Source organism: Methylotenera sp. L2L1 (genome assembly GCF_000744605.1).
Taxonomy (GTDB): Bacteria; Pseudomonadota; Gammaproteobacteria; order Burkholderiales; family Methylophilaceae; genus Methylotenera.
Genome location: NZ_JQMG01000001.1, coordinates 288,358 through 345,528, shown reverse-complemented (window position 1 = coordinate 345,528; position 57,171 = coordinate 288,358). Strand labels below are relative to the sequence as shown.

Here is a 57,171-nt window from a genome sequence, read left to right as displayed (position 1 = left end):
GCCGCTTAAATCCAGAATATCGTCGATTAGCTGAAAAGCCGTGCCCAAGTGCATGCCATAAGCGGTAAGTGCAGCTTCGTCTTTTTCGCTAGCCTGGCTGATAATTGCGCCCAATCTTGTTGCAGCCTCAAAAAGCTTGGCGGTTTTGTAATGAATCACTTGCAAGTAAGCTTCGTCGGAAATGTCAGCGTTATTAACGTTAAGCAGTTGCAGCACTTCACCTTCAGCAATCACGTTAGTTGCATTGCTCAACACCTCCATAACGCGCATGTTTTGTACTGAAACCATCATTTGAAATGCGCGGGAGTAAACAAAGTCACCTACCAGTACGCTTGCTGCATTCCCAAATAATGCGTTAGCGGTGCTTTGGCCTCTGCGCTTTGAGGACTCGTCAACGACATCGTCATGCAGTAGTGTGGCTGTGTGAATGAACTCTACAACAGCGGCTAATTGATGGTGATGAGCTTGGATTTCTCCAAACAGTCCCGCAGATAGCAGTACCAGCATCGGGCGCAGTCTTTTTCCACCGCTATTAATAATATACTCGGCTACTTGGTTAACCAAGGTAACTTCTGAATGTAGTGATTGGCGGATAGCCTTGTCCACCATGCGCATGTCGTTGTCTATGCAAGATTGAATGATGCTTGGAGTCACATTAATATAACCTATAAAATGAAAGGTGATTTTATCACAGCCTATTTAAATCCAAGATTTTCAATGACATGGTTTTTTAGACTTATTCATCATATATAATAGTATCTTTGGTTTTTAAACCGTTGATGACTTTATCCAGTTAAAGCTGCTAAGGTTAGCGCTGACGCAAGTCGAGCTTTGTCAGAGTTTGATAATGCTTTCGGTTGGAACGCGGCCAAATATGTAGGTGCGCATTGCTAATTAGGTACGAATAAGTTGACGACAATTTTCCTTGAAAAATTTAATCTAACATTTTTGTTAATTTGCTTAGATTAAGGTTTGCTTTACAGGATAAATTGCGTATAATGCGCGATTCTTTTGAAGTATGAGTTAAAGGCATAATCATGTATGCAGTAATCAAAACTGGTGGTAAACAATATCGCGTAGTTCAAGGCGAAAGATTAAAAGTTGAGAAGCTAGAAGTTGAAGTTGGCGGCACAGTTACGCTAGATCAAATTCTTATGGTTTCTGACGGTGATAACACAACAATTGGTTCGCCAATTATTAAAGGTGCTACTGTTAAAGCAACGGTTGTTTCACACGGCCGTGGCGACAAAGTAATGATTTTTAAATTCCGCCGTCGTAAGCACTACCGTAAAACACAAGGCCATCGCCAAAGTTATACGGAAATTAAAATTGAAGCAATCGCTGCTAAATAAGCAGTTATCGTTAAGTTAAGGATTAAATCATGGCACACAAAAAAGCAGGCGGTAGTTCACGTAACGGTCGCGACTCACAAGCCCAACGTCTAGGCGTTAAAGCATTCGGTGAGCAATTTGTTTCAGCTGGTAGCATTATCGTGCGTCAACGTGGTACTAGAATGCACGCTGGTGAAAACGTAGGTATGGGTAAAGATCATACTTTGTACGCTAAAGCAGACGGTAAGGTGAGCTTTACAATTAAAGGCGCATTAAAACGTAAAACTGTGAATATTATTCCAGCTTAGTTTTTTGCGATAATTTAAGAAGCCCTGTCGTTTGATAGGGCTTTTTTATTTGGTTCGCGCTGGCAGAATGTTTTATCAATTCGTGCGTTCTTGCTAGTTTTATGTTGGGTAAAGGTTTTTGGCTGATTAGTGATGTAGTTTAGATTACTTTTCATAAAAATCCCCTACAAAACAGAATCCTGCGCGATAATTACATGAACTGATAAGACACTCTAGGTATTATGAAATTTATTGACGAAGCAACTATTAAAATTTATGCGGGCGACGGCGGTAACGGCGTAGCTACGTTTCGTCGTGAAAAATACGAGCCAATGGGTGGGCCAAGTGGCGGTGACGGCGGTCGTGGTGGTTCTATCATTATTGAAGCCGATCGTAATATTAATACCTTAGTAGATTATCGCTACACGCGTAGCTTTAGGGCGCAACGCGGAGAAAATGGTCGTAGTGCTGAGTGTTATGGCGCTAAAGGCGAAGACATGATTTTGCGTGTTCCAGTTGGTACCGTGATTTCAGATAAGTCTAGCGAGCAAATGTTAGTGGATTTAAGTGAGCATGGGCAACGTGCACAAATGGCCACAGGCGGTAAAGGTGGCTTAGGTAATGTGCATTTTAAATCTAGTTTAAATCGCGCACCACGTCAGTGTACCAAAGGTGATCCAGGTGAGGAGTTTGAGCTTTATTTAGAGCTTAAAGTGCTGGCTGACGTAGGGTTGCTAGGGATGCCTAATGCGGGTAAATCCACATTTATTCGATCCGTTTCAGCGGCTAAACCTAAAGTTGCCGATTATCCATTTACAACATTGCACCCTAATTTAGGTGTGGTGCGTGTGGATGCCGAGCGCAGTTTCGTGATTGCAGATATTCCAGGAATTATTGAGGGTGCGGCAGAGGGTGCTGGTTTAGGCCATCAGTTCTTACGTCATTTGCAGCGCACCTCATTGTTGCTGCACCTGGTTGATATCGCTCCGTTCGATGAGGCTGTGGATCCTGTGTATGAAGCGAAAGCGATTGTAGAGGAGCTCAGGAAATATGATGAGGCGCTTTACAATAAGCCACGCTGGCTGGTTTTGAATAAGATTGATATGTTGCCGGAATCTAAACAAATCGTTGAAGATTTTGTGAAGGCTTATGGATGGGATGGCCGTGTATTTGCTATTTCTGCAATCAGTGGGATTGGTTGCAAGGAGCTTACCTACGCCATCATGCAGCATATCGAAGACAATAAGCAACATGATGAAGAGGTGATTGTGCCTAATCGTGATGTTGCAGCAAGTGTTAGTGAAGATAAAGAAGCTGGGAATGAAGTCGCCTGAATTTAACTCTCTAGTATCTGATGCAAAAGTCATTGTTGTGAAGGTGGGCTCTAGCCTAGTCACCAACAATGGTAATGGTTTAGATCATATTGCTATTGCAGAGTGGGCCTCACAAATAGCGACGCTGGTGCAACAGGGTAAGCAAGTGGTGTTGGTTTCAAGCGGTGCAGTGGCTGAGGGTATGCAAAGACTGGGTTGGAAAAAGCGCCCAGTCGCGGTGAATGAGCTGCAAGCGGCTGCGGCGGTCGGGCAAATGGGTCTGGTGCAAATGTATGAGCGCTGCTTTAGTCAACATCAGTTACATACTGCGCAGGTTCTGCTCACACATGATGATTTGGCCGATAGAAAGCGCTATCTGAATGCAAGAACCACATTGCGCACTTTGCTGGATTTAAAAGTTATTCCAATTATTAATGAGAATGACACCGTGGTAACGGATGAGATTAAGTTCGGTGACAACGATACTTTAGGGTCGTTAGTGGCCAACTTGATTGAGGCTGATACTCTGGTGATTTTGACGGATCAGCAAGGCTTGTATTCGGCTGACCCACGCAAAGATCCTGATGCTCAATTTGTGCAGCGTGCAACTGCTGGCGATTTAGCGTTAGAGCAGATGGCTGGCGGTGCAGGTAGCAGCGTAGGCACTGGTGGCATGCTGACTAAAATTTTGGCTGCAAAGCGTGCTGCACGTAGCGGAGCGCATACGGTAATTGCTTCTGGTCGCGAACACAATGTACTAGTGCGACTCAGTGCTGGTGAGGTAATTGGTACCCACCTTGAAGCTACCCAAATGAAAATAGCGGCGCGTAAGCAGTGGCTTGCGGACCATTTACGGACCACGGGTAAAGTGGTGTTGGATGCTGGTGCTGTGCGTGTGCTGGTGGCTGAGGGTAAAAGCTTATTGCCAATCGGCGTGACGGCTGTAGAAGGCTATTTTGAGCGCGGGGATGTTGTTGCCTGCGTTGATGCTGATGGTAATGAAGTTGCTCGTGGGTTAGTGAACTATTCTGCGAGTGAAACGGCTAGGGTGATGCGCAAGCCTAGCCAGCAGATAGAATCAATATTAGGGTATGTGGACGAATCTGAGTTGATTCATCGCGATAATCTGGTATTGCTAAGACAGGCTGAGGCAGTTGTAAAATAAATCGTAAGTTTTCATTGAGACTTTTAGTTTTAATTCAGATTACATAAAGGAATGCATGTGGCAAATAATCAACCATTGGTAGCCATTATTATGGGCTCAGACAGTGACTGGCCGGTAATGAGAAATGCAGCACAAATGCTTGCTGATTTTGGTGTGGCTTATGAAGCGAAAGTGGTTTCTGCGCATCGTACGCCTGACTTGATGTTTGAATTTGCGGAAACTGCGGCAAACAAAGGTATTCAAGTGATTATTGCTGGCGCTGGTGGCGCTGCCCATTTACCTGGGATGGTCGCTGCTAAAACAACTTTGCCTGTATTGGGTGTGCCGGTGCCATCTAAGCATTTGCAAGGCCAAGATTCATTGTTATCGATAGTGCAGATGCCAAAAGGTATTCCAGTAGCGACTTTTGCTATTGGTGATGCCGGTGCTGCTAATGCGGGTTTATTTGCCGTTTCAATACTGGCGAATCAAGATGTTGCGCTGGCTAATAAACTGACGGAATTTCGTACTAAACAAACAGAAAAAGTATTTAACATGGAGTTAAGCGACAAACCATGAGTCAACCTTCTATGATTCTTCCACCAGCGATGCTGGGTATGTTGGGTGGCGGTCAATTGGGCCGTTTTTTTGTGATTGCAGCCCATGAAATGGGTTATAAAGTCACTGTATTAGACCCAGATGAAAATAGCCCTGCTGGCCAAATTGCTGATGTGCATATTTGCGCTAAATATGATGATGAAGCCGCATTAGCGCAAATTGCGGAGACTTGCCAAGCGATTACAACCGAGTTTGAGAATGTTCCTGCTGCCACATTGAGTACGTTGGCGCAGTCTGTGCCTGTGCGCCCATCTGCTGAAGCGGTGGCGATTGCACAGCATCGTGTGAGTGAGAAGAATTTTATTAAAAATGCAGGGTTGCCTGTTGCACCTTATGTTGTTGTTAATGCTGAGTCAGACTTGCCAGCGGATGACAGTGAAATTTATCCAGCGATTCTTAAGGTGGCAAGATTTGGTTACGATGGTAAAGGCCAAGCGCGTGTTGCTAACTTGAGCGAAGCTAAAGCAGCGTTTTCAGCATTCTCGCAAGAGGAGTGCGTGTTAGAGAAAATGCTGAAATTGGATTATGAGGTTTCTGTCGTGCTCGCACGTGATGTGAATGGGCATGTTGCCACTTTCCCTACCGCAGAAAATAGTCATTTGAATGGTATCTTGGATATATCCATTGTGCCAGCGCGTGGTAGTGATGCTGTGAATCATCAGGCACAAAAGCTTGCCATTAGCGTTGCTGAGAAGTTAGAGTACACCGGTGTTCTAGGTGTGGAGTTTTTTGTGTGTGATGGTGAGTTGCTTGTTAATGAAATTGCACCTAGACCTCATAACTCAGGCCACTATACGCTTGATGCTTGCATCACTAATCAGTTTGAACAGCAAGTGCGTGTAATGGCAGGTCTTCCTTTAGGTAGCAGCCGTCAGCACAGTCCTGCTGTGATGGTGAATTTATTAGGCGATATCTGGCCTGATGCTAAAGCGGCGCCGGATTGGCAATTAGCTTTTGGTGTGCCTACGCTGAAGATGCACCTGTATGGTAAGAATGAGGCGCGTGCGGGTAGAAAAATGGGACACTTTACTGTGTTGAATACAAGCCGAGATGAGGCGATTAAATTGGCGCTGCAAGTGCGATCAGAGTTAAATATCGGCAGCTAAAACCTATTTAATAACTGTTGCGATGAATGGCATTGATTATTTTGATATCAATGCCATTTTTTTGCGTGCCGTTTTTTAATTAATATTTTAATTAACGATAAAAACGATGATTGATATTTCTGTAGCTAGGTCTGCTAGGCGTGATTGTCAGGTTGTATCGCAGGTGATGCGACATTTGAATTGTGATTAGACATTAAGTCTAAGTCTTGCCAGCACCACTTGTTGGTAAAAATAGTGTTGATCTGAATAAGCAATAAAAAAGCCGAACAAATGTTCGGCTTTTTTATTGCTTTAATAACGACTTAAGTGAATGAACACTTAAGAGGTTAATTATGCCATCGCTTTAATCGCAGCGTTTAAGCGGCTTTTATGACGTGAGGCTTTGTTTTTGTGAATGATGTTTTTGTCCGCAATGCGGTCAATAACACTTACATTCTCTGAGTACGCAGCAGTAGCTGCAGCTTTATCGCCAGCTTCTACAGCTTTAATGATTTTTTTAATTGCTGTGCGCAAAGTAGAACGCAAGCTTGCATTGTGAGCACGTTGCTTAACTGCTTGACGAGCACGTTTTCTTGCTTGTGCGGTATTTGCCATCTGTTTTTCCTAAAAAGCTATTCAAAATTCGAAGCCCATAATCATAGCTATTTTATAAATATATTGCAAGTTAAAATAATGCAAATATGTTTGTAAATAATACCTAGTGACTATTGGCGTGTTAAAATTACGCAATATGTTGTTAATACTAAACTTTTCACCACTACATTATAACGATAAAGCATGAATTTACTCAACGCGCTGGCTAAAGTCGGCAGCATGACTTTTGTTTCGCGTATTTTAGGATTCGTCCGCGATACGCTAATTGCACGCGTATTTGGTGCTGGTATGTTGAGTGACGCTTTTATTGTTGCTTTTAAAATCCCGAATCTATTGCGCAGAATATCAGCTGAGGGAGCATTTAGCCAAGCATTTGTGCCTATCTTATCTGAATATAAAAGTCAGCGCGGGTTTGATGAAACACATCGCCTTATTAATCGGGTTGCCACTTGGTTAGGGTTGATTTTAGTTGTGGTCACGATACTTGGGATGTTAGCTGCACCGTGGATTGTCAGTTTGGTAGCGCCTGGTTTTAGAGGTGATGCGGTGAAAATGCAACTGACGATAGAGTTGTTGCGCATTACGTTTCCGTATATTTTCTTTATATCGCTAGTGTCTATGGCTGGCGGTGTACTTAATACCTACAATAAATTTGGTATTCCAGCGTTTACCCCAGTATGGCTAAACGTTTCTATGATTGTTGCCATACTGTTCTTTGCGCCGTATTTTGACGAGCCGATTAAAGTGTTAGCGTGGGCTGTATTTATTGGCGGAGGTTTGCAGTTGGCGTTTCAAATCCCGTTTTTAAGACAGATAGGGCTGTTGCCTAGGTTTGACTTTAAGCCAGATGACGAGGGCGTGTGGCGCATACTCAAGTTAATGGGGCCGGCTGTGCTGGGTGTGTCTGTGGCGCAGATATCGCTTATTCTTAACACGATCTTCGCTTCATTTTTAGATACTGGTAGCGTTAGTTGGCTTTATTACGCAGACCGCCTGATGGAGTTTCCGACAGGTGTGCTTGGTGTTGCGCTAGGCACCATATTGTTACCTAGCTTATCTAAAGCTTATGCCGGCAAAGATGATGGCGAGTACTCGCAATTGCTGGATTGGGGATTAAGGCTAACTTTTATTTTAGCGGCACCTGCTGCGGTCGCGTTAGCCGTGTTGGCAACTCCGTTGGTCGCGACCTTATTTAATTACGGTAAGTTTACGCCGCATGATGTTTTAATGACTCAACAAGCCTTGATTGCCTATAGCGTAGGCTTGTTAGGTTTGATTTTGGTTAAAATTCTGGCGCCAGGTTTTTATGCGCGACAAAATATTAAAACCCCAGTGAAGATTGCAGTGTTTACCCTAGTGATGACACAGGTGATGAATCTGTTTTTTGTTTTTGTGCTGAATTTGCAGCATGTTGGGTTAGCGTTGGCAATCGGTGTAGGTGCTTGTCTTAATGCAGCCCTGTTATATCATCACTTACGTAAAGCACAGATATTTCATCCGCAATCAGGTTGGTTGCTATTCATGTTTAAATTGTTGATTGCATTAAGTGTCATGGGCGCCGTGTTGTTTTTTGCGATGGGTGATACGGCTTTGTGGCTAAATTTTGGTTTGATGCAGCGCTTAAGTTATTTGAGTGGTTTAGTGGTGTTAGGAGCAGCGAGCTATTTTTCAATGCTATTGTTACTGGGTTTTAGGCCCAGAGACTATATACGCAGGGTGAGTCGATAGATGCAGGTTTTTAGACATGTACCAGTAACGCTGCAACAACCATGTGCGTTAGCAATTGGTAACTTTGACGGCATGCATTTGGGGCATCAAGCGCTATTGGCTCAACTCAAGCAGTCTGCTGAAACGTTTAACTTAGAAGCTGCGGTGATGACATTTGAACCTCATCCGCGTGAATTTTTTGCCCCGGAACTTGCGCCGGCAAGACTTTGTTCTTTGCGGGAAAAATTGGAGTATTTTGCACAGGCTGATGTCGAGCGTGTATATGTATGTAGATTTGATCAGCGTTTTGCAAAAGTGACTGCCGAAGTATTTATGCGCGATATATTACGCGATTCAATTAATGCACAAGCGGTTTTAGTAGGTGAAGATTTTCGTTTTGGTGCAAAGCGTGCTGGTTCTGTGAGTGATTTTATTGCAGAAGGCTTTAACCTTGTGAGTTTGCCGCAAGTGAGTTTAGCCGATGTTAGGGTGTCGAGTACACGGGTGCGCTCTGCATTGGCGGATGGTCGCTTGGATGAGGCAGCACAGCTCTTAGGCAGGAGCTATAGCATTAGTGGTAAGGTTGTGCACGGCGCAAAGCGTGGTAGGCAGCTTGGCTTTCCTACGGCGAATGTGCATATGCGCCATGAGCGACCTGCGTTAAAAGGGGTGTATGCAGTAAAATTAGATGGCTTGAATGCGGTTGCGAATTTAGGGGTGCGCCCAACCATTGCTGGAGTATCTAAGCTGTCGCTGGAAGTGCATGTGCTTGATTTAGATGGCGATTTTTATGGTAAACACGTACATGTAGAGTTTTTACATAAAATACGTGATGAAATGAAGTTTGAAAGTTTGGATGCGTTGAAAGCGCAAATTGCAAATGATGTAAAATTGGCAAGAAATTTTTTTGGAGCTGTTATTCCAGCTTCGCGGTAAATGTAACCAGTCGCTGTTAGCTTGTTAAGCCAATAGTGAATCGCTGGGTCGGCCGAAATAATGAAAATGAAATGTGTTGAGATTTTAAATGACTGAAGACAATAAAGAGCAAAGTAAGTATAAATTAAATCTACCTGAGACTGCTTTCCCGATGCGTGGAGATTTGGCAAAGCGTGAGCCAGCATGGTTGAAAGCATGGCAGGACAAAAAGCTTTATGAGCGTATTCGCAAAGCGCGTAAGGGTGCGACAAAATTTATTCTGCATGATGGCCCTCCTTATGCCAACGGAGATATTCACATTGGGCATGCTGTTAATAAAATCTTAAAAGACATCATTGTAAAATCTAAAACGTTTTCAGGGTTTGATGCCCCTTATGTGCCGGGCTGGGATTGTCATGGCTTGCCGATTGAGTTGGTTGTGGAAAAAAATCACGGTAAGAATATAGACCCTGCTAAGTTTCGTGAGTTATGCCGTGCATATGCCGCCGAACAGGTAGAAAAACAAAAGAAAGACTTTATTCGCTTAGGTGTGCAGGCAGATTGGGATAATCCTTATTTAACGATGGATTACCAAACTGAAGCTGACATCATGCGTGCTTTAGGTGATATTTATAAAAATGGCTATCTGTATCAAGGCAGTAAACCCGTACATTGGTGTGTGGATTGCGGCTCGGCATTAGCTGAGGCAGAGGTTGAGTATGAGGATGTGAACTCACCAGCAATTGATGTGGGTTTTAAAGTGGCAGACCGCGCAGCATTGGGTAAGGCATTTGGCATAAATGTGACGGCTGATGCTTATGCCGTGATTTGGACAACGACGCCTTGGACATTACCAGCAAACCAAGCGGTGAGTGTGCATCCTGAACTTGATTATGACCTGATTCAAACAAGCAAGGGTTTACTCATTCTTGCAAACGCGCTGGCTGAAGCTACGTTGGCGCGTTATGGTGAGTTGGATTTTAAAGTGCTTGCGACATGTAAAGGTGAAGCTTTAAAGCACTTACAGTTACAACATCCGTTCGATAGCCGCCAAGTGCCGGTGATATGTGGTGATCACGTGACAACAGAGGCTGGTACTGGATTGGTGCATACAGCCGCTGCACATGGTAATGATGACTGGTTGGTGATGCGTGCTAATTTCCCGGAACAAAAACCAAGAGTGTTAATGGGTGGTGACGGCAAGTTCTTTACGAGTGAGTTGGTTGAGCTTGAGGCTATTCGTGGGTTGACCAGACAGGATGCTAACAAAGTAATTTTGGCAAAAATGCAGGAAAGTGGTCACTTACTTGCAAGCGCACGTTTGAATCATAGCTTCCCGCATTGCTGGCGCCATAAAACGCCACTGATGCAGTTGGCAACGCACCAATGGTTTATTGGCATGAACGCACATGACATCAACGGTAAAGCATTGCGTGAGCATGCCAACAAAGCCGTGGATGAGACCGAGTTTTTCCCGAGCTGGGGTCGTGCACGTTTAGAAGCAATGATTAAGAACCGCCCAGATTGGTGTGTATCACGCCAACGCAACTGGGGCGTGCCGATGCCACTGTTTGTGCATAAAGAAACCGGCGAGCCGCATCCGCAAACTGCAGAGCTGTTAGAGCAGGCGGCCTTGCTCACGGAAAAAACCGGTGTAGAGGCTTGGTTTAGTTTAGATGGCGCGGCTTTCTTGGCACAACATGCCCCAGACTATGCTGAGCAATATAAAAAGGTGACTGACACCTTAGACGTGTGGTTTGACTCAGGTAGTACGCATGCGGCGGTGCTTAAACGTCGTCCTGAATTAGCCTTCCCCGCTGATTTGTATTTAGAAGGCTCAGACCAGCATAGAGGTTGGTTCCAGTCCAGCTTACTTACCGGTTGTGCGATTGATGGACATGCACCGTATAAAGCATTGCTAACGCATGGTTTTGTGGTGGATGGCAGTGGCCACAAAATGAGTAAATCTAAGGGTAATGTGGTTGCGCCACAAAAAGTGATGGATACCTATGGCGCAGATATCTTGCGTCTATGGGTGGCTTCTACCGATTACTCAGGTGAACTGACCATTTCAGATGAGATTTTAAAGCGAGTGGCTGAGAGTTATCGACGTATTCGCAACACTTTACGCTTCTTATTGGCTAACTTGGCTGACTTTGATGCAGCTAAAGACTTGTTACCTGTAAGCGAGTGGTTAGAGATTGACCGTTATGCTTTACACCTAACCGACAAATTGCAAACTGAGATACTGGCGGACTATGACCGTTACGAGTTCCACTTGGCGGTGCAAAAATTTGTTAGCTTCTGCTCAGAGGACTTGGGCGGTTTCTATTTAGATATCTTAAAAGATCGCTTATACACCACGGGTGAGGCATCGCATGCGCGCCGTGTTGCGCAAAGCACGTTGCATCATATTACCCATACGATGATGCGCTTGATGGCACCGATTTTAAGTTTCACTGCGGATGAAATTTGGCAAACGCTAGGTTTGGATGCAGATAAAACTGTATTTGAAGAGCTCTGGTATACCTTGCCAGCGCACGGGCTAAGCAAAACCGAGGTTCAGTCTTGGCAAACCGTGCTTGAAGTACGTGCCTTAGCCAATAAAGCGATAGAAGAGAAACGTGCCGTTGGTTTGGTGGGGTCATCATTGCAATCTGAATTGGATGTTTATGCAGATGGTGCAACATTTGAGGCATTAAACCGCCTACAGGATGACTTGCGTTTTGTGCTGATTACCTCACGTGCTTCGTTGCATCAGCGTGCTGGTGAATTAGAGGTACAAGTGGCACCAAGTGCACATACAAAATGTGACCGTTGCTGGCATTATCGTGCTGATGTAGGCGCTGATGTAGCACATCCACATATCTGCGGACGTTGTGTAAGCAATTTGTTTGGTAAAGGCGAGGCTCGCTCACATGCGTAAATGGTTTGTCATCAGTGCCATTGTGGTCGCGCTAGATTTGTATACGAAGCATTTAGTACAGAATGCTTTTGTGTACGGCGAGCACTTAACAATCACTAGTTTTTTTGATTTAGTGCGTTTTCATAATGAGGGGGCTGCATTTAGCTTTTTAGCGGATGCAGGCGGTTGGCAAAAATGGTTTTTTACAGCGGTTACTGCGATTGCTGCCGTTGTGATTACCTACCTGATTAAAAAGCATCATCATGAAAAGCTATTTAGCTTGGGTCTGGCACTAGTGCTAGGTGGTGCGATTGGTAATTTGTATGATCGGCTGACTTTAGGCTATGTAGTGGATTTTCTGTTCTTTCATATTGATCAGTTATATTGGCCAGCTTTTAATGTGGCAGATAGTGCAATCTGTGTAGGTGTTGGATTGCTACTGGCAGATAGCTTTAAGAAGTCGAAAACGTCGTAGCTATTCAAAAGCTAATCTCGAGATAACTTATGCCAGACTGGAAAAAGCTCATTGAAGGCAAAATTGCATTAGCAAAGCGTGGTGCACGGCCAAGTAGTGTTAATCAGAATGTAAGGATCCCGGCTGGTCAAACTGAGGTGAAGAATTTTCCAACGCTGGATTTAGGTATTCGTCCTGATGTGACGACAGAAAACTGGAATCTTCGCATTGATGGCTTAGTGGAAAAAGAGCTCAATATTGATTGGCTTCAATTTCAGGCAATGACACAAGTAACCGAGGTTTCAGATTTTCACTGTGTTACGCGTTGGAGCCAGCTAGATATGGATTGGCAGGGCGTGTTGGCGCGTGATGTTGTTGCAATGGCTGGGCCGCTGCATACTGCAAAGTATGTCACCTTGCATGGCTATGATGGCTACACCACTAATTTACCTTTAGATGCCTTATTGGATGACGATGTGATTATCGCGCACAGTGTATTAGGAGCACCATTAACGCCCGCACATGGTGGGCCTGTTCGTATCATTGTGCCGAAACGTTATGCATGGAAAGGTGCTAAGTGGCTGAAGGCGATTGAGTTACACGAATTTGATCGCCCTGGTTTCTGGGAAGTGCGCGGCTATCATAATGAAGCTGACCCGTGGCGAGAAGAGCGGTTTAGCGACGATTAAATCACTAGCATCTATTGTCTTTGAGGCTAAACATTACCAAGCACTAGATGATAGTCGGGTTGACGCTAGGTTTCTTACCTAATTTTCTTTGTAAAGTACGTCTGTGCATATTTAGGCTGCGCGCCGTGGCAGATATATTGCCATCATTCTCTGAGAGAACCCTTTGAATATGCTCCCACTCTAGTCTGCCGACTGGCAGTGGGTTGGAAGATAGCTCAACCTCAGCATCACCAGACTGTTTTTCGAAGGCTGCGACAATCTCATCGGCATCTACAGGTTTTGCTAGATAGTGGGTTGCCCCAAGTTTGATTGCTTCAATGGCCGTAGCAATGCTGGCGTAGCCTGTAAGAATCACAATTTTTGTGCCAGCCTGTAGGCTGGTCAGTTGCCTCACTAATACCAAGCCTGAGTTACCTGACATTTTTAGGTCAACCACTGCAAACTCAGGTGGGTCAGTCTGCGCTATCTCAAAGGCAGCTTCGGCTCTATTGGCAGTAGTGACTAAAAAGCCACGTTTACGCATGGCGATTGCAAGCGCATTTAAGAATGCATCGTCATCATCAACTAGCAGTAGTGTTGGATGCTCATCGCTACTTTTCGTCTCAGGATTGTAATCACTCATAGCCGTGCCCTTAGTGTTCTATACGTAATTTTTGCAGTGGCAATTTGACAATAGTAAGCACGCCACCCTCTGCATGGTTACTCAGCATAAGTGTTCCGCCAAGTTTTGCGAGAATGATTTCTGTGAGATAAATACCCAAGCCCATGCCATGGCCATTTTTTGAGCTGAAAAATGGGGTTCCGAGCTGACTTCTAACCTCTTCACTAAGGCCGTTACCAAAATCTCTAATATGGATTTGCAAGGTGTCATCGCTCCAGCTTGCATTGAGTAACACACGTTCTGGTGAAGCGTCTGCAGCATTGTCCAACAGGTTTTGTATTGCCTGAGGCAGTGTTCTATCCGTAAAGATTAATGGGTCACTGCTGTGATTGTTTAAATCCATCACTAACTCAGTTGCTGGGCGCGTATCACGCCAACGCTGAATCGACTCTTGCAGAAATTGGCTGAGTGGTAATCCATATCCAGCATCTGCACGGCCTTGGCCGGCATGATGGGTAATAGACGATAATATTTCCTTACAGCGTCCGATCTGGGTGCGGATAATTTCTAGCTGCTGTAGTTGTTCTGGTTGATTGGATAGGTCCTGTGCGAGTTCTTTGCTGATGACCGCCATAGTGGCTAAGGGGGTACCCAGCTCGTGCGCTGCGCTAGCTGCTAGGGTGCCTAGTGATAGTGCACGCTCACTTTCTAGTGATTTTTCGCGAATGGACGCCATGATTCGATCATAGTCACGCAAACTTTGCCCAATACGGGTGACAAAAAAAGCAATAATGCCGGCGCTCACCACAAAGCCTAGCCACATGCCGACTAAATGAATATCTAAAGACTTCCCTGCCAAGTAATGCATGTGCAGATGCGATAGTGGCACATAATAAAACACCAATGTTGAGTAACAAGTGACGGCAATTGCAGCAAGTAACCAAGCATACTCACGCTTTAATGCAACTGCTGCAACGGTAAGCGGCAGTAGATACATCCATACTAAAGGGTTGCTATAACCGCCTGTAAAATAAAACAACACAGTGAGCGCTAACAAATCACCTAAGAGCTGTAGCAACAATTCTTTGTCCGTGACATTGTTAAACTTCTGTAGGCGTAAGAATGTCATGAAGTTAAGTAGCAACATGCCGCCGACTGCAAACGCGATAGGGGTTTTGGGGAGCGGTATGTTTAAGTAAAACAATGCTAGTGTTGCCGCCAGCATGAAAGCAACCATGACACTGCGCAGTAAAAATAAGCGCTGTAAGTTACGGCGTGTTGGGTTTTCTAAAGTGGGAAATGGTGTATCCATACCTTGATTATTATACGTGCCGATTGCTAAATTGCATTGCGTCAAATTGTCGCGCTTATGCATTTTTAATACCTGCGACAATTAGTCACATTACGTATCTTGGATATCTAAAATATACTTGTTATCTATTGGGGTATCGCAATCTAAGAGGCAGTTAATCTTGGATTGCTGCTTGGATATAATATTAATAAATCATGGGTATGGTATGCGTATAAAGCTTATATTTACGGTCGTCGCAGCAAGTTTTAGTATGACATCACTTGCTGAGCATAACGAAGCAATTGACCTAGAGACAATTGAAGTGCGTGCCCCCATGATTGATAGCCGAATCAGTAAGCACCCAGCGACTGTTGAGACTTTTGATAAAAAGCAAATTGAAGAGAACGTCAATGCAGCAACGCCTGCGCAAACCTTAAAATATTTGCCTAGCATACAGGTACGCGAACGCTTTATTGGCGACAGGAACGGCATTATCGCTACGCGCACGATTGGTACCTTATCCAGTGCCCAAAGTCTGCTTTATGCCGATGGCGTATTGCTCTCTAACTTACTCGGTAACTCGTTCGCATTCCCACCGCGTTGGGGTATGGTGAGCCCGGAGGAAATTGAAAGCATCAGCATGATGTATGGCCCGTTCTCCGCACTTTATGCCGGCAACTCGTTTGGTGGTGTGATGAGCATCGCCACGCGTATGCCAGAGAAGTTTGAAGCGCATGCCAGCACACAGGCATTTATGCAGGGGTTTAAGCTTTATAGTACTGATGAGCATTACCAAGGTAGCCACTTGACCGCGTCTTTTGGAAACAAAGTGAATGATTTTTCATTTTGGTTAGGCGCAGATTATTTAGAAAATGAAGGGCAGCCGATGAATTTTTCAACGGCTAATCTTTCATCAACAGCGCCAGGAGTAAGCCCAGTAGTGACTGGAGCGTATCAGGATAAAAGTGAGACAAATGCAGATAGAGTTATTTTTGGTGCAAACAGTATTGATCATACCAAGCAGACTAACATCAAGTTGAAAGCAACTTATGATCTCAATCCAATGTTAAAACTAGCCTATACGTTAGCGGTTTGGGATATGAGGGGTAGAACGGATGTTGAGAGTTATGTTAAAGATGTTGCGGGAAATCCTGTATATAACGGTAGGGTCAGTTTTAATGGTCAACGTTATGATATTTCAGGAATGAATCCTGCTGAAGCTGAGTCACTTCATATCATGCAAGCACTAGATGTTAAGTCCAATACTAAAGGGTTTGTTGATTGGCAATTAACACTATCTGATTATGATTATCAAAAAGATAAAAATAGCGCTGCTAATGCACTTGCATCAGGTACGGTGATTCAGGGTAACCCATACATTACCAGGACAGGCCGTATCACTGATTTATCAGGAACCGGCTGGAGTGTGTTAGATGCACGTGCTACTTTGCGACCACATGAGCACACCGTTGATTTGGGCTACCATGTTGATCGATATACGTTAAAAAGTGATACGCATAATACAGTAGACTGGAAAACGGGTAGTAAAGCGGCTTTAAATACATCCGCACGTGGCGAAACTTTGACGCATGCAATCTATGCGCAAGATAAGTGGCAGATTAATCCAAAGTGGGCACTTACTTTAGGTGGTCGTGCAGAGCATTGGCAAACTGACGATGGCCAAAACAAAACGACAATTTCCAATGTATTACAAACTGCAAATTATAAAGATAGGTCTGAAACCAAATTTTCACCCAAAATTTCTATCAGTTTTGAGCCTGCGCCAGCTTGGGGATTTCGTGCAGCACTGGGGCAAGCATTTCGCTTTCCAACCGTCAGCGAAATGTTTCAGCCATTACAAAATGGCGCTACTGCCTATTTTGTTGAAGCCAACCCAAATCTAAAACCAGAAGAAGTGATTGCAAGTGAGTTTACAGTAGAGCGTCGCTACGATAGCGGCTTGATTAGAGCTAGCTTGTTTAGTGAAAATAAGCACGATGCGCTTATTTCACAAAATATTGCGATTAATGGCGCTATTCCATACGATACAGGCACCTGTACTAGAACTGGCGGCTGTAGTTTTGTACAGAATGTAGACCATATCCGCACACGCGGGCTAGAGTTAGCGACGCAATGGCAAGATGTGTTGATACATGGTTTGGATTTGCAAGGCAGTGCTACCTTTACAGAGGCTGAAGTGTTAAGTAATCAAGCCGCACCAAATACTATTGGTAATAAACCACCGCGTATTCCGCGTAATATGTTGAAGGCGGTAGCCACTTATCACAGCGGAAGTAATCTCACGTATAGTCTAGCTGCGCGTTATAGTGGCCGCCAATATAATGCACTTGATAATAGTGATGTGAACGACAGCACATTTGGCGCTGCGAGTAAGTTCTTTGTCGTAGACTTTAAAACTAATTACAAATTTGCTAAAGGTTATACTGCCAGCGTAGGTGTAGATAATTTGAATAATTATAAATCGTATGTATTTCACCCTTATCCACAACGCACGGCTTATGTGCAAATGAAGTTTGACTATTAATGATTAAATATTTATTGGGATTAAGTTTATTTTGTTGTGCCTTTGTTTCAAATGCGCACGAGGACCATACTAAGCATCAAAACACAGCAATCGCGGTAAGTGTGGCTTTTGATGCACAGGGTAATTTGTGGCGCGCCTCTGTTCATGATGGACTCTTACAGGTCAGTAAGAGTACGGATACAGGAAGAGCTTTCTCAAAGCCTGTTAACGTTAATCGTAGCCCACATAAAATTGGCGCAGATGGCGAAGCCCGTCCTAAGATTGCTATTTCATCCGAAGGCTATATTTATCTGACATGGACAGAAGCGCTTAAAAAACCATTTTCTGGCTACATATGGTTTGCACGCTCGATTGATGCAGGTAAGACGTTTGAAACGCCTTATATTGTGCATCATGACCGTAGTGAAATCACGCATCGCTTTGATTCGTTAAATGTCAGCGCCGATGGAAAAATCACGGTGACTTGGGTGGATAAGCGAGATCTATTCGCGGCTAAAGCCGCGAATCAACCTTATGAGGGTGCTGCAATTTATTACGCGGTTTCCGATAATAAAGGTGTAAGTTTTTCATTAGAACAGAAACTTGCCGATAGTAGCTGCGAATGTTGCCGGATTGCCCTTACCAATAAACCAGATGGTACTGTCGTAGCAATGTGGCGGCACGTATTCGAAGGTAGTGAGCGTGACCATATGATGGCCGAAATTCCAGCCAATCAAACGACGCCACAGCCAAAGCGTGCAACATTTGGCCGCTGGAAAATTGATGGCTGTCCACATCATGGCGCAGCGCTTGCGAGTGGCGGTGAGGCTGAGCAGTGGTGGGGCTACCATATGGCATGGTTTGATGGCGGTAATGATGAGGCAGGTCTGAAAGCAACGCTGTTTTATGCCCGTATGGATGGTGTTGCTTGGGTGTCATCACCCTCTAAAAAGTTTGGCAATATGAAAAAACAGGCAGGCCACCCGGCTCTAGCCGCAGTTGGCGACAGTGTCTGGTTAGTTTGGCGTGAAAAAGACGCAGGTAAAAGTCAAATATGGTTAATGAAATCTACTGATGATGGTAAAAATTGGGGGGTACCCTCTATGATTGCAGACACCACAGGTAACGCTGACTATCCAATATTGCTACAAAAAGATAAGCAGATATTTTTGATGTGGAATACGGCAACCGAGGGTTTAAAGGCTTTGGTCATCTAATATCGCTTGTTGCGTACGCTGCAATAGATTGTGCTAGGTTGCGCACCAGACTTTAGTGTTGTGGGTAAGCTCCATCCATATCGCCCAAGCGCTTGCTGCACTCAGTAGCACACCGGCTAAGCGCATGCCGTAAGGTTCAATAGTTTTTGTTTTGAGCTTCAGCCAAAGCCACGGTGCTAAGAATAAAGAGACGCTAGAGCCTAATGCAAAGGCCGACATACTTAATGCACCATCTATAGGATTGCCGTTAAATGAGGCAATAACCAAGGCAGAGTAAAGCAAGCCACAAGGCATCAGCGCCCACAGCATGCCGATGTAAAAATGACCACCTTGCTTAGTGCTGAGTTTCTTAACATGCCCCCAGATATTGCGTCCCGCACGATCCACCCAAATTGGCTGGCGCGCATAAACAATCAATAGAACACCCCAGAAAAATATCAGCACATGAAAGAATGTCCAAAGCGGGTGAAGTACGCTGCTGTAGCTGGATAGCCAGGCAATGCTCTGGATAGCAAAGGTGGCAATCGCTCCCAGCAGGGCATAGCCACAGAGTCTACCGATATGGTAATGGTAAATTGCGTAAGGTGTTTTGGGTGATTGTGTCAGCGCGGTACATGCAGCGCCACACATCGCAACACAGTGTGGGCCACCTGCAATGCCCATGAGCAATGAGCTATAGATAAGCGCTGTTTGCATGGCTTAATTTTCTGGGTCGTTAACGCCAGTTGCGGCATGATTGCGCGCGCGAATAGCAGGTTCAAGCGCATTCTTCTCCGCGGTAGTGAGTGACTTGGTATTTGCGCCTACATTTTCATCGCGTGTTAATAATGGATCTTGTCCATTGACTGCAATGTAGACAGTGGTAAGGCTGGCGACGACTACGATGGCAGGGCCACCAAATACTAGCCATGCATAACCGGATTTCCACCATTTGGCTTTTTCATTGCTGGTTTGTTTTGTTGACATATGTTGACCCTTTTAGCGAGACATGTAAAAAATAGACTTCTCAAATAGACGTTCGTTTGAACCGTTTGCAACAATTTCAAATATCACAGGATGCGAGCCACTTTTGATAGAGCCATCTGCAATCTGTAGGCTTACCGCAACCATTCTTGATTCTGCTGCATTGACAGTGAACTCTTTAGCCGACGCCAGTGATAAACCCTCAATACCCGATACGGAAATCTTGAAAGTTTCGACTTGCTCTGACGCATTAGTAATTTGCATTTGGTAGACATTCTCAACTTTGCCACCGGCAACGATGCGTGACATGACGCCGCGATCACGAATGACATCGACTTTAAATGGTACGCGCGTGACCAATGAGTACACAAGGCCTGCACTCATTAATAGGAGTAAGCCTGTATAAATGAGTACGCGAGGACGTAAAACCTTCTTCACGACTTGTTCTTGCGACCAATGATGAGTCAGCGCATTTTGCGTAGAAAAACGAATTAAACCACGTGGGTATTCCATTTTATCCATAATGCTATTACATGCGTCCACACACAGGCCGCAGCTGATGCACTCATACTGCAAGCCATTGCGGATATCAATGCCTGTTGGACATACTTGTACGCAGAAGTTGCAATCAATACAGTCACCTAGGCCACTTTGCTTAGCATCCACTTTGCGTGAGCGACCGCTACGTGGTTCTCCACGTTCTTCATCGTAAGTCACGATCAGCGTGTCATTGTCAAACATTGCGCTTTGAAAGCGCGCATAAGGGCACATGTGCTTACATATCTGCTCGCGCAAGAAACCTGCGTTACCGTAAGTTGCAAAGCCGTAGAAACATATCCAGAAAGTTTCCCATGGGCTTAAATGGAGCTGCAAAATGCTCTGCATTAGGTCGCGTATAGGAGCAAAGTACCCCAGAAAAGTGAAGCCAGTCCAAACCGAAAAGCTAATCCAAATGCTATGTTTAAGCATTTTTTTCAATAGCTTGTTACGAGTAAGCTTACTTGCATCTAAACGCAAACGTGCTGCACGGTCACCTTCGACTTGTCTTTCGACCCATAAAAATATTTTTGTGTAGACTGATTGTGGACAGGCAAAGCCACACCAAAGCCGGCCGGCTACAGCAGTAAATAAGAAAAGTGCTAAAGCGGCGATGATTAAAATCACCACTAGATAAATGAGATCTTGCGGGTAAAGTACTAAACCAAAAATATAAAAGCGGTGCGTACCAATGTCTAGTAATACGGCTTGTCGCTCACCCCATTGTAACCAAGGCACACCGTAAAACACGATTTGTGTGATCCAGATCATGACCCAGCGCCAGTTTTTATACAGGCCAGAGATGTTGCGTGGGTAAATTTTTTGATGCGGTTCGTAAAGTGATCTGGTGACAGGTTGCGCAGGGTCATTAACGATAGGAATCGTTTTTTTGGATGTACTTTTCTGGGTGGACACTTTATTCAGACTTCATTAAAAACGGTGACTAAAATAAAAAACGCCCACTATTTTAGCATAAGCTAAATAGTGGGCGTTAAGATGCTTTTTATTCAATCGTGCTAAGCTAGATATTTAGCACTAAAGAAATTATTTAGCATTAGAGAAGCGCCATACGTAAGCGGCTAATACATGAATTTGCTCTGGCGTTAGGCGTGAACCTTGCGCTGGCATTTTGTTGTTTAAACCGTTATTAATACGATGAATAATAGCTGCTTCACCAGCACCGTGTAACCATGTGTCATCAGTTAGGTTAGGTGCGCCAATCGCTTGGTTACCTTTACCATCTGGGCCGTGACAAGCTGCACATGCTACAAACTTCTCTTTACCTAAAGCTGCGCGACTTGCTTCATGCTCGCTGTTAGATAAGCTAAGTACGTAATGAGCAACGTTCTTAACATCTTCAGGGCCACCTACAGCGGCTGCCATTGGAGGCATCATGCCGTTTCTACCGTTGGTGATGGTTTCCTTGATGGTTTCATGAGCGCCACCATGTAGCCAATCAGTATCCGTTAGGTTAGGAAAGCCTCTGCTACCGTGTGCGTCTGAACCGTGACATTGTGAACAGTTATTCATGAATAAACGTTCACCGATTGCCATTGCTTTTGGATCTTGAGCAACTTCTTCACCAGACATTGAGGTGAATTTAGCATAAATAGGTGCAATACGATCGTTTGTTTCTTTCACTTCTTGTTCGTACTGTTTTAACGCTGTCCAACCTAACTTGCCAGTGTATGTTCCTAAACCAGGGAAAAGGAACAGATAAATAGCACCAAATACACAAGTGATAATGAACATCCACATCCACCATCTTGGCATCGGATTGTTCATTTCAATGATGTCTTCGTCGTAAACATGACCTGTTGATTCACCTGTGTGAGCAGGGTCATGTGACTTGCTTGTTGCCAATAGTAGCGTTAAACAGAAAACGATACCACCAATCACGATTGCCGAAATAAAGTACGGCCAGAAATCGCTTGTAAAATCACTCATTCTTCATCTCCCTCAAGCGGCAATCTTGCCGCTTCGTCAAAGTCTTTTTTATGCCGCCCAGACCAAGCCCAGACCCAGATGCCAACAAAGGTAACTAGGGCTGCGACTGTTGCTATGCTGCGTAAATCAATAATATCCATGATCTGTTGCTTATTGTTTAAGCGCTGTACCCAGCACTTGCAAGTAGGCGATTACAGCTTCCATTTCTGTTTTTCCATAAACGTCATTAGCTGCACTTTTAATTTCGGCATCAGCATATGGAACACCAGCAATTTTTAAAGCACGCATATGAGCTGGCAAGTTTTCTGCATCTACTTGAGTTTTTTCAAGCCATGGGTAAGCCGGCATCACAGACTCTGGTACTAAATCACGTGGGTTAATTAGATGAATACGATGCCATTCATCGCTGTAACGGCCACCAACGCGGTGGAGGTCTGGACCTGTACGTTTACTACCCCATTGGAATGGACGGTCGTAAACAAACTCACCAGCCACAGAATAGTGTCCATATCTCAATGTTTCAGCTTTGAATGGGCGAATCATTTGTGAGTGGCAGTTGTAGCAACCTTCACGAATGTAAATATCTCGTCCAGCTAGTTGCAACGCAGTGTAAGGCTTTAAGCCTTCTACGGGTTGTGTTGTTGATTTTTGGAAGAATAGCGGTACGATTTCAACCAGTCCACCAAATGAAACCACAACCAAAATCAAGATTACCATCAGAAAACTGTTGGTTTCAATTTTTTCGTGGCTAAAGCCTTTTTGTTCTTTATCTGACATTTTCGATCTCTTAAGCATGAACAACTGTTGAAGGGATTCTGGCGCGAGCTGGCTGCCCCATTTGCACTGTTTTGATGACGTTCCATAACATGATGGCCATGCCGCTCACATACATCAAGCCGCCGATCATACGGATTACGTAGAACGGATGCATTGCTTTAACAGACTCAACAAATGTGTAAGTTAATGTGCCGTCGTCATTCATCGCGCGCCACATTAGACCAGCAGTAACACCTGAGATCCACATTGCAGTAATGTAAAGAACTACGCCGATTGTTGCTAACCAGAAATGCAACTCAATGGCTTTCTTGCTGTACATTTGTTTTACACCCCACAAGCGAGGTACCAAGAAGTACAGTGAACCCATAGATACAAAACCAACCCAGCCTAAAGCACCTGAGTGAACGTGACCAACAGTCCAGTCTGTGTAGTGTGAAAGTGAGTTAACGGTTTTAATTGCCATCATTGGGCCTTCAAACGTACTCATACCGTAGAAAGACAATGACACGATTAAGAAGCGCAAGATAGGGTCATCGCGTAATTTGTGCCACGCGCCTGACATGGTCATCATGCCGTTAATCATACCGCCCCAGCTTGGTGCTAATAGGATTAGTGATAACACCATACCCACTGATTGTGTCCAATCTGGTAGTGCTGTGTAGTGCAAGTGATGTGAACCTGCCCACATGTAAGTGAAAATCAAGCCCCAGAAGTGTACGATAGATAAGCGATATGAGTACACTGGACGTTCTGCTTGTTTAGGTACGAAGTAGTACATCATGCCCAAAAAGCCAGCTGTTAAGAAGAAACCAACAGCATTGTGACCGTACCACCATTGCACCATCGCATCTTGTACACCAGCATAAGCTGAGTAAGATTTCATCCACTCTGCAGGAATTGCAGCACTGTTCACGATATGCAGAATTGCTACTACGATAATAAACGCGCCGTAGAACCAGTTTGCAACGTAAATGTGTTTGATTTTTCTTTGCGCAATCGTACCAAAGAAAACAGTTGCATACATGACCCAAACAACAAGTAACAATAGATCGATAGGCCATTCTAGTTCTGCGTATTCTTTAGCTTGTGTATAACCTAAAGGTAAAGAGATGATGGCAGCAAGAATAACTGCCTGATAGCCCCAGAATGTGTAACGAGCCAGCATTGGGAATGCTAGTTTAACTTGGCTGGTACGTTGTACAACGTAGTATGACGTTGCAAATAGTGCACAGCCGCCAAATGCAAAAATAACCAAGTTAGTGTGTAAAGGACGAAGACGCCCAAAACTTGTCCATGGTAAACCTAAATTTAGTTCAGGAAATGCTAGTTGGGAAGCAACAATCACCCCCATTAACATGCCGACAACTCCCCAGACTACGGCCATTACGCTAAATCTGCGTATGACGTAGTCGTCGTAAAACGTTTCTACATTATTAGTGCTCATTACTTTCATCCTTAAACAAAACCAAATCATATTGATGACTTGAGGTGTGTTATTTAGCCTCAGTCATGCCAGCATCCGTTTCAATTCTAAACAATAGTGCACATGCTTTAATCGCGGAATTATACAACGTAATCTTTGATTTTACATTGGATTTAGTGACTTTTTATGTGGCGCAGAGTTAATCCGCACCGTATTTGCAGTGCTTATTTTAACAATGAATATTTTTAGATATTAAAGTGGTAAGTAATGGTCGATTAATAGCGCTGCGAATAATAGCGTTAGGTAAATGATGGAGTATCGGAAAGTGCGTTTTGCTAAGTCATCCGAGTAATGTAAGTAAAGTTTAATAACATAAGCCATAAAAATTGCATTTAATAGGATGGCTGATACTAAGTAAATCATGCCACTCATGCCTAAACCGTAAGGCATCAGCGATACGGCTACCAAAATCACGGTGTAGAGCAGGATATGCAATAAGGTGAAAGCCTCTCCATGCGTTACTGGTAGCATAGGCATGCCGACTTTGGCATATTCCTCACGGCGATACAATGCCAGTGCCCAGAAGTGAGGAGGCGTCCATGCGAAAATGATTAAAAACATAATCAGAGACTCAGGTGATACCGTGTTAGTGACAGCTGCCCAACCTAAGATGGGCGGCATTGCACCTGAGGCACCGCCAATGACGATGTTCATCGGCGTGGCGGGTTTAAGGAAAATGGTATAAATCACGGCGTAGCCTACAAATGTAGCAAGGGTTAGCCACATAGTGAGTGGGTTCACGTAGAAATATAGAATGGCAAGGCCAGTGCCACCGAGTAATGTGGCGAATATCATGGTTTCATTTGAAGATACTTGCCCGGTGGGTAGTGGGCGAGCTCGCGTACGCGCCATATTGGCGTCAATTTTGTGCTCAATCAGGCAGTTAAATGCAGCGGCAGCACCAGACGCAAAGGCGATACCTAGCGTTGTGGCCAGTAGTAATGGGAGTGGCACCATGTTTGGCGTGGCCAGAAACATACCGATGAGTGCGGTGAAAACAATCAGTGAGGTCACCCGAGGCTTGCACAGCGGGAAAAAGTTTTTTAATCGCGGAGCTAATGCTTTGATTTGGCTCATAAGGTTAACGTGCATGTGTAGCTCACTTTTAAGTTTTTGAGTGCTCATGTTGATGCTCCGTGATTTTGGAATTAAGAATAATAATGGTAATGACAAGTAATGCGGCCCCTAGGTTATGGGAAACCGCTAACACTAAAGGTAACTGGAGAATCAGATTGGCAACACCGATGATGATTTGTGCTAATAATAGGGCTAATAGCAATAAGGCTATATTCCTGAATGCTGATGTTTTTAAAAGTAGAAGCACAAGCGTACTGATGTAAATAAACGTGATAAGCGCGCCAACTCTATGCGTCCATTGAATGGTGGTGAGTGCAGTTAGCGTTAAATTTCCGCCATTCGCACTTTGACCGAGTTCGCGGACCAGATGAAAAGCATCATTGAAGTCCAAGTCCGGCATCCAGCGACCATGACAGGTTGGAAAGTCGGTGCACGCCAGCGCTGCATAGTTGGTGCTGGTCCATCCGCCTAGTAGCACTTGTGCTAATACGACGAATATTGCACCACGAACCATTAGTGTTAGTAGTGGCGATAATGATTGAATGTGATGGCGTGTGATGCTGTGCCGATGCGCTATCCATGTAAGCAAGCCTAGTGTGGTGAGTCCGCCAATTAAATGTGCGCTGACGATCACTGGTTTTAATAGCATGGTTACCGTCCACATGCCCAATAGTGCTTGGAAAATGATAATGATGAGTAATGTGGTGGTGAGGCTAGGTGCCACTTTTAGTTGATTTTTATTGCGCCACCCCAACACAAAGATTGCCAATACCACTAAGCCTAATGTCCCTGCTAAGTAGCGATGTGCCATTTCCTTCCATGCCTTAGCGGTCTCAACAGGGCTGTTTGGGTGTAGTGCTTGAGCTTGCTCGATGGCTAACTCGCTTTGTGGAACGGTGAGCGTTCCATAGCATCCTGGCCAATCAGGACAGCCAAGCCCTGCATCAGATAGCCGTACGTAAGCGCCTAACACGACAACGCAGAGTGCGAGTATTGCGCCAAAAAATGAGAGACTTTTAAATAGTTTGTAGCTCATGGTTAACCGGTCCAAGAGTACTTCATTAATCGTGTAATGTCTTTGCGCACCAAGGCTGGTGATGTGGATGCGCTATAGCTCATGATGAGGTGACCTAGCGGATCAATCAGGTATATTCTGCCAGCACTCATGGCTGACTCATCATGGATATTGAATTGCTCGCTGAATGAAGCCACATCAGTTTTGGGTTGATTCACAATAAAGAGGTCTGGGTAGTTTTGTTTTACCTCAGTAATTTCTGATGCGGTGGTGAAGAGGATACGTTGCATACGTGGAATTTCTTTGTATAAAGACACATGCAGTTGGCGTATTTGATGCAGTTTTTCTTTACATTGTATATCGCAGTCGGCCGCTATATAAACCATGCTCCATTTATCTTTTAAGAGATTGATGGAGACAACATTACCATTACTATCAGCGAGTGATTGATGCATGGTAAGTGCTTTTGCCGGTGTTACCAGTTCACCAATACTTTCACCTTTTGGACGCCAGTCAAGCTTGTACATTGCAATAACTGCAATGATGGGGGTAATAAAGAAAATCAACATACACAGAAGTATCAGTCGGCCTCTGCGCTGCTGGTCAAGATACTCGATATTGTTTGTTTCAGTATTTATCATGTCGCGTTGCCTATGTTTTTGTGATGTTGGCTTTTTTAATGCTGGTAAATAAGAAGATAAGAATGCTCGCAATCGTGAAGCCGAACCACTGATAAGCGTAGCCCATGTTAGTCGCAATTTTGCTAGCGGGTAGTTGCCAGTTGCGCACAAAGCCGCCGGCATTACTTTTAGCATCTAATTTAATGACCAGCGGCAAGGTATGAATAGGTACGTTCTTTTGGTAACGATTCATATCCATGTGTTGCCAGACAGTATTCCAGTTACTTTTTTCGGTATCACTTTCAAGTGTGAAAATCTTTTTGCTTGGAACCCAAACTAATCCAATCACCTCAAGTGAGTCATTTGGAGTGCTGATGGTTGGTGTGTCTGCATGGTCAGCTCCGCCAGCTACCCAGCCTCTATTAATCAGTACATACTTATTACTGCCCTCTAGTTTAAATGGCGTAATGACATGAAAGCCTGCAACGTTGTTTTCCACCTGATTGTCGAGCAGGATTTGATATGTTGTTTCGTAGTGACCTTTCACTTTTACTTTTTTGTATTTCCATGCATCTGCATCACTTAGGTTGTCAGGTAGCATTAATGCATTTTGATCTAATGAGGCGTTGTAGCTGGACTGGATTTCTTTTCTTAACTCCGCTTTGTTGTATTGCCATAAGCCGAGCTTAATGAATAAAGGGATACAAATCATGAGGATGATTAATCCTAGCCAAGATGGGCAGAATAAGTAATTTCCTAATCTAAATTGCATTTGTGTGACGTGCATCGCATAATGACTTAACTAAACTGATAGGGCCTGATTATGATATTCAAAGTTGTTATTGTGATAGTGCTGTTTGTTATTATTGCCAGCTTATTTTCAGCGTTGTACTTTCTAGCCAAAGATAAAGATGCCGGTGTTCGCACTGCAAAAGCATTGACCTTACGTATTGGTCTTTCAATCGCATTGTTTGTTTTTTTATTGATAGGGTATTACTTCAATTGGATTCCACATGCATCTGTATAGCTTGTCATTGAGCAAGTGTTTAATACTCATAAGCGCTAGTGCTAAAGTCTTGGTTTAAGTAAGCGGTGCATTTGCACCGCTTACTTTTTTATTACGTTATAACCAGTACACAAAAATGAATAGGCCTAACCAGACTACGTCGACAAAGTGCCAATACCATGCAACTCCCTCAAACCCAAAGTGATTCTTGGGTGAAAAGTGACCTTTCATTGAGCGTAACAAGATGACAATTAGCATGATGGTGCCTAATGTGACATGAAAGCCGTGAAAGCCTGTTAGCATGAAGAATGTAGCGCCATAAGCACCGCTACCCAGCGTCAAACCCATATGCGTATACGCTTCGTGATACTCAAATGCTTGGCAGACTAAAAATGCAGTGCCTAACGCAACGGTGAGAAATAGACCAAAAATGAGCTGTTTCCGGTTGTCTTTAAGCAGCCCCCAATGTGCCCAAGTAATTGTAGCACCAGAGGTTAGTAGCAAGGCTGTATTGATTGCTGGTAACCCCCATGCGCCCATCGGCGTGAGTTTGGCAGGGGTGTACTCTGTTCCTAATACAACGCCACCAGGCCCAACTGATGGCCATGTGCCTAGAAAATCTTTATAGGGGGTAAACAAGGGGTCGAATGCAGCAAGGTCTGGTACTGAGATGATACGCATGTAAAATAGTGCGCCGAAAAATGCTGCAAAGAAGGCAAGTTCAGAGCAAATAAAGGCAATCATCCCGATGCGAAAAGATTTATCTTCCCATGTTTTATATTGGCCGGTAATACTTTCAATTACTACCGCGCTAAGCCATTTAAAGGTCATCAGAATAATGATTGCGGCACCTATGTACATCATCCATTTTCCTGGCGTTTGTAAGTAGGCAAGGTCTTTGTTGGTGTCAGTAGCGACACTGAAAATAAAGCCTGAAGCGAGTGCGAGTAACCCTGCAGATATCGTCACAGGATACAACGCGCCATGTGGGACATAGTAATGATTGTTAGAATGTGTTGTCATGCATAAGCTCCCCATTACATTATTTAACTTAACTTGTCGCTAAAATAAAATCAATCAATGATGGCTATTGATTTATCTCGAGGTTTAATTTTATTTATCAGAGTCTTAGTCTGCTAAATACCACTGCTCATCTATTTTTACTGCTTATCTATTTTTTACTTTTTTTATCATTACTTGTAGTGATGGTTACTTAATCTACACTGAAAAACGCATAGGATAAGGTCATCTCTTTTACCTCAGCAGGTATTTCTGGGCTAACAAAAAAACGTAAAGGCATTACTTTTGTTTCTCCCGGATTTAATGCTTGCCTTTCAAAACAAAAACACTCCAGTTTTTTTAGATGGGCAGCAGCTGCGCCTGGAGTGACACTTGGTACTGCTCTGCCTGCAACTACTTCACTTGTAATGTTTTTGGCTTCAAACAATACAGTTTCAACTTTACCCGGGCGTACTTTTATGCTGGATTGCTTAGGATAAAAATTCCAGCCTAGCCCAGGCATTGTGCTGGAGGTGAACTGGACAGTGACCCATCTAGTTTCATCTACTTTGGTGTTGCTTAATTCACTTGCTGTACTTTTTGTTTTGCCATTAAGTCCTGTAATCGTACATAACACGTCGTAAAGTGGCACTAGCGCAAATGCAAACAAAAGAGACCCAGCTACAATCCATACCATTTTGTAGCCTAATTTTTTGTTGGCTGCCGACCTTTGCTCTGTTGAGCTTAGATCGTTTTTGTCAGCATCTACTTCCATATGGTAAACATTGATGCCAAATACCAAACAAAGGCTATCAGTGCCAAAACGACAGCCACTTTTTTGTTTTTATCGCTTCTAGAAGTTTCTTGATTTTTCATATGCATTAACAACCACTTTTATCCTATTTGACCTATGTTATTTGATCTATCTTATTTAACAGTCGGTTGCTCTGAAAAACTATGGTAAGGAGGCGGTGACGATAATGTCCATTCTAGTCCTTCGGCACCTTCCCACACTTGGTCAGTTGCCTTTTTACCACCTCTTGCAGTGCTGATAATGTTGTACACAAAGATCAGTTGTGACAGCCCGAGTACAAACGCAGAGATTGAAGAGATCATATTGAACTCTGCAAACTGTAATGCATAGTCTGGTATGCGACGCGGCATGCCAGCTAAGCCCAAGAAAAACTGTGGAATAAATGTCAGGTTGAACGAAATAGCTGTGAGCCAGAAGTGCAGTTGGCCAAGTTTTTCGTTATACATATGACCTGTCATTTTAGGTAACCAGTAATAAACACCCGCCATAATGCCCATAATGCCACCAGCAAATAGTGTGTAGTGGAAGTGCGCCACGACAAAATAACTGTTGTGATATTGCGCATCTGCTGCAACGTCTGCTAGCACTAGGCCAGTTAAACCGCCAATACCGAATAGAATAATCCAGCCGACAGTAAATAACATGGGTGTTTCAAAACTCATTGAGCCACGCCACATGGTTTTAATCCAGCAGAAAAACAGTACGGCAAGCGGTAATGAAATCGCCATTGTGCTATACATAAAGTAGAGCAAAGCTGGTACAGGCATCCCCGCAGTGAAGAAATGATGTGCCCACACAATGATAGACATCGCACCAATCGCGATTAATGAATAAACTTGTGCTTTGTAGCCATACATTGGTTTACGGGAGAATGTTTGTAAAATTTGTGGAATGAAGCCCCATACTGGTAACAATAAGATATAGACCTCAGGGTGACCAAAGAACCAGAATAAGTGCTGGAACATGATAGGGTCACCACCGCCAGCAGCGTCAAAAAAGTGTGTGCCAAAATGACGGTCTGTAAGTAGCATTGTTACGGCACCAGCGAGCACTGGAATGGTTGCAATTAACAAGAATGCAGTAATCAACCAGCCCCATGCAAACATCGGCATTTTCATCAGGGTCATGCCAGGAGCGCGCATGTTAAATAGCGTGACAATAATGTTGATAGAGCCTAATACTGATGAAATGCCCAATAAGTGAACCGCAAAAATCGCGAAGTCCACACCAATGCCACCTTGAATCGAGAGTGGTGGGTAGAATGTCCAGCCAGTGGCTAGCGCACCATCACCTATCCCAAATAGTGCCAAGGTAAATGGAAGCGTGAGTAAAATAGCTGAAGGTGGCAGTAGCCAGAAGCCCCAGTTGTTTAAACGCGGCAAAGCCATGTCTGGAGCGCCAATTTGTAGCGGAATCATCCAGTTAGCAAAACCTGTAGCTGCAGGCATAAGTGCTGCAAAAATCATAATCAGCGCATGTACGCCGATAAGTTGGTTAAAAAAATCTGGGTTCATCAATTGCAAGCCTGGTTGAAACAGCTCTGCACGAATACCCAATATCATCGAGCCACCTACCAAGAACATAATGAGTGAGAATGTCAGGTACATGGTACCAATATCTTTATGGTTGGTGGTGGTTAGCCAACGCATAATCCCGTTGGGATGGTCAGCGTATTCATCATGATGTGCGACTGTTGTAGTGCTCATAATTATCTCCTGTACCTATATTTATTGACGCGCAGCTTTAACTTGCGCAGGTTGTATAACATCACCTACGCTGTTGCCGAGCGCATTACGTTCATAAGTAATGACAGCGGCAATTTCCGAGTCATTTAGTATGGCTTTCCATGCAGGCATGACGCGCACCCCGTTTAGCACTCGATCCATATGGCTATCTGGTAAGTATTTACCATTTGCATCAAATATCGGAGAGGTTGTAATTTTGCTGCCAGTAAGCGCAGGGAAGGCTGGAGGTAAACCTGCACCAGTCACCTGATGGCATACTGCACAGTTTTTCTCGTAGACGACTTTGCCTTGTTCCATTAGCTCGTCTTTGGTCCATTCTTTATCTGCGCCAGCTGCTTGCTCGTTAATCTCATTCTTTTTAAGTGCGACCCATGCGGCGTATTCCTCTTTAGGGAGGGCATCCACCACCACCGGCATATAACCGTGTCCTTTGCCACACAGTTCTTTACATTGGCCGCGATAAGTCCCGGCTTTATCCACTTGCACCCAGGTCTCACGAATAAAGCCAGGTACGGCAACACGTGAGGAACCAAATTGCGGTACCCACCAGTTGTGCAGTACATCGGTTGATGTCATTAATATGCGCACTTTGGCACCTACTGGGAGTACTAGTCTGTTGTCTACATCTAGCAAGTAGGGGCTGTCGGGGGTGTCTACAGGAGGAGCGGTGCCATTCACTTGGTCTTGAGGGGTAGATAGATTGCTGACAAACTTAATACCTTTTGCATCTATCAGTCCATCTTCGCTACCTTTGTCGGTATTGCCCATGTATTCATATTGCCAGCGCCATTGTGAGCCTGTTACTTTGACGACCATGTCAGACTCGTTTCTGGTGTCCTCCATCATAATCACACTGTGATATGCTGGAATGCCCATGATGACAAAGTCAATGACGAGTAAGATGACGAATGGGATGAGTGTCCAGAAAATTTCTGTAGCGGTCGACGGTGCTTTGTCTGCCACAGCTTGGTGACCAATACTTTTGCGGTGTTTGATCAGTGAGTAAATCATGATGGCGAGTACTACAACAAAAATCACTGCCACAATCAGCATGAATTTATTATGAACATGCAGCGTATCAAGCGCCATCGGGGTGACTGGTTCAGGAAAGTTCCAGCGAAACTCAGCAAGCGCTAGGGGCGCTGTGAGTAGTAAAAGTAAACCGAAACCAATCTTTTTCATAGCCTGCTTCAACATACCTTCTCCCAAAACAAAAACCATTAAACGATTTTTAAATCTTGCTTCAGTTGCTTGGCGATAGACTCTCGCTCTTCTTTGTTGATATAACGACTGCCAAACTCAATTTCCTTGCCATGAGAGCCAATGAAAATCGCGACCGTACCGTCTAGGGTGTTACGTAATGTCACCCTAACCCAGTAACGTTGAAAAGTGTATTTCTTAGAACTTTTGTAACTGTATTTCTCAATCACTACATCATCATTGACTAACGTAATGCTTTCAAAGTCACCGTAGTGCAAATAAGCATTGATTAACACATAGGCAAGCACCAAGATTTCAAGCCCTGCAAATGGCAGCACTAACCAAGCTCCCGCTAACACAAACCCTACTGTAATGATCGTAGTGATGGTGAGAACACCAACAAACAACCAGGCAAATCCTGTAGGGGATAGCGAGTTATTCGGCTTTGCAATCAATATGTTGCCATTTGAGCCAGAAACCGTCATGCATCATCCAAGCGTTACGTTTAAATTGATGATTTGCTAACACAATTTCACATGCGTCAATTTGACGCATGTCAGAAACTAGCATAAAAAAATTAATTACTCAAGAGAATTTGTTACAAATTTGAAACAAATAGAAATATTTTTGTAAGGTTTTGTGAGTGGATGTGACATTGTTAAAATGTACAATTTGAGGCTGGATTTACGGTTGCAGGGAGTTGCTACAAATCCTTCAGTATGGAGCAGGTGCTACTTTTTGCCACAAATTATTTTAGTCATCATCTTCTAAAATTCGCTTGCCTTCATCTTCAATATCTTCAAATTGACCACGATAAACTGCCCACCATAATCCACCAAGAACAACGAGTGCCATGATGACAGAAAGTGGAATAAGTACAAATAATACGTCCATAACTTGAGCCTTTATTGATGACTATTAGTGTCAGTATCTGATGATGCGAATTTAGTTAAACGTAGCGCGTTAGCGACTACGATGAGTGAGCTAACCGCCATCCCTAGACCAGCCAGCCATGCAGACAATATGCCGAAGAAGGCGAGTGGGATGCTGATTAAATTATACACAATCGCCCAAGCGATATTTTCTTTAATAATCTTCATTGTTTGCTTTGCATGGCGGATCAGGTGTGGAATCTGGCTAATGTCACCATTTAAGAATACGTAATCCGCATGTGCTAATGTGAGCGGTACCCCTTTGCCCATGGCAATAGACACATGAGCACTGGCTAAAATAGGACCATCATTTAGACCATCGCCCACCATTAGCACTTTCTTACCCTCTCGTTTGAGTGTCTGTAAGCGTAAAAGTTTATCTTCTGGACTGCATGCAGATTGGAATTGTGTAATACCTATCTGTTTTGCGGTATTTTCTACTGCGTTTGAACGGTCGCCAGACAGTAGCTCAATATTTAGCTTTGCGTCCTTTAATGATTGTATGGCGATGCCAGCATTGTGTTTGATTGCTTCTTCTAGGGTAAATGTTGCTAGCCAGCCTTGGTTATTCGCTAAATAGACTTGTTGCGCATCAGTGTCTGTTTCTGTAATGCCGCAAAAAATTGCTGAGCCAAGTTTGAGCTCATTGCCTATCAGGTTGCTGGCATCAGTAAATGGTGCGTCTGTTGTGTCAGCGCTAAGCGTTGCGCTGATACCTGCACCGGCGGTTTCTTGAATATCCTCTAGTGCAATATTATCTAGCCCAAGGTTCAATGCGCTTAAATCACTGGTTTTATTGGCGTTAAAAAGCGCGCGTGAAATGGGGTGCATCGAATGTTGAGCAATCGATGCTGCCAGTGCTAATGCATATGATTCGGTAAGGCCGGCTTTGGGTTCAATCGCTTTAATTTGAATATGATCTTCAGTAAGTGTGCCTGTTTTATCAAAAATGACAGTGTCAATATCTGCGATATTTTCAATGGCTTGTAAGCGCTTAATTAAGATTCCACGCTTAACAAAAGCGCTAGCACTGGCAAGCATTGCCGATGGTGTTGCCAAAGAAAGCGCACATGGGCAGGTGACGATTAGCACCGCTGCTGCCGTCATCAGCGCACGTCCTCGGTCAATGTCCCATAACAATGCAGCTGCAACGGCTGCACTTAAAATGACAAAAATTAAAAATGGTCGCGCAACACGGTCAGCTAGTTTTGATAAGCGTGGTTTTTCTATTGCCGCATTGTTGATGAGATTAACAATCTGCCCGTACTTTGTAGATTCGCCGATGGTATGCAGCGTGATGCAAACTGGCTGACGCAGATTGTAGCTGCCGGCAATCACATCATCGTTCAGGTTCTTCTGGATAGGGGTAGATTCGCCAGTGAGTAGAGATTCATCGACACTGGTATTGCCTGACATGATTTTTCCGTCAGCCGGAAAGGCTTCACCAATTTGCACACGTGCAATGTCGCCAATCTTTAGTTTTGTATTCAGCACCCGGGTGAATGAGCCATCTGGATTTTGTCGTTCGGTATTTTCTGGAATACGGCTCACAAGGTTTTCAAGTGCGCCTAGTGTTTTGCGGTGCAGTTTGACCTCAATCAGGCGCGCAGACAGCAGGAAAAAAACGAACATAGTGAGCGAGTCAAAATAGACGGTACTGCCCCACCAGTTATTGGGCTCAAAGGTGGCGGCTGAGCTCACAATAAACGTGATGATGATACCGAGCGCAACTGGGAGATCCATGCTGATTTGTTTTTGCTTTAGGTCACGCAATGCGTTGCTAAAGAAAGATTGGCTTGAAAATAAAAGGACGGGTAAGCTCAGCAGCCATGAAGCCCAGTTTAGTAGATGCAAAATATCGCTGGAGATTTCACCTGGGGTTGTAAAGTAAGTTGGGCTTGCGTACATCATGACTTGCATCATGCAGAAGCCAGACACCATCCAGCGCCAGAATGCCGCTCTTTGTTTTTGTAGAGAGGCTAAGTCTTCTTCATGTTGGGTGGCAGGAAAACCGCTGTAACCTAACTCATGAATTGCTTTTAATATTTTGGAGGGTAGGGTCGTACTTGGTGCCCATACAACCACGGCACGTCTTTTTGATATGCTGACACGGGCGCTGATAACGCCAGGTGTGGCTAGCAGTCCTTGTTCAATAATGCCGGAGCAGGCAGCGCAGCGTAGCCCATCCAGTAATAGGTTGGATTGCACTAACGCACCAGACGTAGATTGTATGCCTTGGTTTTCAACAGGTTGGCTAAATGCTTGCCATTGGTCTTCGGTATCTAAAATCGCCCAAGCTGGGTTGGGTAGTGACTCTTCAGTGCTGAAAGTATCGGTTAGCAAAAATCCACTCCATACAATGGAATCGCCATCAAAATGGCTCATTCCATCGCTATTTATATAACGAATTAATACTTTGTATTATATATTGAAAAATAAACATTAAGCCCCACCTTGTCTGCATGTCAGCATATAAACATTAGCGTGATCATGATAGGAGAAGCCAGTGCGTTTTGATAAATTAACCACCAAATTTCAACAGGCGATTAGCGATGCGCAAAGCCTTGCTTTGGGCGCAGACAATACGGCGATTGAGCCGCAACATTTGCTACAAGCATTACTGCAACAAGATGACGGAGGTACTGCATCGTTATTGGCGCGTGCCGGTGTGCAGCTTAATCAGCTTAAAGCGGGGTTGACTGCCGCAATAGCGAACTTACCTAAGTCAACGGATGCCAGCGGTGAGGTGGCTATCTCGCGTGACTTGAATAATCTGTTGAATGTAACTGATAAACTTTCGCAAAAGCGCGGTGATGCTTATATCGCGAGTGAGATGTTCTTGTTAGCCTTAGCTGATGATAAAGGCGAAGCAGGGAAGTTGCTTAAACAAAATGGTTTAACTAAGGCTGCTTTAGAGGCGGCAGTGCAGGCCGTGCGCGGTAATGAAAATGTGGATAGCCAAGAAGCAGAGGGACAGCGTGAGTCGCTTAAGAAATACACCATCGATTTAACCGAGCGTGCCCGTCTAGGTAAATTAGACCCAGTAATTGGCCGTGATGATGAGATCCGTCGTGCGATTCAGGTATTACAGCGCCGCACTAAAAACAACCCAGTGCTGATTGGTGAGCCTGGCGTGGGTAAAACTGCGATTGTAGAAGGCTTGGCACAGCGCATTGTCAATGGTGAGGTGCCGGAGTCACTAAAAGGAAAAAAAGTATTGTCATTAGACATGGCTGCTTTGTTGGCAGGTGCAAAATACCGTGGCGAGTTTGAAGAGCGTTTGAAATCTGTGTTGAAAGAGTTGGCACAGGACGAAGGTCAAACCATTGTGTTTATTGATGAGATTCATACTATGGTAGGCGCAGGTAAGGCAGAAGGTGCCATGGACGCGGGCAATATGCTGAAACCAGCACTGGCGCGCGGTGAATTGCATTGCGTGGGTGCAACTACCTTAGATGAATATCGCAAATATATTGAAAAAGATGCGGCATTAGAGCGCCGCTTCCAAAAAGTGTTGGTGGATGAGCCTAGCGTGGAAGCAACTATTGCGATATTGCGTGGATTGCAAGAAAAGTATGAGCTGCATCACGGTGTGGAAATTACTGACCCAGCGATTGTTGCGGCTGCAGAGCTTTCACATCGATACATTACAGACCGCTTTTTACCGGATAAAGCCATTGATTTGATTGATGAGGCTGCAAGTCGTATCAAGATGGAGATTGATTCCAAGCCTGAAATTATGGATAAATTGGAGCGTCGCCTGATTCAGCTCAAAATTGAGCGTGAAGCGGTTCGTCGTGAAAAAGACGAAGGTAGTAAAAAGCGCTTTGAGCTGATTGAAGAGGAAATTAGCAAACTTGAAAAAGAGTACGCTGATTTAGAGGAAATATGGAAATCAGAAAAAGCTCAGGTGCAAGGCTCTGCACACATTAAAGAAGCGATTGAAAAAGTAAAATTTGAGATGGAAGAGGCCACGCGTAAAGGCGATTGGCAGAAAGTCTCAGAGTTGCAATACGGAAAGCTACCTCAGCTTGAGATGCAACTCAAACAAGCTTCAAGCGCCGAAGTGAGTGTGGATGTCACTAAGCATAGAATGTTGCGTACTGAAGTAGGTGCGGATGAGATTGCAGAAGTAGTGAGCCGTGCAACGGGTATTCCTGTGAGCAAGATGATGACGGGTGAGCGTGAAAAACTGTTGACCATGGAGGCTAAACTACATGAGCGCGTGGTTGGACAGGATGAAGCAGTACGTTTGGTTTCAGATGCAATCCGCCGTTCACGTTCCGGCTTGGGTGACCCAAACCGACCTTATGGCAGCTTCTTATTCTTAGGTCCTACAGGTGTGGGTAAAACCGAGTTATGCAAATCACTCGCTAACTTTTTGTTTGATTCAGAGGACCATCTGATTCGTATCGACATGAGCGAGTTCATGGAGAAGCACTCTGTTGCACGGATGATAGGTGCGCCACCTGGTTATGTAGGTTATGAAGAGGGTGGTACGCTCACTGAAGCAGTGCGCCGCAAGCCTTACAGTGTTATTTTGTTGGATGAGGTAGAAAAAGCGCACCCAGATGTATTTAACGTATTGTTGCAAGTGTTAGATGATGGACGCCTCACTGATGGTCAGGGCCGTACTGTAGACTTTAAGAATACCGTGATTATTATGACTTCTAATCTTGGTAGCCAGATGATACAGAGCATGAGCGACCAAGATTATCAGTTGGTTAAGTTGGCGGTGATGGGTGAAGTGAAAACACACTTCAGGCCAGAGTTTGTGAACCGGATTGATGAAGTCGTGGTGTTCCATGCGCTGGGAGAGGCTAATATTAAATCGATAGCGGCAATCCAATTACAGTACTTGGCTAAACGTTTGGCGGCAATGGATATGCAGTTAGAATTAACCGATGCGGCGGTGACGGAAATTGCAAATGCAGGATTTGACCCCGTATATGGTGCGCGACCACTTAAGCGTGCAATACAGAGCGAAATTGAGAATCCATTGGCACGTGAAATCTTAGCAGGGAATTTTATTGCCAAAGATATTGTCAAAATTGACGTTAAAGCAGGAAAGCTTGTATTTACAAAAGCCTAAAGTAACTCACGATGAAATGCCCTAGGGCTAAAGGAGCGGATTGGTCAGCATTCTATTGATGAATAAGTTGAGACACGTCATGTTTGCCATGCTTGTTACGGTGGCAAATGTGTCGTATGCAGAGCTCAGCCAGCATGAGCAGGAAACATTTAGTCATGAACCGGAAGTGATTCGCGATTTGCTCTTACGTGCAGTAGAGGCAGAGCGAGATGTGAAAAATGTTGACAGTGATTGGCAGGCTGCGAAGCTTTACTGTCAAGCTTCTCGCCTAGGTAGTGCTGAGGCGCAGTTTAGGCTTGGCATGTTATATGCGTCTGGTAAAGGTGTCTCTGCTAACCGTGACTTAGCTGCCGCGATGTTTGCAACCGCCTCTTTACAAGGGCATTACGAGTCACAAAAAATGCTAGAGACGATAGAGCTAAACATGGTTGATTTGCCTCCTTGCGTGCTGGCTGAGGTTGAGCCAGAGAAAGCATCATTGGAGCATGGGCATGCGGAGAACATAGATCAGTATGTTGCAGGGCTATCTAAAGATAAGCGTTGGATTTTGCATTTGGTTGATACGATTTCGGCTTGGTATCAAGTGGATGCTAGATTAGTGCTTTCTATCATTTCGGTAGAATCCAATTTTATCGCAACAGCGCAATCAAACCAGCAAGCTCAGGGTTTGATGCAATTGATTCCGGGCACTGCGGAGCGGTTTAATGTAAAAAATGCATTTAATGCCAGCCAGAATATCAAAGGCGGCGTGGCTTATTTACGTTGGTTACTGGCTTACTTTAAAGGAGACGTTGCCTTGGCTGTGGCCGCATACAATGCGGGTGAAGGGTCTGTGAATAAATATAATGGTATCCCACCTTACCCTGAGACACGTCAGTATGTTAAAAAAGTACAGGCACGCTACCCAATCAAGAATCATAGTTTTGACGGCACCATTACGGAACCGTCCCCCATTTTCAAACGGAGGGGTTAATCATGATGGGTATCAACATGATGGGTATCAATAAGTGCAGTTATTTTGCAGTGATTATCCTGATGAGTGTTGTCGCCGGTTGTGCAACCGATGGTAAGCAAGCTGGTGTGCCACCTCCCATCGATAGGATTTCTGCCGAAGCTTTAGAGAAAATAATGCCCCAACCTCATCCTGTGTTGAGTTTGGATGAAATTGTCGTGTTGTCCAAACAAGGGCTGGGCCACGATCAGATTATTCAAAAAATAAAAGAGACTGATTCAAGCTATGCGCTTACGCCTAGCCAAAGTGTAGATTTAAGTCAGCGAGGCGTTGATAAAAAAGTGCTCGACTATATTCACAGCAGTCGTGAGCTTGCGTTAAGGAATAAGCTTGCAGAAGAAATCAACAAGCGAGAGCAAGATAAACGTGCTGAGCTAGCAAAACTTAAACAGCAGATGATCAGTCATCAGCGTTTCGAAGATCCATTTTGTCGATACCAGCGTTTTGGATTCAGCCCATATGGATTTGGTGCTTATGGCTCTAGATTCGGCCCACGCTTTGGGATGGGGGCTGGATATTTTTCACCATGGGGTTGTTGGTAGGTTTGGATTGGGTTCTGCTTAAGTTTTTGGATATACTCTAAGCATTCATAATGAGTTTGGAGTAATCAATGCAACAAAAAACGGGACAGGTTAGCGTTCATACAAAAGGCCGCCAGCTTTACGATATTACGCCGCAGGTCATTGACTGGGCAGAATCAAGCGGTTTGCGTACAGGCGTGGTAACTCTATATATACAACATACATCGGCAAGCCTTCTGATTAATGAGAACTACGATCACGATGTGTTGGTCGACATGGAATCCTTCTTTAATCGCTTAGTGCCTGATGGCGATCCTTTATTCATTCACACAGTCGAGGGGCCTGACGATATGCCTGCACATGTGCGCTCCGCCCTTACGCAAACCCATTTATCCATTCCCTTATTAGAAGGTAAGCTGGCCTTAGGGCAATGGCAAGGCATTTTCCTGTACGAGCACCGACATTTAGCGAGCCATCGACGCGTCTTATTTCATGTGATTGGCGAATAATCGCCCTAGTGTCATCGTTCAAAATATAGTGCTCAAAATGGTTGAGCGAATGTGTTTAGTGCGTCTGCGGAACTTAATAGCGTTGATTGTAGACATATGTTGTATTAAGGTTGCAGAGAATCTTGAATGCGTTAGAATAACCACTAGTTTCAGAAAAATGGCTAACTCATTGAATATAAAACAATGAGTAACTGTTTAATTATCTAAATATAAAGGGAGATTATATGTCTATGTTATTGCGCTCATTATTAGTATTGGGAATGACTAGTTTATTGGTGGTAGGTTGTGGCGAGAAGGAAGAAGCTGCGCCAGTTGAAGAGGCACCAGTTGCTGCACCAGCAGAAGCACCAGCGCCAGCAGCACCAGTTTCCGGTGGTTATGAGCCAGCTGCTGATGAACGCATCCCTGGTATTACTTTAGACCCAGCACAAATTGCTGCTGAAACAGAAGCTGCTGCAGCTGCTGCAGCGGGTGAAGTTGCAAAATTTGCAGATTCAGAACCACAATAATGATTCAAACTTAGCATATGTCGCTAAGTTTGAATGAATAAAAAAAGCACGCATATCTGCGTGCTTTTTTTATTAGGCCTGACAGATTACTATGTTTGTCAGTGTTAGTTGACAGTGTATCGATGTTGAGAAAATCACCGGACTTCAAAGTCGTTATGGCAATGACTCAGTCTTATTAATTTAGGTTACTCCATGCCATCGGGTCGAATGGCCGGCTTTGATTTCTGAGCTCGTAATAAAGCCCGTTAGATTCATTGCCACCAGTGTTGCCAACTGAGGCAATCGTGTCACCACCTTTTACCATGTCACCCGGTTGTCTTAAAACGGATTGATTATTGCCATATAGGCTCATGTATCCATCACCATGATCAAGAATAATCAGGTTGCCGAAACCTCTTAGCCAGTCTGCAAAAACAACACGACCAGATGCCACTGCTTTTACTTCCGCTCCTTCGTTGGCCTTTATAAACAAGCCCTTCCAAGAGATGCCGCTATCTTGCCTAATTGAGCCAAATCGATTGCTAACCTCACCGCGTACAGGTAAGCGAAGCTTGCCTTTTAAAGCTTGGAAATTGGCACCAATAAAATTATCACTCGGTAACTTTTCATTGTTAACGGCAGTGTTAGGTGTTGGTTTAATGGTTTGTGATGACTGTTTCGCTACTTTTTTCTTTTTAGGAATAATCTGGGCCAAGCGGCTCACAAGTTGAGATAAGCGCTTTTCATCACGGCTCAGTTTTTTAATTTGCCCGCGCTGCTCAGCAATTTGTTGTGATAGCGATTTTACAACTTTAGATTTTTCTTTCTTTTTAAGTTCAAGAATACGCTTTTCATCAATTTGTTTTTGCTTGAGATCTGTGATTTCTTGCAGCTTAGAGGCAGTTAACTCATTAAGTTTAGTAATCTTATTTAAGTTGTTTTGCATGTTGTTGATTAAGTCAGCGCGTGCTTTTGCAACGTATGAGTAATAATGCAAGTCGCGTGCGACCTCGCTCGGGCGCTGACTTTGTAGAATCATTTGCACATAACTTTGCTGGCCGTGTATGTATTGCTGATAGAGCTGACCGCTTAATAGTTTTTGCTGCTGGTTAAGCGCAATGTTGGTTGATTTTGATTCAGCCTCCAGCTTGGCTAATTCTTTTTTATTATCAATTTGTTGCTTACTAATTTCATGTAGTTTTTTATTTGCACTGCTAATGGCAACTTCACTTTCTTTGAGTGCATCCGCAGCGTCTTTGTGTTCTTCCTGTGCTTGATCTAGGTCTTTCTTTAGTTCTTCCAATTGTTTTTGTAACTGGCTTAATGCCTGTTTCGGTTGTTCTGGTTTTTTTTCGGCAAAACACCATGATGCGTGGAGCAGTAGCGAGAGCATCAATGTCAGCATTGATGTTGTTTGCAAAATACGGTGGCGCATCATGGTATGGACGTGTTTGGCTTAAGCGTTAAACTGAACTAGGTTTTTACCCGTCATTTCATGGGGTTGGTCAACCCCCATCAGGTTTAAGATGGTAGGGGCTAGGTCAGAGAGTGCGCCATTATTGCTTAACTGGCCATTTCTGCCAATGTACACGAGCGGTACTAGGTTGGTGGTGTGCTGTGTATGGGGTTGTTGGTTCTGTCCGTCATACATTTGCTCAACATTGCCATGGTCTGCTGTAATCAGCACTTCACCACCGATGCTCTGCATGGCATTCACAACACGGCCGATACAGGTGTCCAATGCCTCTACAGCAGCAATCGCTGCCTTGAGGTTGCCTGAATGGCCAACCATATCGCAATTGGCATAGTTACAAATAATCGCATTGTATTTTTTGCTTAAAATCGCTTCTTCTAGTTTCTCTGTGACTTCATTGGCGCTCATTTCTGGCTGCAAGTCATAGGTTTCCACTTTTGGAGACGGCACGAGAATTCTATCTTCACCAGCAAAGACGGTTTCTTCACCGCCATTAAAGAAAAATGTGACGTGCGGGTATTTCTCGGTTTCTGCAATTCTAAGCTGCGTGAGCCCTTGTGCCGATAGATATTCACCCAGCGTATTTTTGACTTCCTGAGGTGGAAAAATTACCGTCGCTTTCGTTTCTTTCTTGTCGTACATAGTAAGCGTGAAGAAGCCTGCAAGTTTTGGCACATGGCGACGGTGAAAACCATCAAACTCTTCAGCAAGTAGGGCATGTGTTAATTGACGGGCGCGGTCTGAACGGAAGTTCATAAACACAGCCAAGTCACCATCTTCCATTTTGATTGGTGCTTCATTGGCTTGATGAATCGCTGTGGTTTTCACAAACTCATCATTTTCTCCGCGGGCATACGCATCTTGTAAACCTGCTGTGGCAGTTTCAGCGGTAAATTCGCCAACACCTTCTGTAAATAATTTATATGCAGCTTCTACACGTGGCCAGCGCTTGTCTCTGTCCATGCCATAAAAACGTCCGCTGATTGATGCAATCTTACCAACACCGATTGTTTTGCATTGCTGCTCTAACGCATCAATATAAGGTGCCGCGCTGATTGGCGGTGTGTCGCGGCCATCCAGAAATGCGTGTACATAAACTTTACTAACACCATGAATTGCCGCCATTTTGATCATGGCATGAATGTGGTCTTGATGGCTGTGGACACCGCCATTTGAGAGCAAACCAAAAATATGTAGCGCTTTGTCATTATTCTTGATGTCTACTAAGGCGGGTGCTAACACTGGGTGTTCAAAAAACTCGCCCGTTGTGATGCTGTTGTTTATGCGTTCAAAGTCCTGAAATACAATGCGTCCAGCGCCAATGTTCAAATGACCAACTTCCGAGTTGCCCATTTGACCATCTGGCAATCCTACATAGTGTTCAGAGGCATTAATTAATGTGTGTGGGAAGTTTTTCCATAGCGCATCCCAATTTGGTTTGTTCGCTTGTGCAATAGCGTTATCGGTGATTTCTTCACGATAACCGAAGCCATCTAGAATCAGTAGGCAAACTGGAGTGATATTTTTATTAGGGGACATGTTTCGCCTCAATCTTTTGCATAAATTGTGATATCAATACGAGCATTTTAGCGCATTTACACGTAAAATCTGATTATAAATATGTAAGTAGTGCGAGCTAATATGCTGCATCAGTTACTTACAATTAGATGCGTAAAACTTTGAAAGGTAAGCAGTGGAATTTATAAAAGATAATGCCTTGTTAATTGGCTTGGCCTTTGGCTCTGGCATCATGTTGTTATTGCCTAGTTTTGGAAAAGGGGCGGGTGGTGTGCCTAATTTAGGTACGACCGAAGCCGTGACGCTTATTAACCGCAGTCATGCATTAGTGATTGATGTGCGTGATGATGCTGAGTTTGCAAATGGGCACATTGTTGATGCAAAGCATATTCCTTTAGATCAATTGGCTAATCGTTTAAATGAGTTGGTTAAATATAAAGATAAGCCGGTATTAGTGAATTGCCAGCGTGGTGCGCGCTCAGCAAAAGCATGCGATATCTTACGTAAAGCCGAATTTAAGCAAGTGCACAATTTGCAGGGTGGTCTTAATGCATGGGTAGAAGCAAAGCTTCCTATCGTGAAAGCGTAATTGTATGGCTAATATTTTAATGTACACCTCAGCGGTTTGTCCTTATTGCATCAATGCAGAGCGCTTGTTAACCAGCAAGGGCGTGACAGAAATTAATAAAGTTCGTATTGATCTGCAGCCAGAGCGACGCGACGAAATGATGCAAAAGACAGGTCGTCGTACCGTGCCACAAATTTATATCGATGATCGTCATATTGGCGGTTTTGATGACTTGCGGGCTTTAGATTTAGCGGGTGGGCTTGATCCATTGTTGGCTTAATGGCTCGTTTCTGAGCGTTAAGGGTATATTCACTCTATTTATAGCAGAGTCCAAAATTAAACTCTGCTAAAATAGGTGCTTAAGTTTTACTAAACTTCAATTGACTCTGTCACTGATTACCAATTTTAATTAATATTTTTAAGTAGAAAATTATGGCACAAGAAGAAAACAACGTAGCACAAGAGCAAGCGCAACAACCAGGTTTCAGTATTGAAAAAATTTATGTCAAAGATGGTTCATTAGAAATTCCTCATGCACCACAAATTTTTACAGACCGTACGCAACCACAGGTCAGTATTGAGTTAAGCAACTTAGCGCAGCAAGTTGAAGAAAACGTATTTGAAGTAGCAATCAAAGTGACGGTTACCTCTAAAATTGCCGATAAAACAGTATTTTTGGTAGAAGTAACACAAGCGGGTATTTTCCAAATTCGTAACGTGCCTGCAGAAAATATTGAAATGATTGTTGGCATTACCTGCCCTAACATTCTGTTCCCGTACTTACGTGAAAGCGTTTCTGATTTAGTGGTGCGTGCTGGTTTCCAACCTGTATTGCTAAACCCAATCAACTTTGAAGCTTTGTTTGCACAACAAAAGCAACAAGAAGCTGAACAAGCAGGTTCTGTGCAATAAGTGTAATGTCTCGATTTCCGAAAGTTGCTTTAATTTTCGCGCTGATGTGGATGCCGATCACGGCATCTGCGTTAGATTTTAGGTCTGTCGCCGTCCCCAAAGCCATCTTGTATGATGCGCCATCAATTTCAGCAAAAAAAGTGTTATTGCTAAGCCATCTTTACCCTGTAGAAGTTGTTGTTAACCTTGGCGACTGGCTAAAGGTTCGTGATGCGCAGGGAGGTATGAATTGGGTGGAAGCTAAACATTTGTCGGCTAAGCGCTCGGTACTGGTCACTAAAAGCCAAACCGAAATGAGAGCTCGTCCAGATGTTGGCGCCGATGTAGTTGCAACATTAGAAAAAGATGTTGTGCTGGAACTGGTAGAGCCTAAATCTAATCATGGATGGCTAAAAGTAAAGCATCGAGATGGCGTTACTGGATACGTTCTAGTTTCATCTACTTGGGGTTTTGATTAACTAGGATTTTGATTAAATGGCAAAAATTGCAGTATTAGGTGCTGGCGCATGGGGAACCGCGCTGGCGATGAATATCAGTCAACGTCATCAGGTTTCACTGTGGGCACGTAATGCTGGTCATGTTTCTGGTATGCGTAAAGCGCGTGCAAACCCTCTGTATTTGGGTGACTTTAAATTTAATGATCAGTTACAGATTGAGGATAGTTTGCAAATAGCACTTGATGGTGCTGATTTGATTTTGTCAGTGGTACCTACTGCTGGCTTTAGAAATATTTTAAAAGACATTAAGCAACTAGGTAGTACGCTGCCTATTATCTGGGCACATAAAGGCCTAGAGCCACAAACTGCTAAATTACCATATGAGGTGGCGCTTGAAGAGCTAGGCAGTGAGCAAAAATGGGGCGCTTTATCTGGGCCTAGTTTTGCTGCAGAGTTGGTGCGTGGTTTACCTACCGCGGTTACCTTGGCTGCGAATGATGAGGCTTTTGCTAAAGAGGCTGCATTGTTGATTCATGGGGCAAACTTACGTGTGTACGATACGACTGATGTGATTGGTGTGTCGGTAGGCGGCGCGGTTAAAAATGTGATGGCGATTGCAGCTGGCATTTCTGATGGGATGGGCTTTGGTAATAATGCACGTGCCGCGATGATTACTCGTGGCTTAACTGAAATGACGCGTTTTGGCTTAGCCCTTGGTGCTAAGTCAGAAACATTTATGGGTTTGGCAGGCGTTGGTGATTTGATACTAACGTGTACGGGCCAATATTCTAGAAATAGAGAAGTGGGTTTGCAGCTTGCCAGCGGCAAAAGCTTAGCGGATATTTTGCAAGGGCTTGGTCATGTGGCAGAGGGCGTGAACACCGCACGTGAGGTGATGCGTCGCGCCGAAACGTTAGGCGTCGATATGCCGATTACCTGTGAGGTTAACCAAGCGTTATCGCATGGTAAGAGTGCACAGGATGCCGTGATGGAGCTGTTAGGTCGCGAACAAAAACCAGAAGGCGTGTAACATCGCTGGTGATGTTTTTAGCAATAGTCTATTCTGGTAGCCGGACTTAGCTACCGCCTTCAAACCCAATTTGTCGCCAAGCTTCATAAAGCAATACCGCAGCAGAGTTTGATAAATTCAAGCTGCGGCTATTGGGTAACATTGGTAATCGTACGCGGTGTTCTGCGGTGAACTCGTTGCGGACTTCCTCTGATAGCCCGCGTGTTTCAGGGCCAAATACAAATACATCCTCAGCTTTAAATGCAATATCACTATGCGTAGTGCTGCCTTTAGTGGTAATTGCAAATAGTCGCTTGCCTGCAAGTGCGGTTTTACAGGCTTCCCAGTTTTCATGTACTTTTAAGTTGGCGTATTCGTGATAGTCTAAGCCCGCGCGCTTCAGCTGCTTGTCTTCTAGGCTAAAACCGAGCGGTTTTACTAAGTGTAATTGTGCGCCAGTGTTGGCACATAGCCGTATGATGTTGCCTGTGTTTGGTGGGATTTCAGGCTCAAATAAAACAATATGGAACATAAGTAAAATCAGTTTTCGTTAAGTTAGTTTTGTGTAACGCTTATTATTGTTGTGTAGCATAGAAATGCGGCGTCTATTTCGGCAACGTTCTTGCCATCACCCAGCATTCTACATGGGCAGCCCCTGCTTGTTTTAATGTTTTAGCGAGTTCATTCAAACTGGCGCCAGTTGTCATCACGTCATCCACAATCGCAATATTTAAATTTTGTAGATTTTGCTGGCAACCAAACGCACCCTTGATGTTTTTGATACGGTCTTTTAGGTTTAGGCTAGCTTGTGGCGGCGTGTGTTTGGTGCGTTGGCAAGATGTGTAATCTAGCTTGATGGTGAAGGCTTTGCTCAATAGCTTTGCTATTTCTAGTGCTTGATTAAAGCCTCGTTCCTTTAGGCGATTTTGATGCATGGGCATTGGTATAATAAGGTTGATTTCATTTTGCGTGGTTAATTGCGTGTGTTTTTTCTCTACAAATAACGATGCAAAAGTTTGGGCTAAATTTAAACTTGCGTTGTATTTGTAATGTTGCAGCAAGCCATCCACAGGGTAGTCATAGGTGAGTAGTGCTGTTGTGGCATCAAAGCTGGGTGGTGTGCTGATGCAACTGCCGCATATGGTGCCGTTAGTCATCAACGCACATTGCGGACATTGTGTAGCGCTGTGCCAAGGAAGATCTTTCAGGCATGGCTTACATAACCCTAGGTTTTCACCATTGTGGCTTGCGCAGAGTATGCATGTTTGTTGCAGCATTGGTAGGGATTGATTAAATTTTAATCTATTGTTCAAAGTTTGCAGTCGGTTTTATTGACAATGTATAATCACGCTTAAATTCTATCTCAATTTCACTCAATCACCACTTTTGTGAATATACCTTAGTGAATATACAAGGAAATACAATGCTTGAATTATCAACGAACACAGACGCAACAACCTCCTGTGCAACAGCATCTGCTAATGAAGCGGTTATTAATACAGATAACCTAAAAGCAGGTTTAAATAAATCATGTGGGTCACATGCGCATGAAGAAAACACAGTCAACCGCTGGAGTGTGGCAGAGATCGTTGAGTTATTTGAGATGCCATTTAGCGATTTGATGCATCGTGCGCAAACGGTACATCGAGCGAACTTTGACCCGAATGCGGTACAAGTCAGCACCTTACTTTCGATTAAAACCGGTGGCTGTTCTGAAGACTGTGGCTATTGTCCGCAAGCGGCCCGTTATCATACCGATGTGGAAAGTGAGCCATTAATGGCTTTAGATGACGTGCTGGCTGCCGCACAAGAAGCAAAAGACAATGGTGCTAGTCGTTTCTGTATGGGTGCTGCTTGGCGTGGCCCAAAGCAGCGTGATTTGGAACCTGTGCTTAAAATGATTGCGGAAGTAAAAGCGATGGGCTTGGAAACTTGTGCAACTTTGGGTATGTTAAAAGAGGGGCAAGCTGAGCAGTTAAAAGACGCTGGCTTAGATTATTACAATCACAACTTGGATACTGCGCCAGAGTTCTACGGTGAGGTGATTACTACGCGTACTTACCAAGACCGATTAGAAACATTAGACCGTGTGCGTAGTGTTGATATCAACGTGTGCAGTGGTGGCATTATCGGGATGGGCGAGTCACGTAATCAACGTGCTGGCTTGCTGGCGCAGTTGGCTAATATGGAGCGCCCACCAGAAAGCGTGCCAATTAACCTATTAACCCAAGTGGAAGGCACACCGTTACACGGCACGGAAGAGCTAGACCCATTAGAGTTTGTACGCACAATCGCGGCTGCTCGCATTACCATGCCAAACAGCTTTGTGCGCTTGTCTGCGGGTCGTCAGAGTATGCACGAAGGCATACAGGCATTATGCTTCTTGGCGGGTGCTAACAGTATTTTCTACGGTGAGAAATTGCTCACGACAGGCAACCCTGAAGCTGAAACTGACAAGCAATTATTTGCCAAACTTGGCATTAACAAGATTTAATCGTCGCAATGTTAGCTTCTTTACAACGTGAACTCGACCAACGCAAAACCGATGGTTTGTTGCGCCAGCGTCGTTTGTTAGATTCGCCGCAGGCAGAGCATATTGTTGCAAATGAGCAGCCGTATCTTTCTTTTTGCAGTAATGATTACTTGGGCTTAGCAAACCGTCCCGAATTAATCGCAGCGATGCAAAAGGCAGCTGGAGATTCTGGGGTAGGTAGCGGTGCTTCTGGTTTGATTACTGGGCACCACCGTTATCATGATGACTTAGAAAAACAGCTTGCAGCATTCGTGCAGTTGCCAGCCGCCTTGCTATTTTCTACCGGTTATATGGCAAATATCGGCGTGCTTGGCGCGCTGACCGGTCGGGGTGATGCAATATTCGCGGATAAACTAAATCATGCCTGCCTGAATGATGGTGGGTATTTTTCATATGCAGAGTTTCAGCGCTATCCACATAATGATGTAGCTGCGCTAGAAAAGTTGCTACAGGCAAGCACGGCAAAACATAAACTGATTGCCGCAGATGCAGTGTTTAGTATGGATGGCGATATTGCCCCTATCCCTGAGTATCTGGCGTTGTGTGAAAAGTATGATGCTTATCTGTACCTAGACGATGCGCATGGCTTTGGTGTGTTAGGTGAGCATGGCAAAGGTTCGTTGAATCACTTCAAGATTAAGTCGCCACGGATCATCATGATGGCAACCTTAGGCAAGGCTGCTGGCGTTGCTGGTGCGTTTGTGGCGGGTGAGCAAGTTGTGATTGATTATCTGATTCAAAAGGCAAAAAGCTATGTGTACTCGACACCAGCACCGCCAGCTTTGTCTGCCACGCTTTCGGCATCTGTTAAGTTGATTGAACAGGGGGATGCTTTGCGTGCAAACCTCAATCGCTCAATCGCTTATTTGAAAAATAACCTTAAGCTCAAGCAATGGCAGCTAATGGATTCTGATACAGCAATTCAACCTTTGATTGTCGGGGGTAATAAAGAAGCGCTGGCATTAAGTGAGTATTTACAAACTTGCGGTATTTTAGTGCCGGCAATCCGTCCACCTACGGTGCCTGTAGGCACGGCAAGGCTGCGTATATCGCTGTCAGCAGTACATACTCTGGATGATATGAAAAAACTTGTTGATGCTATTCATCAGGCCGAAAGTGAGCTAGCTGCATGATTGCAAATCACCTTCATGTTGAAGTGATAGGCACAGGCCCTAATCTTGTATTGCTACATGGGTGGGGAATGAATGGCGCAGTATGGCAGCCTTTGGTTAAAAAACTAAGCAAGCTATTCACGCTACATATTATTGATTTGCCAGGCATGGGTTTAAGCCGCCCGATTGAACCGTTCCACTTACATGCGACGGCAGAGAAAGTGGCTGAAGTTCTGCCAGCACATGCGGATGTTGTCGGTTGGTCTTTAGGTGCACAGGTCGCAATGCGAATTGCACTAGATTATCCAGACCTAGTGCGTAGATTGGTGCTTGTGGGCGCTACACCTTGTTTTGTGAATAAGAGTTTTGACCAAGAAAGTGTGGAATATAAATCCACTTGGGATATTGGCATTGAGCCAGAGGTGTTTGGTAACTTTGCTGATAGCGTTAATGAAGATTATCACAAAACCATGACGCAGTTTTTAACCTTGCAGTGCATGGGGTCCAGTGACGCAAGAAGTACGGTTAAATTGTTACGTAACAAATTTGCCGAGCGTCCAGCGCCCACCTCGCAAACTTTATATCGTGCACTGAATATACTGTTAGAAACAGATTTACGTGCAGAAATCGAACATTTAAGAAAACCTACGTTATTGGTACACGGAGACCGTGATACTTTAGCCCCTGTTCAGGCTGCACACTGGATGATGAAAACCCTGCCTGTAGGCTTTTTGCGTGTGATGGCTGGTGCATCTCACGCGCCATTCTTATCACATCAAGAGCAGTTTATTGATGCGGTTGTCCAATTTTTAGAACCCCAAGCGCAGTAACTAACATGACAGACGATATTTATCGCATAGACAAAGTGCGTGCGCGAGCCTCTTTTGGCCGTGCTGCTGAAACCTACGATGCAGCAGCCATTTTGCAAAAGCAGGTGCGTGAAGAAATGCTAAGTCGCTTAGACTTGGTTAAATTGAATCCGCAGGTCATATTAGATGCTGGCTGTGGTACTGGGCTGGGCAGTCATGCACTACAGACAAAATACCCGGCATCACAAGTAGTGTCACTTGATTTTGCTTACCCTATGCTACAACAGACGCGCAAGACATACTCGAGTGTCGGTGTTTTACATTTACTCAAGTCTTTAGTCGGGATGACCAAGCAAAGTTTGGTTTGTGCGGATATTGAGGCTTTGCCCATTAGCAATTCAAGTGTCAACTTGGTTTGGTCTAACCTGGCAATACAGTGGTGCAATGATTTGGACGAGGCTTTGCAACAGTTTCACCGTGTATTACAGCCAGAGGGTTTGCTGATGTTTAGCACGTTTGGCCCTGATACATTGCGTGAATTAAGAGTTGCGACTGGTGCAGCCAGTGGTAGCGAGTACACGAGCGTAAGCCGATTTATTGATATGCATGATATTGGCGATGCGTTAGTGAGGGCTGGTTTTAATGCGCCAGTATTGGATGTTGAGCGATTTACGCTGACTTATGATGATGTAAAAAGCGTGATGCGTGATCTGAAAAGCATCGGTGCACATAATGCGACGGATGGTCGTGCCAGAGGGTTGTTGGGTCGAGGTTTCTTTGCGAAGCTAGAGGCTGAATACGAGCAGTTCAGGCAAGATGGAAAATTACCTGCGACATTTGAAGTGGTATATGGTCATGCCTGGCGCGCAAAAAATAAAGAAATATTGCCCGATGGTGCCGTCCCAATTAATTTTACACCCAAGAAATAATAGGGTTATTTACGTCGTTTCCTAGCTAATTAACATGAAACAATCTTACTTTATTATCGGCACCGATACCAATGTAGGCAAGACCTATGTTGCCAGTGCCTTGGTCAAGCACTTTGCTACAAAAGGGCATCAAGCAATAGGCATGAAGCCGATTGCTTCAGGTTGTACATTGACAGCTGATGGTGATTTACTGAATGACGATGTGCTTACTTTATCTGCAGCGAGCAATGTTGTTGCCCCGTTAGACCTGATTAACCCTTATCGTTTTACGCCAGCCATTGCTCCCCATATTGCCGCAGAGCAAGTAGGGGAGGTCGTTAATTGTGAAAAGATTAAGCAGGCATATCATGAATTAACGCAGCTAGCTGAGGTCGTGGTAGTAGAGGGGGCTGGCGGTTTTCTTGTGCCATTAAATCGGCAGGATACCTTAGCCGATTTGGCGGTTTCTCTGAACATCCCCATCATATTGGTGGTAGGCATGCGCTTAGGTTGTATTAACCATGCCTTGCTTACGGTAGAGGCAATCAAAGCTCGCGAATTAACACTGGCTGGCTGGGTGGCGAATCAAGTCGATGCTGAAATGCCTGTGTTTGAAGAAAACTTGGCGAGCTTGCAGCAACGCATTACCGCACCGTGTATCAGTGTTGTGCGCTGGCAAAAAGACGTAAGTTTCAACGCCGATTTTTTATAGAAAAATAATCGTCTTTTCTCAGAAACTTACCTAGGCTAATTTACTCTGTTTTACTCTGCGATGCTGGCATTTTCAACCACCACTTTATAGAGATTGATGGCCTTGGGGTCAGTGATATGTTCCCCAATAGCGATTTGGTTGCGTTTGCCCGGGGCAACCCCATTAATCAATAGTGGCTGACTCTGCCCAATCGCACGTCCATTTGCATTATATTGAATGACGCGGACTTGCACTCGGTTTAACACTACTAGCGTGTCATTTTGAACTATTGCAAATAAATTGCCAAAACTATCGCTCTGTATGCCCGATTTGATATATTTGGCTGGGTTGCGTGGTAAGTCGATGCGTACTGCTCTGGCGATCGCATCTTTACCGATATCTGAGTTAGAGCTGGCTGCCACTTGGTAGTGTTGCAACGCAACATCAGTTTGGCCTCTGCCTTCTGCGATTTGGCCTAGTAGTGCGTGCCCAGGCGCTGTTGGCAATAATTCATTGGCACGTTTTAAGAATGGCTCTGCTTCTGTTTTTTTGCCCATGTTAAATAAGGCAATGCCACTTTGGATGTGCGGTTTGAAGTAATCGGGCTGCATGTTGATGGCTTTTGCGTATAACTTTAATGCATCTTGTGGCTTCTTTTCGGTGAGCGCAATGTCACCTAGCAGCTCTTGAAAACGTGCCTCTCGTGGCTCGCCTTTAATTGCTTGGTTAACCAATGATTTTGCTTTATCGATATTCTTTTCACTGAGTGCTTTGACTGCATCATCATAGGCTTTGTAAGCACCTTGGGTTGCTCTTAACTTTGCCGTTTTTTTTGCATAAATTTCTTTACCCCATTCGCCACCAGCGCCAATTTGTTTCAGTGTTTCTTTATTTGCTTCTACACGTGCCTGTGAGGGCGGGTGGCTAGCAAACAGACCTTCGATGAAATTGCTTTTTCTGTCAGCACTTAGTCGTACAAATGTCTCTTGTAATGTGACGGCTGCGGCTGGGTCGTAACCTGCTTTTTTCATATATTGCATGCCGTATAAGTCTGACTCGCTTTCAGCATCACGACCATATTTGCTATTCACCAATTGCGCGCCAGCTTGTGCACCACCCACAATTAGGTTCGCATAATCTGTGTTCTGTGCGCCAATGCCAACAGCTATCATCGCGCCTTGTAATAATACGCCGCGCTCCATACCTTGTGCGCCATGTCGAGCGGCTGCATGCACTAGCTCGTGACCCATTACGGCGGCTAATTCTGCTTCGCTATTAAGCTCATAGAGAAGACCGCGGTTAAATGCGATTTTGCCGCCAGGCATCGCCCATGCATTAGGTACTGAGTCATTTAATAGATTAAATTCATAGGGGAGTTTACGGTCTGATACCGCTGCTAATTTATTACCTACACTTTGTATGTATGCGGTAAGTTCAGGGTCAAGCACATAATCCCCACCCTGAGATTGGCGAGTAGGCGAATAATTTTGTGTGCCAATTGAGATTTCCTGTGCCTCGGAGACAAATTGAAACTCACGTTTTTTTGTCACTGGGTTAATGCCGCAGGCACTGGCGATTAGCGATAGCGCTAATAAAAAAGTAAGTGACAGTTTCCGGTCAATATTCTGTAGATAGTATTTCATGGTGTTGCACTCGCATGGATAGGGTCTATGGTAAAGCATCGTGGTTTATGCTGATAATCATACATTGAGTCACTGGTTATAGGTAAAGTTGATGTGCTTGAATGTAATCAATAACGCTATCTGGCATTAAGTAGCGTGTAGCCTTACCCTGCTGAAACGCATCACGAATAGCCGTTGATGAGATATCTAACGCGGTAATTTGCCGCATCGTGATATAGCCAGCTGGGCTAGTGTGTAAATCATCGCTTGTTTCTGTGTAATGATTGTGCAGAAAGCTTTCTAGGGTTGGCGATAGTTTGCGGCTAGGCTCTGTTTTGCTGGTTTGGGGACGTTGTACCAGTGCGATATGGCATAGCGTTATGATTTCTTGCCAGCGATGCCAAGTGTCAAACTGCGTAAAAGCGTCGCTCCCCATAAATAAGATGATACTGACGTCATGCCCCAACTCATCACGTAAGTTTTGTAGTGTATCTATGGTATATGAATGACCAGCTCTATTGAGTTCTTGCTCATCTATACGAAATAATGGATTGTCAGCAATTGCTAAATTAACCATTGCAGCACGATGCGATGCACTGATGTTGTATGTGCTTTTATGGGGTGGGTTTGCGGCAGGGATAAAGCGTATTGAATCGATTCCCAAACTCTCTGCAAGCTCTTGCGCCATGCGTAAATGCCCGTAGTGAATTGGGTTAAACGTGCCGCCAAGAATGCCGATGGTTTTCATTTGAGTTAAATCGATGGTTTTAAATCATAAGTGAAATGCTAGGTGAAATGAGGGTGGGTCATTCTGCAACCCTCCCTGTGATTTCTTTAGTACTAAGCGCGGACGTGCCCATCACCTAACACAATGTATTTAAGTGAAGTGAGTCCTTCCAAGCCCACTGGACCACGTGCATGCAGCTTATCGGTTGAAATACCAATTTCAGCGCCGAAACCGTACTCAAAACCATCTGCAAAACGAGTTGATGCATTCACCATCACGCTGCTTGAATCCACTTCCCGTAAGAATCTGCGTGCTTTGGTGTAATTTTCAGTAACGATGGCTTCGGTATGTTGTGACGAATGCTGATTAATATGGGCAATCGCCTCATCTAAGCCAGCCACAACTTTACACGAGATAATTGCGTCCAGATACTCTGTATAGTAATCTTGTTCTGAGGCTGGTATTGCTTGGCTCACCAGTGCGCAGGTTTCAGCACAACCACGGATTTCAATGCCATGTGATGTCAGCATCGCCGCTAGTTTTGGCAACATTTCTTTTGCAACTGAACGGGCAATCAATAATGATTCTGTGGTGTTGCAAGTACCCAGACGCTGCGTTTTACTGTTTTCGAGAATACGCAAGGCTTTATCAAAGTCTGCATCATCATCGACGTACACATGGCAGTTACCATCTAAATGTTTAATCACTGGGATACGTGCGTCATTAGAAATGCGCTCGATCAAGCCTTTACCGCCACGTGGCACAATCACATCTACATATTGCTTCATGGTGATTAACTCACCTACCGCTGCACGGTCTGTGGTTTCTACCACTTGTACTGCCGTGATTGGCAAGCCAGCTGCGGCCAGACCTTCGTGCACCAGTTTTGCTAGTGCTTGATTACAATGAATAGCCTCACTGCCGCCACGGAGAATCGCTGCATTGCCTGATTTGATGCATAGACCAGCCGCATCTACAGTCACATTAGGGCGTGCCTCGTAAATAATGCCGATAACCCCTAATGGAACACGCATTTGACCAATTTGAATACCACTTGGGCGATATTTAAAATTGCTCATTTCACCAATTGGGTCAGCTAGACTAGCAATCTGCGTTAAGCCTTCTGCCATTCCATGTATAGATTTTTCACTGATAGTCAGTCTGTCTAACATAGCGGCTTCTAGGCCATTAGCTTTGGCGGCTTCTAAATCAAGTTGGTTGGCAGTTAATAATGTAGCTTTTTCACGCAGAATTGCGGCTGCGATTGCTTTGAGTGCGATATTTTTTTGATTGGTTTCGGCACTTGCCATTGAGCGAGAAGCTTTGCGTGCCTCTATGCCAATATTTTGCATGTATTGTTGTATGTTCATGATTAATTATACTTTTTTATTACGCTTAATAAAAACATTTTTGCGGCA

General features: G+C 44.3%; 59 protein-coding genes (1 of these 59 only partly in view). 29 read left to right on the top strand and 30 right to left on the bottom strand.

Features of this window, described 5'->3' with window-relative positions:
• Positions 1-654 carry the 5' portion of an octaprenyl diphosphate synthase gene (gene ispB / locus FG24_RS01640; protein ID WP_036300284.1) on the bottom strand. The gene continues 315 nt to the left of window position 1, outside the view, so 654 of the gene's 969 nt are visible here — the first part of the coding sequence; it begins with the start codon at positions 652-654; the stop codon falls past the left edge of the window.
• Positions 655-1,037: 383 nt separating this feature from the next.
• Between ispB and rplU the strand changes: the two genes are divergently transcribed.
• Complete coding sequence (gene rplU / locus FG24_RS01635; RefSeq protein WP_015831468.1) at positions 1,038-1,352, top strand: 50S ribosomal protein L21; 315 nt, start codon at positions 1,038-1,040, stop codon at positions 1,350-1,352.
• A 29-nt stretch (positions 1,353-1,381) separates the two neighbouring features.
• Positions 1,382-1,639 carry a 50S ribosomal protein L27 gene (gene rpmA / locus FG24_RS01630; protein WP_015831469.1) on the top strand — a complete coding sequence of 86 codons (258 nt, stop codon included), beginning with the start codon at positions 1,382-1,384 and terminating at the stop codon, positions 1,637-1,639.
• 14 nt (positions 1,640-1,653) lie between these two features.
• On the opposite strand, the gene FG24_RS12705 is transcribed toward rpmA, so the two are convergent.
• Complete coding sequence (locus FG24_RS12705) at positions 1,654-1,794, bottom strand: hypothetical protein (RefSeq protein ID WP_160172170.1); 141 nt, start codon at positions 1,792-1,794, stop codon at positions 1,654-1,656.
• 66 nt (positions 1,795-1,860) lie between these two features.
• Between FG24_RS12705 and cgtA the strand changes: the two genes are divergently transcribed.
• From cgtA to FG24_RS01610, 4 genes are read left to right on the top strand one after another with little or no spacing between them, the layout of a single operon-like run.
• Positions 1,861-2,952, top strand: a complete 1,092-nt coding sequence (cgtA, locus tag FG24_RS01625) for an Obg family GTPase CgtA (RefSeq protein WP_036300281.1) — start codon at positions 1,861-1,863, stop codon at positions 2,950-2,952.
• Positions 2,939-4,096 (top strand): glutamate 5-kinase, encoded by a 1,158-nt coding sequence (gene proB / locus FG24_RS01620; RefSeq protein WP_036300279.1) that lies wholly within the window; start codon positions 2,939-2,941, stop codon positions 4,094-4,096. Before cgtA ends, proB begins: the two co-directional genes overlap by 14 nt.
• A gap of 51 nt (positions 4,097-4,147) precedes the next feature.
• The gene (gene purE, locus FG24_RS01615) at positions 4,148-4,654 is read left to right on the top strand and encodes a 5-(carboxyamino)imidazole ribonucleotide mutase (RefSeq protein WP_036300276.1); all 507 of its coding nucleotides are present in this window, start codon (positions 4,148-4,150) and stop codon (positions 4,652-4,654) included.
• Positions 4,651-5,799 carry a 5-(carboxyamino)imidazole ribonucleotide synthase gene (locus FG24_RS01610; protein ID WP_036300274.1) on the top strand — a complete coding sequence of 383 codons (1,149 nt, stop codon included), beginning with the start codon at positions 4,651-4,653 and terminating at the stop codon, positions 5,797-5,799. The genes purE and FG24_RS01610 overlap by 4 nt, the downstream gene beginning before the upstream one ends.
• A gap of 330 nt (positions 5,800-6,129) precedes the next feature.
• Here FG24_RS01610 and rpsT read toward each other — a convergent pair whose 3' ends face one another.
• On the bottom strand, positions 6,130-6,393 hold the full coding sequence (gene rpsT / locus FG24_RS01605; protein WP_015831476.1) for a 30S ribosomal protein S20: 264 nt from the start codon (positions 6,391-6,393) through the stop codon (positions 6,130-6,132).
• A 183-nt stretch (positions 6,394-6,576) separates the two neighbouring features.
• On the opposite strand from rpsT, the gene murJ reads away from it, so the two are divergent.
• The 5 genes from murJ to FG24_RS01580 all read left to right on the top strand — a co-directional run bounded on the left by murJ (position 6,577) and on the right by FG24_RS01580 (position 13,063).
• Complete coding sequence (gene murJ / locus FG24_RS01600) at positions 6,577-8,121, top strand: murein biosynthesis integral membrane protein MurJ (RefSeq protein ID WP_036300270.1); 1,545 nt, start codon at positions 6,577-6,579, stop codon at positions 8,119-8,121.
• Entirely contained in the window at positions 8,122-9,036 is a 915-nt protein-coding gene (locus FG24_RS01595; protein WP_036300268.1) for a bifunctional riboflavin kinase/FAD synthetase, read from the top strand.
• 88 nt (positions 9,037-9,124) lie between these two features.
• Positions 9,125-11,941, top strand: a complete 2,817-nt coding sequence (gene ileS / locus FG24_RS01590; RefSeq protein WP_036300267.1) for an isoleucine--tRNA ligase — start codon at positions 9,125-9,127, stop codon at positions 11,939-11,941.
• A complete protein-coding gene (gene lspA, locus FG24_RS01585; protein WP_036300265.1) occupies positions 11,934-12,395 on the top strand; it encodes a signal peptidase II in 462 nt (153 codons plus the stop codon). Before ileS ends, lspA begins: the two co-directional genes overlap by 8 nt.
• 29 nt (positions 12,396-12,424) lie before the next feature.
• Positions 12,425-13,063: a molybdopterin-dependent oxidoreductase gene (locus FG24_RS01580; RefSeq protein WP_036300264.1), complete on the top strand. Its 639-nt coding sequence runs from the start codon at positions 12,425-12,427 to the stop codon at positions 13,061-13,063.
• A gap of 43 nt (positions 13,064-13,106) precedes the next feature.
• Here the strand turns inward: FG24_RS01580 and FG24_RS01575 are convergent, their stop codons facing one another.
• Both FG24_RS01575 and FG24_RS01570 read right to left on the bottom strand, forming a co-directional pair.
• Positions 13,107-13,685 carry a response regulator transcription factor gene (locus FG24_RS01575; RefSeq protein WP_036300262.1) on the bottom strand — a complete coding sequence of 193 codons (579 nt, stop codon included), beginning with the start codon at positions 13,683-13,685 and terminating at the stop codon, positions 13,107-13,109.
• A 10-nt stretch (positions 13,686-13,695) separates the two neighbouring features.
• A complete protein-coding gene (locus FG24_RS01570; RefSeq protein ID WP_036303827.1) occupies positions 13,696-14,976 on the bottom strand; it encodes an ATP-binding protein in 1,281 nt (426 codons plus the stop codon).
• 205 nt (positions 14,977-15,181) lie between these two features.
• On the opposite strand from FG24_RS01570, the gene FG24_RS01565 reads away from it, so the two are divergent.
• Together FG24_RS01565 and FG24_RS01560 are read left to right on the top strand one after the other, a co-directional pair.
• A complete protein-coding gene (locus FG24_RS01565) occupies positions 15,182-17,500 on the top strand; it encodes a TonB-dependent receptor (protein ID WP_036300259.1) in 2,319 nt (772 codons plus the stop codon).
• Positions 17,500-18,696 carry a sialidase family protein gene (locus tag FG24_RS01560; RefSeq protein WP_036300257.1) on the top strand — a complete coding sequence of 399 codons (1,197 nt, stop codon included), beginning with the start codon at positions 17,500-17,502 and terminating at the stop codon, positions 18,694-18,696. The genes FG24_RS01565 and FG24_RS01560 overlap by 1 nt, the downstream gene beginning before the upstream one ends.
• A gap of 33 nt (positions 18,697-18,729) precedes the next feature.
• Here the strand turns inward: FG24_RS01560 and FG24_RS01555 are convergent, their stop codons facing one another.
• The 11 genes from FG24_RS01555 to FG24_RS01505 all read right to left on the bottom strand — a co-directional run bounded on the left by FG24_RS01555 (position 18,730) and on the right by FG24_RS01505 (position 27,827).
• Positions 18,730-19,392, bottom strand: a complete 663-nt coding sequence (locus FG24_RS01555; protein ID WP_036300254.1) for a sulfite exporter TauE/SafE family protein — start codon at positions 19,390-19,392, stop codon at positions 18,730-18,732.
• 3 nt (positions 19,393-19,395) lie between these two features.
• Positions 19,396-19,662 (bottom strand): FixH family protein, encoded by a 267-nt coding sequence (locus FG24_RS01550; RefSeq protein ID WP_036300251.1) that lies wholly within the window; start codon positions 19,660-19,662, stop codon positions 19,396-19,398.
• A gap of 12 nt (positions 19,663-19,674) precedes the next feature.
• Positions 19,675-21,111: a cytochrome c oxidase accessory protein CcoG gene (ccoG, locus tag FG24_RS01545; RefSeq protein ID WP_036300249.1), complete on the bottom strand. Its 1,437-nt coding sequence runs from the start codon at positions 21,109-21,111 to the stop codon at positions 19,675-19,677.
• A gap of 129 nt (positions 21,112-21,240) precedes the next feature.
• A complete protein-coding gene (gene ccoP, locus FG24_RS01540) occupies positions 21,241-22,143 on the bottom strand; it encodes a cytochrome-c oxidase, cbb3-type subunit III (protein ID WP_036300246.1) in 903 nt (300 codons plus the stop codon).
• Complete coding sequence (locus FG24_RS01535) at positions 22,140-22,283, bottom strand: CcoQ/FixQ family Cbb3-type cytochrome c oxidase assembly chaperone (RefSeq protein WP_019899524.1); 144 nt, start codon at positions 22,281-22,283, stop codon at positions 22,140-22,142. The genes ccoP and FG24_RS01535 overlap by 4 nt, the downstream gene beginning before the upstream one ends.
• Before the next feature lie 10 nt (positions 22,284-22,293).
• Positions 22,294-22,920, bottom strand: a complete 627-nt coding sequence (gene ccoO / locus FG24_RS01530; RefSeq protein ID WP_036300244.1) for a cytochrome-c oxidase, cbb3-type subunit II — start codon at positions 22,918-22,920, stop codon at positions 22,294-22,296.
• 10 nt (positions 22,921-22,930) lie between these two features.
• The gene (gene ccoN, locus FG24_RS01525) at positions 22,931-24,364 is read right to left on the bottom strand and encodes a cytochrome-c oxidase, cbb3-type subunit I (RefSeq protein ID WP_036300241.1); all 1,434 of its coding nucleotides are present in this window, start codon (positions 24,362-24,364) and stop codon (positions 22,931-22,933) included.
• Positions 24,365-24,595: 231 nt separating this feature from the next.
• A complete protein-coding gene (gene cyoE / locus FG24_RS01520; RefSeq protein WP_369797038.1) occupies positions 24,596-25,495 on the bottom strand; it encodes a heme o synthase in 900 nt (299 codons plus the stop codon).
• A gap of 13 nt (positions 25,496-25,508) precedes the next feature.
• A complete protein-coding gene (locus tag FG24_RS01515; protein WP_036300238.1) occupies positions 25,509-26,516 on the bottom strand; it encodes a COX15/CtaA family protein in 1,008 nt (335 codons plus the stop codon).
• Positions 26,517-26,518: 2 nt separating this feature from the next.
• The gene (locus FG24_RS01510; protein ID WP_036300235.1) at positions 26,519-27,136 is read right to left on the bottom strand and encodes an SCO family protein; all 618 of its coding nucleotides are present in this window, start codon (positions 27,134-27,136) and stop codon (positions 26,519-26,521) included.
• Between the two features lie 10 nt (positions 27,137-27,146).
• Positions 27,147-27,827 carry an SURF1 family protein gene (locus FG24_RS01505; RefSeq protein ID WP_235189706.1) on the bottom strand — a complete coding sequence of 227 codons (681 nt, stop codon included), beginning with the start codon at positions 27,825-27,827 and terminating at the stop codon, positions 27,147-27,149.
• A gap of 111 nt (positions 27,828-27,938) precedes the next feature.
• On the opposite strand from FG24_RS01505, the gene FG24_RS01500 reads away from it, so the two are divergent.
• On the top strand, positions 27,939-28,142 hold the full coding sequence (locus tag FG24_RS01500; protein WP_036300232.1) for a twin transmembrane helix small protein: 204 nt from the start codon (positions 27,939-27,941) through the stop codon (positions 28,140-28,142).
• Between the two features lie 96 nt (positions 28,143-28,238).
• On the opposite strand, the gene FG24_RS01495 is transcribed toward FG24_RS01500, so the two are convergent.
• The 7 genes from FG24_RS01495 to FG24_RS01465 form a co-directional block, all read right to left on the bottom strand.
• Positions 28,239-29,144: a cytochrome c oxidase subunit 3 gene (locus FG24_RS01495; RefSeq protein WP_036300231.1), complete on the bottom strand. Its 906-nt coding sequence runs from the start codon at positions 29,142-29,144 to the stop codon at positions 28,239-28,241.
• A 190-nt stretch (positions 29,145-29,334) separates the two neighbouring features.
• The gene (locus FG24_RS01490) at positions 29,335-29,895 is read right to left on the bottom strand and encodes a cytochrome c oxidase assembly protein (RefSeq protein WP_036300228.1); all 561 of its coding nucleotides are present in this window, start codon (positions 29,893-29,895) and stop codon (positions 29,335-29,337) included.
• 152 nt (positions 29,896-30,047) lie between these two features.
• Positions 30,048-31,640 carry a cytochrome c oxidase subunit I gene (gene ctaD / locus FG24_RS01485; protein WP_036300225.1) on the bottom strand — a complete coding sequence of 531 codons (1,593 nt, stop codon included), beginning with the start codon at positions 31,638-31,640 and terminating at the stop codon, positions 30,048-30,050.
• Between the two features lie 21 nt (positions 31,641-31,661).
• On the bottom strand, positions 31,662-32,876 hold the full coding sequence (gene coxB, locus FG24_RS01480; RefSeq protein ID WP_036303821.1) for a cytochrome c oxidase subunit II: 1,215 nt from the start codon (positions 32,874-32,876) through the stop codon (positions 31,662-31,664).
• A 23-nt stretch (positions 32,877-32,899) separates the two neighbouring features.
• A complete protein-coding gene (locus FG24_RS01475) occupies positions 32,900-33,364 on the bottom strand; it encodes a DUF2244 domain-containing protein (RefSeq protein WP_036300223.1) in 465 nt (154 codons plus the stop codon).
• 268 nt (positions 33,365-33,632) lie between these two features.
• Positions 33,633-33,773: a cbb3-type cytochrome oxidase assembly protein CcoS gene (gene ccoS / locus FG24_RS01470; protein WP_019899507.1), complete on the bottom strand. Its 141-nt coding sequence runs from the start codon at positions 33,771-33,773 to the stop codon at positions 33,633-33,635.
• Positions 33,774-33,784: 11 nt separating this feature from the next.
• Positions 33,785-36,196, bottom strand: a complete 2,412-nt coding sequence (locus FG24_RS01465) for a heavy metal translocating P-type ATPase (RefSeq protein ID WP_235189705.1) — start codon at positions 36,194-36,196, stop codon at positions 33,785-33,787.
• A gap of 121 nt (positions 36,197-36,317) precedes the next feature.
• Here FG24_RS01465 and clpB point away from each other — a divergent pair, with 121 nt between their 5' ends.
• From clpB to FG24_RS01440, 5 genes are all read left to right on the top strand, one after another.
• Positions 36,318-38,903 (top strand): ATP-dependent chaperone ClpB, encoded by a 2,586-nt coding sequence (gene clpB / locus FG24_RS01460; RefSeq protein ID WP_036300220.1) that lies wholly within the window; start codon positions 36,318-36,320, stop codon positions 38,901-38,903.
• A gap of 58 nt (positions 38,904-38,961) precedes the next feature.
• The gene (locus FG24_RS01455) at positions 38,962-39,876 is read left to right on the top strand and encodes a lytic transglycosylase domain-containing protein (RefSeq protein WP_036300218.1); all 915 of its coding nucleotides are present in this window, start codon (positions 38,962-38,964) and stop codon (positions 39,874-39,876) included.
• A 2-nt stretch (positions 39,877-39,878) separates the two neighbouring features.
• Complete coding sequence (locus FG24_RS01450; protein WP_235189704.1) at positions 39,879-40,457, top strand: hypothetical protein; 579 nt, start codon at positions 39,879-39,881, stop codon at positions 40,455-40,457.
• 68 nt (positions 40,458-40,525) lie between these two features.
• Complete coding sequence (locus FG24_RS01445) at positions 40,526-40,945, top strand: secondary thiamine-phosphate synthase enzyme YjbQ (protein ID WP_036300215.1); 420 nt, start codon at positions 40,526-40,528, stop codon at positions 40,943-40,945.
• Positions 40,946-41,169: 224 nt separating this feature from the next.
• Complete coding sequence (locus FG24_RS01440; RefSeq protein WP_036300213.1) at positions 41,170-41,454, top strand: hypothetical protein; 285 nt, start codon at positions 41,170-41,172, stop codon at positions 41,452-41,454.
• Positions 41,455-41,629: 175 nt separating this feature from the next.
• Here FG24_RS01440 and FG24_RS01435 read toward each other — a convergent pair whose 3' ends face one another.
• Together FG24_RS01435 and gpmI are read right to left on the bottom strand one after the other, a co-directional pair.
• Positions 41,630-42,868, bottom strand: coding sequence for a murein hydrolase activator EnvC family protein (locus FG24_RS01435; RefSeq protein WP_036303816.1), 1,239 nt, complete (start codon positions 42,866-42,868; stop codon positions 41,630-41,632).
• Between the two features lie 21 nt (positions 42,869-42,889).
• A complete protein-coding gene (gene gpmI / locus FG24_RS01430) occupies positions 42,890-44,446 on the bottom strand; it encodes a 2,3-bisphosphoglycerate-independent phosphoglycerate mutase (RefSeq protein WP_036300210.1) in 1,557 nt (518 codons plus the stop codon).
• Between the two features lie 154 nt (positions 44,447-44,600).
• Between gpmI and FG24_RS01425 the strand changes: the two genes are divergently transcribed.
• From FG24_RS01425 to FG24_RS01405, 5 genes are all read left to right on the top strand, one after another.
• Positions 44,601-45,014, top strand: coding sequence for a rhodanese-like domain-containing protein (locus FG24_RS01425; protein ID WP_036300207.1), 414 nt, complete (start codon positions 44,601-44,603; stop codon positions 45,012-45,014).
• A gap of 4 nt (positions 45,015-45,018) precedes the next feature.
• On the top strand, positions 45,019-45,273 hold the full coding sequence (gene grxC, locus FG24_RS01420; protein WP_036300206.1) for a glutaredoxin 3: 255 nt from the start codon (positions 45,019-45,021) through the stop codon (positions 45,271-45,273).
• Between the two features lie 152 nt (positions 45,274-45,425).
• Positions 45,426-45,905: a protein-export chaperone SecB gene (secB, locus tag FG24_RS01415; protein WP_036300205.1), complete on the top strand. Its 480-nt coding sequence runs from the start codon at positions 45,426-45,428 to the stop codon at positions 45,903-45,905.
• 5 nt (positions 45,906-45,910) lie between these two features.
• Entirely contained in the window at positions 45,911-46,363 is a 453-nt protein-coding gene (locus FG24_RS01410; RefSeq protein WP_036300202.1) for an SH3 domain-containing protein, read from the top strand.
• Between the two features lie 16 nt (positions 46,364-46,379).
• Entirely contained in the window at positions 46,380-47,372 is a 993-nt protein-coding gene (locus FG24_RS01405; RefSeq protein ID WP_036300198.1) for an NAD(P)H-dependent glycerol-3-phosphate dehydrogenase, read from the top strand.
• Positions 47,373-47,418: 46 nt separating this feature from the next.
• Here the strand turns inward: FG24_RS01405 and trmL are convergent, their stop codons facing one another.
• Both trmL and FG24_RS01395 read right to left on the bottom strand, forming a co-directional pair.
• On the bottom strand, positions 47,419-47,883 hold the full coding sequence (gene trmL, locus FG24_RS01400) for a tRNA (uridine(34)/cytosine(34)/5-carboxymethylaminomethyluridine(34)-2'-O)-methyltransferase TrmL (RefSeq protein ID WP_036300196.1): 465 nt from the start codon (positions 47,881-47,883) through the stop codon (positions 47,419-47,421).
• A gap of 73 nt (positions 47,884-47,956) precedes the next feature.
• Entirely contained in the window at positions 47,957-48,508 is a 552-nt protein-coding gene (locus FG24_RS01395) for a ComF family protein (protein WP_235189703.1), read from the bottom strand.
• A 266-nt stretch (positions 48,509-48,774) separates the two neighbouring features.
• On the opposite strand from FG24_RS01395, the gene bioB reads away from it, so the two are divergent.
• Genes bioB through bioD form a run of 5 tightly spaced genes read left to right on the top strand, consistent with a single transcriptional unit; the run spans position 48,775 to position 53,425 of the window.
• Complete coding sequence (bioB, locus tag FG24_RS01390) at positions 48,775-49,845, top strand: biotin synthase BioB (RefSeq protein ID WP_081880915.1); 1,071 nt, start codon at positions 48,775-48,777, stop codon at positions 49,843-49,845.
• Positions 49,846-49,853: 8 nt separating this feature from the next.
• Positions 49,854-51,017, top strand: coding sequence for an 8-amino-7-oxononanoate synthase (gene bioF / locus FG24_RS01385; protein ID WP_036300191.1), 1,164 nt, complete (start codon positions 49,854-49,856; stop codon positions 51,015-51,017).
• Positions 51,014-51,826: a pimeloyl-ACP methyl ester esterase BioH gene (bioH, locus tag FG24_RS01380; protein ID WP_036300190.1), complete on the top strand. Its 813-nt coding sequence runs from the start codon at positions 51,014-51,016 to the stop codon at positions 51,824-51,826. The genes bioF and bioH overlap by 4 nt, the downstream gene beginning before the upstream one ends.
• Positions 51,827-51,831: 5 nt before the next feature.
• Positions 51,832-52,734 carry a malonyl-ACP O-methyltransferase BioC gene (gene bioC, locus FG24_RS01375; protein WP_036300187.1) on the top strand — a complete coding sequence of 301 codons (903 nt, stop codon included), beginning with the start codon at positions 51,832-51,834 and terminating at the stop codon, positions 52,732-52,734.
• A 34-nt stretch (positions 52,735-52,768) separates the two neighbouring features.
• A complete protein-coding gene (gene bioD, locus FG24_RS01370; protein WP_036300184.1) occupies positions 52,769-53,425 on the top strand; it encodes a dethiobiotin synthase in 657 nt (218 codons plus the stop codon).
• A gap of 50 nt (positions 53,426-53,475) precedes the next feature.
• On the opposite strand, the gene FG24_RS01365 is transcribed toward bioD, so the two are convergent.
• The 3 genes from FG24_RS01365 to FG24_RS01355 form a co-directional block, all read right to left on the bottom strand.
• Entirely contained in the window at positions 53,476-55,047 is a 1,572-nt protein-coding gene (locus FG24_RS01365) for a M48 family metalloprotease (protein WP_051901388.1), read from the bottom strand.
• Positions 55,048-55,123: 76 nt separating this feature from the next.
• Positions 55,124-55,774: a nicotinate-nucleotide adenylyltransferase gene (gene nadD, locus FG24_RS01360; RefSeq protein WP_036300182.1), complete on the bottom strand. Its 651-nt coding sequence runs from the start codon at positions 55,772-55,774 to the stop codon at positions 55,124-55,126.
• Positions 55,775-55,866: 92 nt separating this feature from the next.
• Positions 55,867-57,123, bottom strand: coding sequence for a glutamate-5-semialdehyde dehydrogenase (locus tag FG24_RS01355; RefSeq protein WP_036300180.1), 1,257 nt, complete (start codon positions 57,121-57,123; stop codon positions 55,867-55,869).
• Positions 57,124-57,171: the final 48 nt, after the last annotated feature.

Coding starts and splice junctions, on each gene's coding strand:
- FG24_RS01610 (WP_036300274.1), top strand. CDS start 4,651: ATGAGTCAACCTTCTATGATTCTTCCACCAGCGATGCTGGGTATGTTG.
- ccoN (WP_036300241.1), bottom strand. CDS start 24,364: ATGAGCACTAATAATGTAGAAACGTTTTACGACGACTACGTCATACGC.
- bioB (WP_081880915.1), top strand. CDS start 48,775: ATGCTTGAATTATCAACGAACACAGACGCAACAACCTCCTGTGCAACA.
- bioC (WP_036300187.1), top strand. CDS start 51,832: ATGACAGACGATATTTATCGCATAGACAAAGTGCGTGCGCGAGCCTCT.
- rpmA (WP_015831469.1), top strand. CDS start 1,382: ATGGCACACAAAAAAGCAGGCGGTAGTTCACGTAACGGTCGCGACTCA.
- rpsT (WP_015831476.1), bottom strand. CDS start 6,393: ATGGCAAATACCGCACAAGCAAGAAAACGTGCTCGTCAAGCAGTTAAG.
- FG24_RS01455 (WP_036300218.1), top strand. CDS start 38,962: ATGAATAAGTTGAGACACGTCATGTTTGCCATGCTTGTTACGGTGGCA.
- FG24_RS01560 (WP_036300257.1), top strand. CDS start 17,500: ATGATTAAATATTTATTGGGATTAAGTTTATTTTGTTGTGCCTTTGTT.
- bioF (WP_036300191.1), top strand. CDS start 49,854: ATGTTAGCTTCTTTACAACGTGAACTCGACCAACGCAAAACCGATGGT.
- FG24_RS01515 (WP_036300238.1), bottom strand. CDS start 26,516: ATGAGCTACAAACTATTTAAAAGTCTCTCATTTTTTGGCGCAATACTC.
- FG24_RS12705 (WP_160172170.1), bottom strand. CDS start 1,794: ATGAAAAGTAATCTAAACTACATCACTAATCAGCCAAAAACCTTTACC.
- secB (WP_036300205.1), top strand. CDS start 45,426: ATGGCACAAGAAGAAAACAACGTAGCACAAGAGCAAGCGCAACAACCA.
- FG24_RS01565 (WP_036300259.1), top strand. CDS start 15,182: ATGCGTATAAAGCTTATATTTACGGTCGTCGCAGCAAGTTTTAGTATG.
- bioH (WP_036300190.1), top strand. CDS start 51,014: ATGATTGCAAATCACCTTCATGTTGAAGTGATAGGCACAGGCCCTAAT.
- ileS (WP_036300267.1), top strand. CDS start 9,125: ATGACTGAAGACAATAAAGAGCAAAGTAAGTATAAATTAAATCTACCT.
- purE (WP_036300276.1), top strand. CDS start 4,148: ATGCATGTGGCAAATAATCAACCATTGGTAGCCATTATTATGGGCTCA.
- ccoS (WP_019899507.1), bottom strand. CDS start 33,773: ATGGACGTATTATTTGTACTTATTCCACTTTCTGTCATCATGGCACTC.
- murJ (WP_036300270.1), top strand. CDS start 6,577: ATGAATTTACTCAACGCGCTGGCTAAAGTCGGCAGCATGACTTTTGTT.
- FG24_RS01465 (WP_235189705.1), bottom strand. CDS start 36,196: ATGAGCCATTTTGATGGCGATTCCATTGTATGGAGTGGATTTTTGCTA.
- nadD (WP_036300182.1), bottom strand. CDS start 55,774: ATGAAAACCATCGGCATTCTTGGCGGCACGTTTAACCCAATTCACTAC.
- ccoO (WP_036300244.1), bottom strand. CDS start 22,920: ATGTCAGATAAAGAACAAAAAGGCTTTAGCCACGAAAAAATTGAAACC.
- FG24_RS01440 (WP_036300213.1), top strand. CDS start 41,170: ATGTCTATGTTATTGCGCTCATTATTAGTATTGGGAATGACTAGTTTA.
- rplU (WP_015831468.1), top strand. CDS start 1,038: ATGTATGCAGTAATCAAAACTGGTGGTAAACAATATCGCGTAGTTCAA.
- FG24_RS01495 (WP_036300231.1), bottom strand. CDS start 29,144: ATGACAACACATTCTAACAATCATTACTATGTCCCACATGGCGCGTTG.
- FG24_RS01500 (WP_036300232.1), top strand. CDS start 27,939: ATGATATTCAAAGTTGTTATTGTGATAGTGCTGTTTGTTATTATTGCC.
- FG24_RS01490 (WP_036300228.1), bottom strand. CDS start 29,895: ATGGAAGTAGATGCTGACAAAAACGATCTAAGCTCAACAGAGCAAAGG.
- FG24_RS01595 (WP_036300268.1), top strand. CDS start 8,122: ATGCAGGTTTTTAGACATGTACCAGTAACGCTGCAACAACCATGTGCG.
- coxB (WP_036303821.1), bottom strand. CDS start 32,876: ATGTTGAAGCAGGCTATGAAAAAGATTGGTTTCGGTTTACTTTTACTA.
- FG24_RS01435 (WP_036303816.1), bottom strand. CDS start 42,868: ATGCGCCACCGTATTTTGCAAACAACATCAATGCTGACATTGATGCTC.
- FG24_RS01550 (WP_036300251.1), bottom strand. CDS start 19,662: ATGTCAACAAAACAAACCAGCAATGAAAAAGCCAAATGGTGGAAATCC.
- FG24_RS01475 (WP_036300223.1), bottom strand. CDS start 33,364: ATGACGGTTTCTGGCTCAAATGGCAACATATTGATTGCAAAGCCGAAT.
- FG24_RS01575 (WP_036300262.1), bottom strand. CDS start 13,685: ATGAGTGATTACAATCCTGAGACGAAAAGTAGCGATGAGCATCCAACA.
- FG24_RS01535 (WP_019899524.1), bottom strand. CDS start 22,283: ATGGATATTATTGATTTACGCAGCATAGCAACAGTCGCAGCCCTAGTT.
- ccoP (WP_036300246.1), bottom strand. CDS start 22,143: ATGAGTGATTTTACAAGCGATTTCTGGCCGTACTTTATTTCGGCAATC.
- FG24_RS01505 (WP_235189706.1), bottom strand. CDS start 27,827: ATGATTTGTATCCCTTTATTCATTAAGCTCGGCTTATGGCAATACAAC.
- trmL (WP_036300196.1), bottom strand. CDS start 47,883: ATGTTCCATATTGTTTTATTTGAGCCTGAAATCCCACCAAACACAGGC.
- bioD (WP_036300184.1), top strand. CDS start 52,769: ATGAAACAATCTTACTTTATTATCGGCACCGATACCAATGTAGGCAAG.
- FG24_RS01355 (WP_036300180.1), bottom strand. CDS start 57,123: ATGAACATACAACAATACATGCAAAATATTGGCATAGAGGCACGCAAA.
- FG24_RS01405 (WP_036300198.1), top strand. CDS start 46,380: ATGGCAAAAATTGCAGTATTAGGTGCTGGCGCATGGGGAACCGCGCTG.
- FG24_RS01580 (WP_036300264.1), top strand. CDS start 12,425: ATGCCAGACTGGAAAAAGCTCATTGAAGGCAAAATTGCATTAGCAAAG.
- grxC (WP_036300206.1), top strand. CDS start 45,019: ATGGCTAATATTTTAATGTACACCTCAGCGGTTTGTCCTTATTGCATC.
- cyoE (WP_369797038.1), bottom strand. CDS start 25,495: ATGCACGTTAACCTTATGAGCCAAATCAAAGCATTAGCTCCGCGATTA.
- FG24_RS01410 (WP_036300202.1), top strand. CDS start 45,911: ATGTCTCGATTTCCGAAAGTTGCTTTAATTTTCGCGCTGATGTGGATG.
- FG24_RS01510 (WP_036300235.1), bottom strand. CDS start 27,136: ATGATAAATACTGAAACAAACAATATCGAGTATCTTGACCAGCAGCGC.
- FG24_RS01450 (WP_235189704.1), top strand. CDS start 39,879: ATGATGGGTATCAACATGATGGGTATCAATAAGTGCAGTTATTTTGCA.
- proB (WP_036300279.1), top strand. CDS start 2,939: ATGAAGTCGCCTGAATTTAACTCTCTAGTATCTGATGCAAAAGTCATT.
- FG24_RS01445 (WP_036300215.1), top strand. CDS start 40,526: ATGCAACAAAAAACGGGACAGGTTAGCGTTCATACAAAAGGCCGCCAG.
- FG24_RS01555 (WP_036300254.1), bottom strand. CDS start 19,392: ATGCAAACAGCGCTTATCTATAGCTCATTGCTCATGGGCATTGCAGGT.
- cgtA (WP_036300281.1), top strand. CDS start 1,861: ATGAAATTTATTGACGAAGCAACTATTAAAATTTATGCGGGCGACGGC.
- lspA (WP_036300265.1), top strand. CDS start 11,934: ATGCGTAAATGGTTTGTCATCAGTGCCATTGTGGTCGCGCTAGATTTG.
- gpmI (WP_036300210.1), bottom strand. CDS start 44,446: ATGTCCCCTAATAAAAATATCACTCCAGTTTGCCTACTGATTCTAGAT.
- ctaD (WP_036300225.1), bottom strand. CDS start 31,640: ATGAGCACTACAACAGTCGCACATCATGATGAATACGCTGACCATCCC.
- FG24_RS01365 (WP_051901388.1), bottom strand. CDS start 55,047: ATGAAATACTATCTACAGAATATTGACCGGAAACTGTCACTTACTTTT.
- FG24_RS01395 (WP_235189703.1), bottom strand. CDS start 48,508: ATGACTAACGGCACCATATGCGGCAGTTGCATCAGCACACCACCCAGC.
- FG24_RS01570 (WP_036303827.1), bottom strand. CDS start 14,976: ATGGATACACCATTTCCCACTTTAGAAAACCCAACACGCCGTAACTTA.